Source organism: Enterobacter sp. UPMP2061 (genome assembly GCF_053709615.1).
In genome coordinates this window covers 1081956-1139626 of the sequence record NZ_JBSKJP010000001.1, presented here as the reverse complement: position 1 = coordinate 1139626, position 57671 = coordinate 1081956, and the positions used below count along the sequence as shown (strand labels likewise).

The window sequence follows — 57671 nt, the reverse complement described above, 5'->3', positions numbered from 1 at the left end:
GTCGCATAGCGAAGAAGCTTGAGATGATGGGGATTAAGACCGTCCTGCAACTGGCAGACACCGATATCCGGTTCATAAGAAAACATTTCAATGTCGTGCTGGAGAGAACGGTGCGTGAATTACGGGGCGAATCGTGTCTTGAACTGGAAGAGTTTGCCCCGGTAAAGCAAGAAATCGTCTGTTCGCGCTCGTTTGGCGAACGCCTCACCGAATATGACGATGTACGCCAGGCCATCTGTAGTTATGCCGCCCGGGCAGCAGAAAAACTTCGCAATGAGCATCAGCATTGCCGCTTTATCTCCGTATTTGTTAAAACCTCGCCCTTCGCGCTTAACGAGCCATATTATGGCAATAGCGCGTCGGTAAAACTGCTCACCCCAACCCAGGATAGCCGGGATATTATCGGCGCATCAGTTCGTTGTCTGGATGCGGTCTGGAAGAACGGCCATCGGTACCAGAAAGCCGGAGTGATGCTGGGAGATTTTTATAGCCAGGGCGTCGCGCAACTTAATCTGTTTGACGACAACGCACCCAGGAAAAACAGCCAAAAGTTAATGGATGTATTAGACCATCTGAATGCTGAAAATGGCCGTGGCACGCTTTACTTCGCGGGACAGGGTATACAGCAGCCGTGGCAGATGAAACGGGAAATGCTTTCACCCCGCTACACCACCCGCTTTGCGGATCTCCTCACTGTTAAGTGATATTAACAATTGCTGCTAAGTTGTAATTTTCCCCTTGCCGGACCGGACAAATCGGTTATCGTGCCAGGCAACTTTCGCAGCAATAAAAGACAGTGGGATGCGCTATGGCGATTTTTGATGGTCACAATGACCTGTTGCTTAATTTATGGCTTCACCATCGCCAGGATCCGGTAACGGCCTTCTTCTCCGGCATTGAGAACGGACACCTCGATTATCCACGCATGCAGCAAGGCGGATTTTCCGGCGGGCTGTTCGCGCTGTTCGTGCCGCCGCAGGAGTATATCGCCCGCATGGCGCCACAATACGCCAGCGAGCCGTGGCAGCCGGTCGACATTCTCTGGCAGCAGTTGACGATCCTTAAGCAGCTTGTCGCACACTCCGATGGCCGGGCACGATTGTGCCTGAGCGCGGCGGATATCGAACGCTGCCGTCAGGATAAAGTGCTGGCGATGGTGGCGCATATTGAGGGCGCGGGCGGTTTTGACGGCGAGGGAGACGATCTACAGGCTTTCTATGCCGCCGGGGTGCGCAGCATTGGGCCTTTCTGGAACATTGCTAACCGTTTCGGCACCGGCGTTAACGGGGCGTTTCCCGGCAGCCCGGACAGCGGCCCAGGGCTTACCGCTGAGGGGATCGCCCTCATTAAGCACGCTAACGTCCTGACCATGCTGATTGACGTTTCGCATATGAATGAAAAAGCGTTCTGGGATACCGCTCGTCATTCCTCTTCACCGCTGGTCGCCACCCATTCCAACGCCCATACGCTGTGCCCGCAACCGCGCAATCTGACCGATCGGCAGCTACTGGCTATCCGCGACAGCGGCGGCGTGGCAGGCGTCAATTTCGGCAACGCGTTTTTGCGCGCCGACGGTAAACGCGATAGCGATACCCCGCTGAGCACAATCGTTCGTCATATCGACTATCTTATTAACATCATGGGTGACGATCATGTCGCGCTGGGCTCCGATTTTGACGGCATTACGTTGCCTGATGACTTACACGATGTGAGTGGTTTACCGCGGCTAATCAGCGCGTTGCGTGACAGCGGCTATGATCAATTTGTGCTGAATAAGCTGCTGTGGGGCAACTGGCAAAAGGTATTGCAAAATGTTTGGCAACAATAAGTTACGTTGTAAACATTAAGTTAATTCCTTACATCTTTCGGGTTGAGCTTTGCCCTCCTGTGACGCATTATTTGATGACCATCACAAAACTGGCACAAACAATGGCGTTAGTGCTGCATTTTTAAAGAGGAAAAAACGATGTGGAAGAAACCTGCTTTTATTGATTTACGTCTTGGCCTGGAAGTGACCCTGTACATTTCCAACCGCTAATCGCTCTGCCCGCCATCCGTGCGGGCATTTTTGTTTGACTACCTGGCCCATCTTCATGTTTATAAAAGTCCTCGGTTCCGCCGCTGGCGGTGGTTTCCCCCAGTGGAACTGTAACTGCGCCAACTGTCAGGGTTTGCGCGACGGTACCCTTCAGGCGACCCCTCGCACCCAGTCGTCGATCATCGTCAGCGATAACGGCAAAGAGTGGGTGCTGTGTAACGCCTCCCCCGATATCAGCCAGCAGATTGCCCATACGCCAGAACTGAATAAGAAAGAGGTTCTGCGCGGCACGCATATTGGCGGCATTATTCTCACCGATAGCCAGATTGACCACACCACCGGGCTGCTCAGCCTGCGCGAGGGGTGCCCGCATCAGGTATGGTGTACGCCGGAGGTGCATGAAGATCTTTCCAGCGGATTCCCGATTTTTACCATGCTCCGGCACTGGAACGGTGGCCTGATTCACCACCCGATCGCGCCGCTCACCGCCTTTAGCGTGGAAGCCTGCCCTGATTTGCAGTTTACCGCTGTCCCCATCGCCAGTAACGCGCCGCCCTATTCGCCGTGGCGCGACCACCCGCTGCCGGGGCATAACGTGGCGCTGTTTATCGAAAACCGCCGCAACGGTCAGACGCTGTTCTACGCACCGGGTCTCGGTGAACCCGATGACGCCATCCTGCCGTGGCTTAAAAAAGCGGACTGTCTGCTGATTGACGGCACCGTCTGGCAGGACGATGAACTCCAGGCCACCGGCGTCGGGCGCAATACCGGCCGCGACATGGGGCATCTGGCGCTCGGCGATGAACACGGCATGATGGCGCTGCTGGCCTCGCTGCCGGCAAAGCGCAAGATTCTGATCCACATTAATAACACCAACCCGATCCTTAACGAGCAGTCGCCGCAGCGTCACGCCCTTGCGCAGCAGGGAATAGAAGTGAGCTGGGACGGGATGAACATCACGCTTCAGGACTAACTATGCACATTCGCGAAACGCTCTCGCCGCAAGAGTTTGAGCACGCCCTTCGGGCGAAAGGCGCCTACTATCATATTCACCATCCGTACCATATCGCGATGCATAACGGCGAGGCCAGCCGCGAGCAGATCCAGGGCTGGGTGGCGAACCGGTTTTACTACCAGACGACGATCCCGCTGAAAGACGCGGCAATTATGGCGAACTGCCCGGATCCGCACACGCGTCGCAAATGGGTGCAGCGGATCCTCGATCACGACGGTAGCAACGGTCATGACGGCGGTATCGAAGCCTGGCTACAGCTGGGCGAAGCCGTGGGGCTCAGCCGCGAGGACTTAATCAGCGAACGCCACGTGCTGCCCGGCGTCCGTTTCGCCGTCGACGCTTACGTTAACTTCGCCCGCCGCGCCAACTGGCAGGAGGCGGCATGCAGCTCGCTCACCGAACTGTTCGCCCCGCAAATCCATCAGTCGCGTCTCGACAGCTGGCCACAGCACTACCCGTGGATCAAAGAGGAAGGCTATTTTTATTTCCGCAGCCGCCTCAGCCAGGCCAGCCGCGACGTTGAACACGGTCTGGAGCTGGCGAAGCGTTACTGCGATAGCGCGGAAAAGCAGAATCGAATGCTGGAGATCCTTCAGTTCAAACTCGATATCCTGTGGTCGATGCTCGACGCGATGACCATGGCCTACGCGCTACAGCGTCCGCCTTATCACACGGTCACCGACAAAGCGGCCTGGCACACAACCCGACTGGTATAAGCATGCAAAAAAACTCCATCGTCGCCTTTCGTCGCGGCTATCGCCTGCAATGGGAAGCCGCTCAGGACAGCCATGTCATCCTCTATCCGGAAGGCATGGCTAAACTCAATGAGACCGCGGCCGCGATCCTCGAACTGGTCGATGGCCAACGCGACGCGGCGGCCATCATTGCCATACTCAACGAACGGTTCCCGGAAGCCGGCGGCGTGGATGACGACGTCGTAGAATTCCTGCAAATCGCTTATCAACAGAAGTGGATTATTTTCCGTGAGCCAGAATAAACCCGCCGTCAATCCACCGCTGTGGCTGCTGGCGGAGCTGACCTATCGCTGTCCGCTACAGTGTCCTTACTGCTCTAACCCGCTGGACTTCGCCCGGCAGGATCAGGAGCTGACCACCGAACAGTGGATTGAGGTTTTCCGCCAGGCGCGGGCGATGGGCAGCGTGCAGATAGGTTTTTCCGGCGGCGAACCGTTGACGCGTAAAGATCTGCCGGAGCTGATCCGCGCCGCCCGCGATCTCGGTTTTTATACCAACCTGATCACCTCGGGAATTGGCCTGACGGAAAGCAAACTCGACGCGTTCAGCGAGGCCGGTCTGGACCATATCCAGATTAGCTTCCAGGCCAGCGATGAAGTGCTCAACGCTGCGCTGGCGGGGAATAAAAAAGCCTTCCAGCAGAAGCTGGCGATGGCCAAAGCGGTCAAAGCCCGTGATTACCCGATGGTGCTGAATTTCGTCCTGCACCGGCATAATATCGATCAGATCGATAAAATCATCGAGCTGTGCATCGAACTGGACGCCGACGATGTCGAACTTGCCACCTGCCAGTTCTACGGTTGGGCGTTCCTTAATCGTCAGGGGCTTCTGCCGACGCGGGAACAGATTGCCCGCGCGGAACGCGTGGTTGCCGAATATCGGCAAAAAATGGCCGCCAGCGGCAATCTGACCAACCTGCTGTTCGTCACCCCCGATTATTACGAAGAGCGGCCAAAAGGCTGTATGGGCGGCTGGGGGTCGATTTTCCTCAGCGTGACCCCGGAAGGCACGGCGCTGCCCTGCCACAGCGCGCGCCAGCTGCCGGTGGATTTCCCGTCGGTGCTTGAGCAGAGCCTAGAATCCATCTGGTATGACTCTTTCGGCTTCAACCGCTATCGCGGGTTTGACTGGATGCCAGAGCCGTGCCGCTCCTGCGATGAAAAGGAGAAGGACTTCGGCGGCTGCCGCTGCCAGGCCTTTATGCTCACCGGGAATGCTGATAACGCCGATCCGGTGTGCAGCAAATCGCCGCATCATCATAAAATCCTCGAGGCGCGCCGCGAAGCAGCCTGTAGTGATATGAAGATCGGTCAGCTTCAGTTCCGCAACCGTACCCGTTCTCAGCTTATCTATAAAACCCGGGAACTGTAACGATAATGACCACCCGCATCGTGGAACTGGCAGGCGGTTTGCGCGCAACGCTGGTGCATCAGCCGCAGGCGACACGCGCGGCGGCGCTGGCGCGCGTGAGTGCCGGAAGCCATCACGAGCCACCGCGCTTCGCCGGTCTGGCGCATTTGCTTGAGCACCTGCTGTTCCGCGGTAGCCAGCGCTATCAGGGCGATGATCGACTCATGGCCTGGGTCCAGCGCCAGGGCGGCAGCGTCAATGCCACCACGCTGGCTCGCCATAGCGCTTTTTTCTTCGACGTTGCCGCCGATAACCTGTCCGACGGCGTCGCGCGGCTGCGGGATATGTTGCTGGCGCCGCTGCTTTCACCGCATGACATACAGCGCGAAGTGGCGGTCATTGATGCGGAAAACCGGCTCATCCAGCAACATGATTCCGCCAGGCGCGAAGCGGCGGCGCGCCACGCGATGGAAGAACCCGCGGTTTTTCGCCGTTTTCAGGTGGGTAGCAAGGAGTCTCTCGGGCAGGACCCGGTATCGCTGCAAACCGCGTTGCGCGACTTTCATCGTCGCTATTATGTAGCCGGGCACCTGCAATTGTGGCTGCAAGGGCCGCAAACGCTGGATGTCCTGGCCGAGCTTGCCCATACGTTTGCGTCAGGTTTTGCGTCAGGAGGCATGCCTGAAACCGCTCCCCCGTTGCGTCTTAGCGCTGAAGCAGATTATCAGCTGGCGGTGACGGAGCGACCCGCACTGTGGCGTTGTCCGTTAATCCGAAAAAGTGACAACGTCACTTTATTTCGGGAGTTTTTACTGGACGACGCCCCCGGAAGCCTGATTGCCGGGCTACGGGCGCGCGGGCTGGCAGAAGAGGTAGCCCTGAACTGGCTTTATCAGGATGACGATTACGGCTGGCTGGCGCTAACGGTTGATAGCGAACGGCCCGAGGACATTGACCCGCATATTACCCACTGGCTACGGGCGCTACAGCAAACGACGGATGAGCAGCAGCGGCATTATTATCGGCTGGCACAGCAGCGTTTCAGCGCCCTGCCGACGCTGGAGCAGCTGCGCCAGCGGGCATTTGGTTTTGCACCCGGCGCGGCGCCCGTGGGTTTTTACGCCTTTTGTGCCAACTTACGGGCGGCGCCCACCTCGTATCTGGCCTGCAAAAAAATGGAAACCGCTGAAATTATTGCCAGCCAGGGCTTTGCCCTGCCGCTTAGCCATTGGCGTCGCCAGCCGGTTGCAGATGATAGCCCCATCGCGTTTTCCTTCTACCCGCAGACTGCCAGGTATGCTGCGCCAGCCCCGACGTCAGAAGCCGCTCCGCTGCTGCATTTGTCGGCGCAGACACAACCGCCGACGCTGATCCTGCGCAGGCCTTTTTATTCGCGTGTGGAACGCGCACACGGGGTGGCGATGGGCAAACAGTTACGCCCTCTCCTTGCTGAACTGCGCCATATCGACGGCAGCGCCGAGTGGCAAACGGTTGACGGTAGCTGGCAGCTCACCCTGCGGCTTCCTGACGCCATGGTGACGGCGGAACCCATCATCGGGGCGATAATCGATCGCCTCTCCCACCCCGCTCCGGCTACTACGTCAGTGCCAGAAGGCATTGCCATCCGTGAGCTGCTTCAGCAATTGCCTGAACGTCTGGCATCGGATCCGCCGCGGGACGGCTGGCTGGCGGCGTTAGTTGGCGGCAGCGCCGGGCACGCGCACGGGTTAGCCCGGCAGCTTGGCCTGCTCCGGACGCCGGTTAACGCTACGCCGTTGCCGTTAAGCGGTTGTCCCGGCGGGATCGAACACATTCCGCACGCCAGCGCGGATTCGGCGCTGCTGGTGTTTATTCCCCTGCCGCCGGGCGCGTCGCTCGCCGCGCTGCGGCTGCTGGCGTTATGCTGCGAACCGCAATTTTTCCAGCGCCTGCGCGTGGAACAGCAGATTGGCTACGTGGTCAGCTGTCGTTATCAGCGTATTGCCGATCGCGATGGCCTGCTGCTGGCGTTACAGTCGCCTGACCGTTCTCCCGTGAACCTGTTGGGTTGCTGCAAACGATTTTTGCGTGAGCTGACGCCGTGCGATGAGGCAGCGTTCAGCGTGTTGCGACAGCAGCTGGCGACGCAGATCCGCTCACCGATGGATGCCAGCGCCACGGCAGTGGCCGCCCTGCGCCAGCGCTATGGTTTGCCGGTGTTAACACCGCAGGCTATTGATGCCCTGCAACCTGACGAGATAATCGCGCTATGGCGCGAGATGACTCGCCGACGCTGGCGGGTGCTTTTCACGGGCTGACCGGAACCGCCGCTTTCTTCCTGTGCGTAGTTTTTAGTCAAAAAAAAGCCCCGTACTATGACGGGGCCGGGCTGCTTATTTCGCTGTTATTTATCCAGCGCGTAGGCAATCACGTAGTCACCACGATCCGGCGACTGACGTGCACCGCCGGCAGAGATCAGAATGTACTGTTTGCCGGTTTTCGGTGATACATAGCTGACAGGTCCGCCCTGGCTACCCACCGGGAGACGCGCTTTCCACACTTCTTCCCCCGTAGAGGAATCAAAGGCGCGCAGGTAGTAATCCTGGGTTCCCGCAATGAAGACCAGACCGCCCTGCGTGGCCAGCGTACCGCCCAGCGTCGGCATACCGACAGGCATTGGCATGCGCATTTTTACCCCAAACGGACCGGTATCCTGAACGGTACCGACCGGCACCTGCCAGACGATTTTCTGCGTTTTCAGGTCAATCGCGGAGAGAGAGCCAAACGGTGGTTTCTGGCACGGAATGCCCAGCGGTGACATGAAACGGTTTTTGTTGACCGAATACGGCGTTCCTTTCATCGGAACGGCGCCCATCCCGGCGTTCACGGCTTCACCGCCCGTGTTTGCCACCGCGCTCTGCGGATCTTGTTTAATCAGCTGGACCCACAGACCCAGACGCATGTCGTTGACGAAGATGTACTGGTTGTTCGGATCCGTGGACAGACTACCCCAGTTCATTCCCCCCAGCGAGCCCGGGAAGCTCAGGGAAATATCGGTTCCCGGCATCGTGTACAGACCGTCATAACGCATTGATTTGAAGCTGATACGACAGGCCAGCTGGTCAAACGGCGTCGCCCCCCACATATCCGATTCTTTCAGGGTTTCCGCGCCAATCTGCGGCATCCCCACAGAGCGCGGCTGCGTTGCCGGGTACTGTTCACGTGGAATATCCGCTGGTTTTACCGGAACCTCTTTCACTTCAGTGAGCGGTTTACCCGTCAGGCGATCAAGAACGTAAATTTGCCCCGCTTTGGTGCCCACCACCACCGCGGGCTTGTTGCCCTCTTTCGTCGGGAAATCAACCAGGCTCGGCTGCATCGGGATATCGAAATCCCAGAGGTCGTTATGCACGGTCTGGTATACCCACTTCTCTTTCCCGGTAGTCGCATCCAGCGCGAGGATTGAGGTGGCGTATTTGTGATCTTCCGGAATACGGTCAGCGCCCCACAGGTCGACAGAGGAACTTCCCATCGGGATAAACACGGTATTCATCGACGCATCCCAGGACATAGGGGCCCAGGAGTTTGCAGAGCTACGTTTGTAGTGTTCGCCCGGCTTCAGAACATAGTTCGGATCCGGATTACGCGGGTCGAACGCCCAGCGCAGCTGGCCGGTGATCACGTCATAACCACGTATAACGCCTCCCGGCATATCGGTGCTGACGTTATCCGCAACGCGGCCGCCAACGACAACCGTCGTACCCGCCAGCGTCGGGGCCGACGTCAGCACGTAGGTGGGATCTGACGCGTCGCCCATCCCTTCATGCAGGTTAACGCTGCCGTTAGTACCGAAGTCCGGGCAGAAGTTGCCGTTATCGGCGTCTAACGCGATCAGCTTACCGTCGATGGTGTTCATCAGGATACGGCGCTGGCATGCAGCGCCCGGTGCCACCTGCGCTGGCAGGACCGGCGTGGAGCCGGCTACCGTTGGCTGTGCCAGCGGTTTGGTGGCATCAAAGTACGCCAGGCCACGGCAGCGCATCCAGATTGCAGACTTGGCGTTGATTTCCGCTTTCCAGATCTCTTTCCCGCTATCGGCATCCACGGCGATCACGTTGTTATGCGGCGTACAGAGGAAGACACGATCGCCAACCTGTAGCGGCGTTTGCTGATCTTCTGCGCCATTGCCGTCCGGACTTTCCGGTACGTCACCGGTATGGTAGGTCCAGACCGGTTTCAGGTTTTTCACGTTGTCACGGGTTATCTGGTCCAGCGCCACAAAGCGACTACCGCCAGCCGTATTACCGTAGTGATCCCAGTTCTGCTGTTTCGCATCATCTTTTACCGGCACCAGTGGGCGTTTTTCACCGCTAAACGGCACGGTCGGATGGGGTTGAAACATCTGAACAAAGGTGACGCCCATGGCGACAATAAGGACCGCGCAGACCCCCAGGGCCCCTTTTGCGCAGGACGGTTTTCCTTCACGTTTACGCAATGCAGGCCAGGTGGCGGCTGCCAGCACCATCAGCCCGGCGGGTACCATTAAACGGGAAACCAGCGGCCAGAAGTCGAGCCCGGCATCGAAAAATGCCCAAATCAGGGTGCCAAGAAACACCAGGGCAAACAGCCCCACGGCAGAGGACTTGCGGCGGAAGAACTGAATCGCAGAGAGCAGAGTGATAACCCCGGCGATGAGAAAATACCAACTCCCCCCCAGGGAAACCAGTTTAAAACCGCCGATGGCAAAAAAGAGCCCCGTTACAAGAAGTATCACACCCACCAGCAGGCACCACGGGCCTAACCAGCCGGATGGGCGGGGATTATTGTCTGACATAAAAATGAATCTCCTGATTACTTTATAACAGCAGGGTTTTATTGACTGCCACGATGCTAAAACCCTGCATAACATCAATTGTTCGTGTGCGAATCATAAATTAAAATTATAATGTAGACAAAATGTATTCTGTCGGAAGAAAAGAAAACTCACTAAAGTGCAGGAACATAACAAAATAAAAAAATGGGATATCACTCTGTAATTCGCCAATACCAGAATATTTGGCCAGTCAGTTCCGGCTTATGCGATGAATATCAGGTTTGCCGACAAGACAGCCCCGATAACGTAAGATTTTTGCATGATGAGAATTAACTTATTGCCTATTAATTAAGCTTCACAAACACGATCAGCTCGCGGATTTCACGATATACGTCACTACACCAAAGATATCGAGCGTATCGTCGCTGCCGACAATAATCGGTGAATAGGCGCTGTTCATGGGGTTGAGTTGAATATTGGGACGCAACTGGAGGCGCTTCACGGTAAATTCGCCCTCTACCGCCGCAATCACGATATCGCCATGCTCAGGCTTGCGGGAACTGTCCACCACCAGCAAATCACCGTTATTAATCCCCCCTTCTATCATCGAGTCACCGGCGGCTTTGACAAAATAAGTGGAGCTGGGATGGGCGACTAATAACTCGTTTAAATCGATACGCCGCTCTACATAATCCGCTGCCGGGCTGGGGAAGCCGCACTGTACTAAGTCGCTGAAAAGTGGAATAGCAACGATTTCACGCAACTCTGCGGGTCTGAAAAAGATCATAATAAACACCTCCATACTGTTTTTATATACAGTAGTTTTAACTGAGGTATCGATCAAGCCATGTCAGCGTAAGCGGCTGGCTACGCCTTAACCGCTTCGCTTATAACCCTCTATAGCAATGAAGATTATTTGTTTTGTAAATTTTTACGCATGGGCAAGCTTAACGCGTCATAAAACATCACTACATCATCACTTATTGATGACTTGTAAATGTACAAAAGACAAAGCACCATCACTGCATAATCACTATCCGTTGACTTTCTATTTAGACTGGCGCATATTTTACAGCACAAATTAACAAGACAATTTTTGGAGGACGTTTTCTATGCCCGCCCGTGATTATCCCGATAAGCGTGTTGCTCGCGGTGTCGCAAAGGAGGCCGAACTCAGGATGTTAAGCGCGCGCATCGATCCTGCGCTGATGGAGTACATCCGCATTACTGCGTATGAAACACGGAAAAGTAAGCAGGAAATCGTGGCGGAAGCATTAGCGCTTCACCGCCAAAGAAGTCAGATTGGATCATAAACAGCAAAAGCCCGAAAAATCCTCCGGGCTTTTGCTGCCATCGGGATTACCCCACCAGCGAATTTAACGTCTCCAGCGCCTCAGGCGGCAATACCAGATCGGCTGCCGCCAGGTTTTCACGCAGATGCGCCACCGACGAGGTTCCCGGGATCAAGAGGATATTTGGCGAGCGTTGCAGCAGCCATGCCAGCGCCACCTGCATCGGCGTCGCGCCCAGTGAATCCGCCACCGCCTGTAGTCCGGAAGATTGCAGTGGCGTGAAACCTCCCAGCGGGAAGAACGGCACCCAGGCAATCCCCTGCTGCGCCAGTGAATCGACCAGCGCATCGTCACCGCGATTCACAACGTTGTACATGTTCTGTACGCACACCACGGAAACCATCTTCTGCGCTTCAGCGACCTGCGAAGCGGTAACGTTGCTCAGCCCAATATGGCGAACCAGCCCCTGCTGTTGCAGCTCCGCAAGGGTACTCAGCGGCGCGGCAATCGAGCCTTCCGCCGGTCCGTGGGTGCTAAACATGATCCGCAGGTTAACCACGTCCAGCACATCCCGCTTCAGGTTACGCAGGTTGTCATGCACCGCCTGCGTCAGCTCCTGCGCGGAAAACGCCGGCAGCCAGGAGGCATCCTCGCCGCGTCGGGCTCCGATCTTGGTCACAATCGTAAGGTCGTCCCGGTACGGATGAAGCGCCTCGCAGATAAGCTGGTTGGTCACATGAGGTCCGTAAAAATCGCTGGTATCAATGTGATTCACACCCGACGCCACCGCTTCACGCAGCACCGCCAGCGCCGCATTTTTGTCTTTTGGCGGACCAAAAACGCCAGGCCCGGCAAGCTGCATCGCGCCATAGCCAAATCGTTTAACCGTACGCGTTCCGAGCGTGAACGTTCCGCTTTTATCTATGCTGCTCATGCTGACCTTCCTCATAAAAAATGATCCGGATTTACAACAGGTTCCGCAACGAAACCATTAGTTAAGCAATAGTAAAATTAAAGTTTAAATTCGCTACGACGATAGTATTGATGTAACCCTGCCTCTTCTCTTACGGATGACCGCCATGCTGAAAAATCTGCACGTGATTACCGGTATTATCTTTGCCCTAACCATATTCTGTCTGCTGCAAGTTGTCACGGGAGGGTTGTTCTACTCTGCCGTTAACAACGATCGTCACAACTTTCAGAACTCCGGGTTACTCAATGCCCAACAGGAGAGCCTGAGCGACAGCGTGAACACGCTGGTGAAAACGCGCGTTACCGTCACCCGCGTGGCGATCCGCTACCTGAAAAACCAGCGCGATCCGGCCTCTCTCGCAGCAATCAACACGCTGTTGGGCACCGCGAACGGTTCGCTGACCAAAGCCGAAGACTATTACAAAAACTGGCAGGCGATTTCGCAGGTGAAGGGCCAGAATGCCGCGCTCACCGAAGAGATGCAGAAAGCCTGGAAGCAAATGCACGAGGTGATGCGCTTGTCCATTGAGTATCTGCGCGCCGATAACTATCAGGCCTATGGCGACCTGGACGCCCAGCAGGCGCAGGATGAGATGGAGGCGGTCTATACCCGCTGGCGCGCTGAAAACAACGTGCTGCTGAAAGCCGCCGCCGAAGAGAATCAGAGCAGCTTTACCCAGATGCAGTGGACGCTGGCGGCGATCTTCCTGACTGTGATCGCCGTGCTGGTGGTGATCTGGCAGGGTTTACAGCACCTGCTCCTGAAACCGCTCAACGCCATCATGAACCATATTCGCACCATCGCGAGCGGCGATCTGACGCAAAATGTCGCGATTACCGGGCGCAACGAGATGGGCCAGCTGGCTGCCGGTCTGCACGAGATGCAGCAGTCGCTGGTGAGCACCGTCAGCGCCGTGCGCGGCAGCACCGATTCGATCTACACGGGCGCAGGAGAAATTGCCGCCGGGAGTAACGACCTTTCCGCGCGAACCGAGCAGCAGGCAGCCTCGCTGGAAGAGACCGCCGCCAGCATGGAAGAGCTGACTGCCACGGTGAAACAGAACTCGGATAACGCCCGTCAGGCGACGCTGCTGGCGAAGAATGCGTCTGAAACCGCCGCACGCGGCGGTCAGGTGGTGGATAACGTGGTGCGTACCATGAATGACATTGCCGACAGTTCTCAGCAAATTGCGCATATTACCGGCGTTATCGATAGCATTGCCTTCCAGACCAACATTCTGGCGCTCAACGCGGCGGTTGAAGCCGCCCGTGCCGGGGAACAAGGTCGCGGCTTTGCGGTCGTGGCAGGTGAAGTACGGACGCTGGCCAGCCGCAGCGCGCAGGCGGCAAAAGAGATCAAAGGGCTTATCGAGAACTCTGTCAGCCGGGTGAATACCGGCTCGGAACAGGTGAGCGAGGCGGGTGCGACCATGAAAGAGATCGTCGCGGCCGTGACGCGCGTAACCGATATTATGGCTGAGATTTCCTCGGCGTCTGACGAGCAGAGCCGCGGTATAGAGCAGGTCAGCCTGGCGGTCTCGCAGATGGACAGCGTCACGCAGCAAAACGCCGCGCTGGTACAGGAGTCGGCAACGGCGGCGGCAGCGCTGGAAGATCAGTCTGAACAGCTGCGTCAGGCCGTGGCGGCATTCCGGCTGAACGCTCAGGCATCGCTGGCGGCTCGCCCTAAAAACGTGAAAACGCCCGTACTGCTGCGTCCGTCAGCGGCAGGCGCGAATACAGCTGACGCGAACTGGGAAACCTTCTGAGTGACAGGCGGGCATCTCGCCCGCCTTCCTGATTAGCGACTGCGCTTGGCGTGGCGCTCCCAGTTATCTCGCTTCGCATCCTCTGACTTACGCAACGAGACATAGCATGCTCCGCTGCCACCGTGATACGGCTGCGCTTCGCAAAAGGCCTGTACTTCGTCGAACTCGGTCAGCCAGCGCGCAAGATAGCTGCGCACCACGTTAGGATGCGACTGCTGTTCACGCCCTTTACCATGCACGATGATCAGGTTGCGTAGCCCGTCACGTCCGGCCTGGCGAATAAAGGAATAGACCAGCTGGCGGCATTGCTCCGCAGGCTGGCGTAACAGCGTTAAGCTGGCCTGACGGGAATATTTGCCGGAACGCAGCTTATCAAATACCCCCAGCTGTACCCCTTCGCGCTGGAACATCAGCGGCTCGTCAAGGGGCAACAGTTCCAGAAACCCCAGCGTCAGAAAGTTATCGAGCTGCTCAGTATCTATTTCCTGACGCGCCCGCGTGTTGCGGCTCTGCTGCCAGTGAATATCCGCGCAGCGTTTGAGCGGCTGGACATCCTCCATGGCGTCAAGAAAAAGTGATTTGTCGTCAGGGTTCATGGAAATCCTCCGGCTACATCTGAGTGATGTACTATACCTGCGCCCGTTGCGGGTCTCAATCATCCGGGCACGGGTTCAAATAATGGCTTAAGGAACGGATAATCGCAGACGCAATAAACTTAATCCAACCTTAACTTAAATTTCAGCCGTAATTAATTAAATAATTTACGTTAAAAAATCGTGAAATCAATCACTCAACGTCCTTCTCTTTTAAGAAAAAGCTGTTATAACTTAATAAACCTGCCCAATGGATAATGCATGTAGGATCCGCGAAAGGATGCACGACTGTGTGTACTGTGGAGTCTGTCTGATGTCGGACAGACTCTATTTTTTTATTGTTGTTATTTTGATTAAATTAATTTTCTGGCTTCCCTTCGAAACTGCGTGATTAATGATTCGGCAAGCGGTGTCTGGCGAGAATCACGACGCTGAATTAAATAATATGCTGCTTTAGGCAGGGTTTCGACAACCGGCAGCATTATCAGACGGTGCGCCAGAAGCGGATCGCAGCCCAGCTCCTGCGGTAAAATGCTGATGAAATCGCTTTGTGCGACGAGGCTAATACAGGAGGAAAAGGTCTCACAGACAACGCCAATTCGCGGTATTTGAGAGCGGTGGTTAAAAGTATCCTGCAACTGTTTATAATAACTTCCCCGGGGCGTAGGCATCGTCCAGTTATATTGCAGAAGCTCATTAATTGAGGTCGCCCCTGTCGCCGGATGCCCTGCCCGACAAAATACGGCAAAAGGCTTTTCGAACAGCTTTTCAAACGTAAATTCGTGATCGTACGGCCCCTGATAATAGGTATTGATGGTAAAGTCCAGCTCACCCTGACGTAATTCATTAATCATCGACACCAGCTGGCCTTCCATAATCCGGACGTTGACCTGAGGATGCTGCGCATGAAAACGCGTAATAACGGCTGGCATCAGGCTGCGTGAAATACTGGCCCCCATCCCAATATTGATCTGCCCGGCAAGTTCGCCCTGCCGCTGGCGGATGTCATCCTGCGCTGCACGCAGCTCTTCCAGAATCAAATTAGCGCGGTGATAAAACCCTTCCCCGCACTCGGTCAGCGCGACGCCTTTACTCCGGCGCACAAATAGCTGGGCCGCCATACCCTCCTCCAGCTCTTTAATGGATTTGGTCAGCGCGGGCTGCGAAAGATTAAGCGTCCGGCTGGCGCCGCGAATGCTGCCCTGACGCGCCACTTCGACAAACGCCCTGATTTGATGAAATTTAATCTGAAATGACATAACGAGACCGATAACCGTTGTTTATCAGAGTAAAGAAACTGTCATCTACTTTAATGGAAACGGATGTGCGAGGGTAATTCCCGAACGGTTAAAACTGTGAAAAAACGATTAGTGATAAGTAAAAACTATCACAGCGTGAAGCAGTTCACATATTTTAATGATGACAGGAAAAGATATGAACGCACTGGCGCAGTACATTCAGACATTAGCTCCACAACTGAGCGCATGGCGTCGCGATTTCCACCATTTTGCGGAATCCGGCTGGGTAGAGTTTCGAACAGCTGCGAAAGTCGCGGAAATCCTCGACTCGCTGGGCTACGAACTGGCGATGGGTCGCGACGTGGTCGATGCCGAAAGCCGTATGGGACTGCCCGATGATGCCACCCTTTCGCGAGAGTTTGCCCGCGCCCGGGCGCAGGGTGCGCCGGAGAAATGGCTGGCGCCGTTTGAGGGCGGATTTACCGGCATTGTGGCGACCCTGAATACCGGACGTCCGGGCCCGACGCTGGCGTTTCGGGTAGACATGGATGCACTTGATTTAAGCGAAGCGCTTGACGAAAGTCATCGCCCCTTCCGCGACGGTTTTGCCTCCTGCAACCCGGGCATGATGCACGCCTGTGGCCACGACGGGCATACCACCATTGGTCTGGGGCTCGCGCAGGTGCTTAAGCAGCATGAAGCGCAGCTCAACGGCATCATCAAACTGATCTTCCAGCCTGCCGAAGAGGGTACGCGCGGCGCGCGGGCTATGGTCGCCGCAGGCGCGCTGGACGGCGTGGACTACTTTACCGCCATTCATATCGGGACCGGCGTTCCGGAAGGGACGGTGATCTGCGGCAGCGATAACTTCATGGCGACCACCAAATTTGACGTGCGCTTTACCGGGGTCGCCGCACACGCTGGCGGTAAACCAGAAGAGGGCCGTAACGCCCTGCTCGCGGCTGCCCAGGCCGCCATCGCGCTGCATGGCATCGCACCACACAGCGAAGGCGCGTCCCGGGTTAACGTCGGGGTCATGCAGGCGGGCAGCGGACGCAACGTGGTTCCGGCTGATGCGTTGCTTAAGGTTGAAACCCGCGGCGAAAGCGAGGCTATTAATCAGTATGTCTTTGAGCGCGCACAGGCGGTAATTACCGGCGCGGCGGCGCTCTACGGCGTAACAGCCGGGGTAAACCTGATGGGGGCGGCGACCTCCAGCGCCCCTTCCCCGGCCTGGGTCGATTATCTGCGCGAACAGGCAAGCCAGGTGCCCGGCGTGACTCATGCCATTGATAAGGTCAAAGCGCCTGCGGGCTCCGAAGATGCCACGCTAATGATGGCCCGCGTACAGCAGAACGGCGGCATGGCCTCGTATATGGTCTTCGGCACCGAGCTGAGCGCCGGACATCACAACGAAAAATTCGATTTTGATGAGCAGGTGATGAACGTTGCCATCGAAACGCTGGCGCGAACTGCGCTTAATTTCCCGTGGACGCGAGGTGTGTAATGCAGGAGAACTACGCTTTTATCGCCGATGCCATCGACACGCGATGTCAGACGTTTACCGATATTGCCGACGACATCTGGGATCATCCCGAAACGCGCTTCGAAGAGTTCTGGTCCGCCGAACGGCTCGCCAGCGCGCTGGAAGCCGAGGGCTTTGCCCTGACGCGGGAAGCCGGAGGCATTCCCAACGCCTTTATTGCCAGCTACGGCAGCGGCAAGCCCGTTATCGCCCTTCTGGGCGAATACGATGCCCTGGCCGGGCTAAGCCAGCAGGCGCACTGCGCGACGGCGCAATCCGCCACCCCGGGGGCGAACGGCCACGGCTGCGGGCATAACCTGTTAGGCACTGCTGCCTTCGCCGGGGCGGTGGCGGTGAAAAGCTGGCTGGAACAACACGGCGGCAGCGGAACGGTACGATTTTACGGCTGCCCCGGCGAGGAAGGCGGCTCCGGTAAAACCTTTATGGTACGTGAAGGTCTGTTTGACGACGTGGACGCTGCCGTGACATGGCACCCGGAGGCCTTTGCCGGGATGTTTAACGTCAGCACGCTGGCCAATATTCAGGCCGCCTGGCGGTTTAAGGGGATCGCCGCTCATGCCGCAAACTCCCCACATCTGGGGCGCAGCGCGCTGGATGCCGTGACGCTGATGACCACCGGTACAAACTTCCTCAACGAACACATCATTGAAAAAGCGCGCGTTCATTACGCCATCACCGATACCGGCGGGATTTCGCCCAACGTGGTACAGGCCCAGGCCGAGGTGCTGTACCTGATCCGCGCCCCGGAGATGGCCGATGCGCAGCAGATCTACGCGCGCATCGAGAAAATCGCCCAGGGTGCGGCGATGATGACCGAAACCACCGTCGAGTGCCGCTTTGATAAAGCCTGCTCCAGCTATCTGCCGAACCGTACGCTCGAAGCGGCGATGTACCGCGCATTGCAGCATTATGGCACGCCGGCCTGGACTGAAGAGGAACGCGAATTTGCCCGTGAAATCCGCGCCACGCTCACGGCAAACGACCTGCAAAACAGCCTGAAAAACATTGCCGCAACGGGGGCCGAAGAGGGAAAAGCGTTTGCCCGACGCCATCAGGAGACGCTGCTGGTGGATGAAGTTGCCCCTTACGCCATCACCGATAACGTGCTGGCAGGCTCCACCGATGTGGGGGATGTCAGCTGGAAGATGCCTGTTGCACAGTGCTTTAGCCCCTGTTTTACCGTCGGCACCCCACTGCATACCTGGCAATTAGTGGCGCAGGGGCGTACCTCAATTGCCCATAAAGGCATGTTGCTGGCCGGAAAAGTGATGGGCGCGACCGCGCTGCATCTGCTTCAGGATGCCGACCTGTTGCGAAAATGCCGGGAAGAGTTCGAACAACACATAACAGAAAAACCGTACGAGTGTCCGATCCCGCAGGGCGTGACACCGTCACCTTTAAAATAAAAAAACACAACACAACAACACAACAACAGTCCCGAGGAACGCCCATGAGTATGTCTTCCATACCTTCGCATTCCCCATCCGGTAAGCTCTATGGCTGGGTTGAAAGGATCGGCAATAAAGTGCCGCACCCTTTCCTGCTTTTTATCTATTTAATTGTCATCCTGATGGTCGCGACGGCCGTGCTGTCCGCCTTTGAGGTGAGCGTGCGCAGCCCGGCCGACGGCAGTATGGTAGCAGTGAAAAACCTGCTCAGCGTTGAAGGGTTGCACTGGTTTTTGCCGAACGTGATTAAAAACTTCAGCGGTTTTGCGCCGCTGGGCGCCATCCTGGCGCTGGTGTTAGGCGCGGGACTGGCCGAACGCGTGGGTCTGCTGCCCGCGCTGATGGTGAAAATGGCCTCGCACGTCAGCGCGCGTTATGCCAGCTATATGGTGCTGTTTATTGCCTTCTTCAGCCATATCTCGTCCGACGCGGCGCTGGTGATCATGCCGCCGATGGGGGCGCTGATTTTCCTCGCCGTTGGCCGTCATCCTGTTGCGGGTCTGCTGTCGGCGATTGCGGGCGTCGGCTGTGGGTTTACCGCTAACCTGCTTATCGTGACCACCGATGTGCTGCTCTCCGGCATCAGTACGGAGGCAGCCAGCACCATCGATGCGACTATGCACGTCAGCGTGATCGACAACTGGTACTTTATGGCCAGTTCGGTGATTGTCCTGACGATTGTCGGGGGGCTGATTACCGATAAGATCATTGAGCCGCGCCTGGGTAAATGGGAAGGCCGGAGCGATGAAAAGCTGGAGACGCTGAGCAAAGAGCAGCAGTTCGGCCTGCGCGTAGCCGGGATCGTCTCGCTGGCGTTCATTGCGGTGGTGGCGCTGATGGTGGTGCCGGAAAATGGCGTGCTGCGCGATCCGATCAAACACACCGTACTGCCCTCGCCGTTTATTCAGGGCATTGTGCCGCTGATAATTCTCTTCTTCTTCGTCGTTTCGCTCGCGTTCGGCATCGCCACCGGCAAAATCCGCCGTCAGGGAGATCTGCCGCACCTGATGATTGAGCCGATGAAGGAGATGGCGGGTTTTATCGTGATGGTGTTCCCGCTGGCGCAGTTTGTCGCCATGTTTAACTGGAGCAATATGGGCAAGTTTATGGCCGTGAGCCTGACGGACGCGCTGGAGGCGGCGGGGTTGAGCGGTGTTCCGGCGTTTGTCGGCCTGGCGCTGCTGTCGTCCCTGCTGTGCATGTTTATTGCCAGCGGGTCGGCCATCTGGTCGATTCTGGCGCCCATCTTTGTCCCCATGTTTATGATGCTCGGCTTCCATCCTGCGTTCGCCCAGATCCTGTTCCGTGTCGCCGATTCCTCGGTGATCCCGCTGGCGCCCGTGTCACCCTTCGTTCCGCTGTTTTTAGGCTTCCTGCAACGCTACAGACCGGAGGCTAAGCTGGGTACCTACTATTCGCTGGTTCTGCCCTATCCGCTTATCTTCTTAGGGGTATGGCTGGTGATGCTGGTGGCGTGGTATCTTGTCGGCCTGCCGATTGGACCGGGTGTTTACCCGAGGCTGAACTAAGGAGTACTGATGCTGAGATTACTCGAAGATAAGATTGCGACGCCGCTGGGGCCGCTGTGGGTTATCGCGGATGAAGCGTTCAATCTGCGCGCGGTTGAATGGGAAGAGCACAGCGACCGGATGGTTGAGCTGCTCAACATCCATTATCGCGCCGAGGGTTACGAGCGTATTACTGCCCGTAATCCTGGCGGGCTGAGCGATAAACTGACGGCATACTTCGAGGGCGATCTCAGCATTATTAATACCCTGCCAACCGCCACGGCGGGCACCCCTTTCCAGCGCGAGGTGTGGCAGGCGCTGCGTAATATTCCCTGCGGGCAGGTGATGCACTACGGTCAGCTGGCAGAACAGCTTGGCCGTGCCGGCGCGGCGCGCGCGGTCGGTGCGGCAAATGGCTCTAACCCCGTCAGCATTGTGGTGCCTTGCCATCGCGTGATCGGGCGCAACGGCACCCTCACCGGCTATGCCGGGGGCGTACAGCGCAAAGAGTGGCTGCTGCGTCACGAAGGGTATTTTCTGCTGTAATTCCCAGGTTTTTGTGCTTAATTTTCTTCCTGTTAGGTTCATAATCCTTAATCATTCTGTGGAATTTCAAGGAGATGGCAACACGCTGCCGTCTCTTGTCTTTATTGGGGGTTTGCCAGACTTACGTCCTTACCAAAAAGATGTTAAAATTGACCAATATCAATTAAGGCTTGAGCAAACCTATGATCCCGGAAAAGCGAATTATACGACGCATTCAGTCTGGCGGTTGTGCTATCCATTGCCAGGATTGCAGCATCAGCCAGCTCTGTATCCCGTTTACTCTGAATGAGCACGAACTCGATCAGCTTGACAATATCATCGAGCGCAAAAAGCCTATTCAGAAAGGGCAGACGCTGTTTAAGGCGGGAGACGAACTGAAATCGCTCTATGCTATCCGTTCTGGCACCATCAAAAGCTACACCATTACCGAACAGGGCGACGAGCAGATCACCGGCTTCCATCTGGCAGGCGATTTAGTCGGCTTTGACGCCATCGGCAGTGGCCATCACCCGAGCTTTGCTCAGGCGCTGGAAACCTCTATGGTCTGCGAAATTCCGTTTGAGACGCTGGACGATCTGTCCGGTAAGATGCCGAACCTGCGTCAGCAGATGATGCGTCTGATGAGCGGTGAGATTAAAGGCGATCAGGATATGATCCTGCTGCTTTCCAAAAAGAATGCCGAAGAGCGTCTGGCCGCCTTTATCTATAACCTCTCCCGCCGTTTCGCGGAGCGTGGCTTCTCCCCGCGTGAATTCCGTCTGACCATGACGCGCGGCGATATTGGCAACTATCTGGGCCTGACCGTGGAAACCATCAGCCGTCTGCTGGGTCGCTTCCAGAAGAGCGGAATGCTGGCGGTTAAAGGTAAGTACATCACCATCGAAAACGGTGAAGCGCTGGCCATTCTGGCGGGTCACTCACGTAACGTGGCATAACTCTCCCGGATATCTTATGCCAGGTCGATAAATTTTCATGATTATTGATCTGGCAAAAACTTCCCCCCTGTTTCATTCAAGATATATAGGTTACTCTTTTACTTACAGACTGTGGTGACAGTAGTAAGGAGACCTGTATGGCAAAGTATCAAAACATGCTGGTGGCTATCGATCCTAACCAGGACGATCAGCCGGCATTACGACGTGCTGTGTATTTACATCAACGGATTGGTGGCAAAATTAAAGCCTTTTTGCCGATTTATGACTTCTCATACGAGATGACCACCCTTCTGTCGCCTGACGAGCGCACCGCTATGCGTCAGGGAGTGATCAGCCAGCGTACCGCGTGGATCCGCGAGCAGGCGAAATATTACCTGGAAGCGGGCGTACCGATTGATATCAAAGTGGTCTGGCACAACCGACCTTTCGAAGCCATTATTCAGGAAGTGGTGGCCGGTGGGCATGACCTGCTGCTGAAAATGGCGCACCAGCATGACAAACTGGAATCCGTGATTTTCACTCCAACCGACTGGCACCTGCTGCGCAAATGCCCTTGCCCGGTATGGATGGTGAAAGATCAGCCATGGCCTGAGGGCGGGAAAGCCGTCGTGGCGGTGAATCTGGCCAGCGAAGAGGATTATCACAATTCGCTGAACGAGAAGCTGGTGAAGGAAAGCATCCAGCTTGCCGACCAGGTTAACCACACCGAAGTCCATCTGGTGGGTGCCTATCCGGTTACGCCAATCAATATCGCCATCGAGTTGCCTGAATTTGACCCGAGCGTGTATAACGACGCGATTCGCGGTCAGCATCTGCTGGCCATGAAAGCGCTGCGCCAGAAATTCAGTATCGATGAGAATATGACGCACGTAGAAAAAGGGTTACCGGAAGAGGTTATTCCGGATCTGGCGGAGCATTTGCAGGCCGGGATTGTGGTGCTGGGCACCATTGGCCGGACCGGTATCTCTGCCGCGTTCCTGGGAAATACCGCCGAGCAGGTGATTGACCACCTGCGCTGTGACCTTCTGGTCATCAAACCGGATCAGTATCAAACGCCGGTTGAACTGGACGATGAGGAAGACGATTGACCCCAAAATGAAAGCCCGCCGGTAACGGCGGGCTTTTTTATTACGCTTCGCTCAACCGCTGCGTCGGTGCCTCGTCGCCGGCATTCATCCAGGGCGCGTGCAGAACCATGCTCGGCAGCGCCAGCTTGATCTCCTGCTGGTTCAGCCCCTCCAGAATACGGATATTGATCTCCTGCTGAATATCCATGTACTTGTTGTAGTCCGCCGTATTAACGATATGGACCACCTCGAAGGTCAGGCGATCGCGATCGAAGCCCAGGAAATGGGCGCGGTCAAACTTCGTTTCCCCGACGTCGGTAATGATCTGTTTGACCATATCACCCACTGAACGCAGTTTGTCCGGCGCCGTGTCGCTGGCAACCCCGAAGGTAAAGACGATCCGGCGCGTTTGCATCCGTTTGTAGTTATGCAGCGTCTGTTGCAGCAGAATGGCGTTCCCGCAGACAATCTGCTCCCCGCTCAGGCTGCGGATACGGGTGGTTTTCAGGCCAATGTGCTCTACCGTCCCGGCGACATCGTTAAACACCACAAAATCGCCAATTTCGAACGGCTTATCAAAACCGATGGAAAGCGATGCAAACACGTCGCTCAGGATCGTTTGCACCGCGAGGGCGATTGCAATACCCCCTACCCCAAGGCTGGCAACCAGAGCAGTGATGTTGACGCCCGCGTTAGCAAGAATAGACAGCAGCATCACTGACCAGACTATGGCACGGAGGATAAGCCCCGTGATCACCAGCGTCACCGGGTTTTTATGGCTTCCCGGCGCCAGCATGACGTGACGAAGCCACGACACCACCCCCTGATCCATCCACAGCGCCACCTGGATAGCGAAGACCAGGAACCAGGCGTGGCTCACGGTACCAAAGAGATGATCCGGTAAGTCGACGAAACGCAGGCTGAATAACAGCGCCACGACAAAAAGCAGGACGCGGCTGGTGCGGTTAAGCATATCCGTCAGGATAAAACGCATCCGGTTGGTGGTGGGGTGCTTGTCGCCCCAGGTAGTGATCCCTTTCTTAACGAAGGCAATCAGACGCGTCAGCAGCCAGTACACCAGCAGAGTCACAAAAACCACCGTGGCGACGCCGATCCAGAAAGATGGCGTCATCATCAGCTCGATGATGTCGAAGCGGGACAAAAATCGCATTACACCTCCTCGTATTACACAAAGGGTAAAGTATAGACAGAGGAGAAAAGCTGGCCGCAGAAATAAGAAAACCGCCCCAGGGGGCGGTTTGTCAGGATGAAGCGCAATTACAGCGCTTTCAGGATCGCATCCACGCTGGCCTTGGCGTCGCCAAACAGCATGTGGGTGTTATCTTTAAAGAACAGCGGGTTCTGCACGCCAGCATAGCCGGTGTTCATAGAGCGTTTGAAGACAATGACGTTCTGCGCCTTCCACACTTCGAGAACAGGCATACCCGCAATCGGACTACGCGGGTCGTCCTGCGCCGCCGGGTTAACGGTGTCGTTGGCGCCAATCACCAACACGGTGTCGGTGTCGGCGAAATCATCGTTGATCTCGTCCATTTCCAGCACAATGTCGTAAGGCACCTTCGCTTCCGCCAGCAGCACGTTCATGTGGCCTGGCAGACGCCCCGCCACCGGGTGAATACCAAAGCGAACCTTGATGCCGCGCGCGCGGAGTTTCTCGGTGATTTCCGCCACCGGATACTGCGCCTGCGCCACCGCCATGCCATAGCCTGGGGTGATGATGACGGAATGCGAGTTTTTCAGCATCTCTGCGGTGTCTTCCGCGCTGATTTCACGGTGTTCACCCACTTCCTCATCAGAACCGGTTGATGAGCCGTCAGAACCGAAGCCACCCGCAATGACGCTGATAAACGAACGGTTCATCGCCTTACACATGATGTAAGACAGGATCGCACCGGAAGAACCGACCAGCGCACCGGTGACAATCAGCAGGTCGTTGCTCAGCATAAAGCCTGCCGCCGCCGCCGCCCAACCGGAGTAGGAGTTCAGCATGGAAACCACCACCGGCATATCTGCCCCGCCGATAGATGCCACCAGATGCCAGCCGAAGGCCAGCGCGATGATGGTCATCACCAGTAACGCCAGCACCTGCAAGCCTACGCTTTCGGTACGCACGAAGACCACCAGCAGCACAAAGGAAACGACCAGCGCCGCCAGGTTCAGCTTGTGGCGGTTAGGCAGCATCAGCGGTTTGGAAGAGATCTTCCCGCGCAGCTTGCCGAACGCCACAATCGACCCGGTGAAGGTCACCGCACCGATGAAGATGCCGAGGAACACTTCGGTCAGGTGGATGTTCACCAGAATCGGCTCCAGGCCCGGTTCGTGGTACAGGTAGCTGTTGAAGCCCACCAGCACCGCCGCCAGACCCACGAAGCTGTGCAGAATGGCAACCAGCTCCGGCATCTCGGTCATTTCAACGCGTTTCGCCAGACGAATACCAATCGCGCCGCCGATGATCATCGCCACCAGGATCCACGCCACGTTGCCGGTGTCCGGCCCAAAGATGGTGGCAATCAGCGCAATCGCCATCCCGGCGATACCAAAGTTATTTCCCTGCTGAGACGTTTCGTGTTTGGAAAGCCCCGCCAGACTGAAAATAAACAGGATTGCAGCAACAATGTATGCGGCTGTAACTAATCCTCCAGACATATGCTACCCCTTAGCCTTTACGAAACATTTTCAGCATGCGCTGAGTCACGGTGAAACCACCGAAAATATTGATACTGGCGATCAGCACCGCAATGAAGCTCAGGAAGCTGATCCAGCCGCCATGACCAATTTGCAGCAATGCCCCAACCACGATAATCCCGGAGATGGCATTGGTGACCGACATCAGCGGGGTATGCAGCGCATGAGAAACGTTCCACACGACGTAGTAACCCACCACGCAGGAGAGCGCGAAGACGGTGAAGTGGCCAAGGAACTCTTTTGGCGCGACATCCGCCAGCCAGCCAAACAGGATAATAACCAGCGCCATGATGGCGTATTTGCGCCACGGCGACGCAGGTTTTGCTGGCTCCGCGGGCTCTGGCGCCGCTTTCGGCGCAGCCTGAGGTTGAGCGGAAACCTGAATCGGCGGTGCAGGCCATGTGATTTCCCCTTCACGCACCACGGTAACGCCACGCACCACCACATCATCAAAATCAACGGTAATGTTGCCGTCTCTCTCTTTGCAGAGCAGCTTCAGCAGGTTAACGAGGTTCGTGCCGTACAGCTGAGAGGACTGGGTTGGCAGACGCCCTGGCAGGTCGGTATAACCGATCACCTTCACGCCGTTCGCGGTCGTCGTGACCTGGTTTGGCACGGTATACTCACAGTTACCGCCGTTTTGCGCCGCCAGATCGACAATAACGCTGCCCGGCTGCATGGAATCCACCATCTCACGGGTGATCAGCTTCGGCGCCGGTTTACCCGGAATAAGCGCGGTGGTGACAATGATGTCCACCTCTTTTGCCTGCGCCGCAAAGAGCGCCATTTCCGCCTTAATAAAGGCTTCAGACATGACCTTCGCGTAACCATCACCGCTGCCCGCTTCTTCCTTGAAGTCCAGCTCAAGGAATTCGGCGCCCATACTCTGCACCTGCTCCTTCACTTCCGGCCGGGTATCAAACGCGCGAACAATAGCGCCCAGGCTGTTTGCGGCCCCGATAGCGGCAAGACCTGCCACACCGGCACCAATCACCATCACCTTCGCGGGTGGTACTTTACCTGCCGCCGTAATCTGACCGGTAAAGAAGCGACCAAACTCATGCGCAGCTTCGACAATGGCGCGATAGCCGGCAATGTTCGCCATGGAGCTCAGCGCATCCAGAGACTGCGCGCGCGAAATACGCGGCACGGAGTCCATCGCCATCACGGTGACACCGCGTGCTGCCAGCTTCTCCATCAGCTCCGGGTTTTGGGCTGGCCAGACAAAGCTCACAAGCGTCGTGCCCGCGTTCAGCAGTTCAATTTCACTCTCTTCCGGTGCGTTGACCTTCAGAATGATGGGTGATTGCCAGACCTCAGCACCGTCCACTACGTCCGCGCCAGCCTGAGTAAAGGCCTCGTCATCGAAACTCGCCAGTTTGCCCGCGCCGCTTTCAATCGCGACGGTAAAACCCAGTTTAAGCAGTTGCTCCACCGTTTTTGGTGTTGCCGCTACGCGGGTTTCATTGGCTAACCGTTCTTTTGGTACCCCAATACGCATAGTTTTCCCTTCCATCGGTTTTTGATGATGGTTTGTCGATAATTGCCCACGGTTTGTATCAATTTTCACCATCGAGATATCGACGGAGAATGATTAACCCCGGAAAATAAAACAGTAACAAACTTTCTATAACCTACTGAAAATAGCGCCCGTGATCTACCGCCAGAAAACACTATTTCTTACTTTATCTGTGAAAAATAAGCGATCGGGGTCACTGACAGAGATATTTACCTTAAATTCGCCTTCAGGACCGATAAATCGCGCAAGCGAAGCGGTAAAAACATGATATAGCGCCATAAAAGAACAACTCATTAACATTAAATTAACTTGTAAAAGTCATATGCTTAATCAGTTTTGCTTGTGAAACGCCTGTTTTTTCCACATATCACAAAATGTTATCGAATCAGGTCCTTTGGTGAGCACAGGCTGTGAAAAATGCCGCAGACAGCGACGGGTGTTAAATGCCATAATCGGGACCGTCTCAAATTAACAACAACACCAGTACATGGTTTGCGCAAGGCGAAGGATTATTTTTATGAAGCTTAAGAACACACTCCTGGCGTCCGCACTTCTTTCCGCGACCGCCCTGTCTGCGAATGCCGCGACAGAGTTGACGCCGGAGCAAGCGGCAGCGTTAAAACCTTTTGACCATACGGTCATTGTGGGTCGCTATAACTCTATTGGCGATGCCGTCGCCGCCGCATCAAAAGCCGCCGATAAAAACGGCGCTGCCTCGTTTTACGTTGTTGACCAGTCCGATCAGGGCAACAGCGGCAACCAGCGCGTGACGATTGCGCTGTACAAAGAGAATGCCCCAAAAGCAGATGAACAGAAAAACCGCGTGATTAACGGCATTGTTGAACTGCCGAAAGATCAGGCTGTTCAGCTGGAACCGTATGACACCGTGACCGTTCAGGGCTTCTACCGCAGCCAGCCTGAAGTTAACGATGCCATCACCAAAGCCGCGAGAGAAAAAGGCGCTTACGCGTTCTATATCGTGCGTCAGGTTGATGCCAACCAGGGCGGAAACCAGCGCATCACCGCCTTCATCTATAAGCAAGATGCGAAAAAACGCGTAGTACAAAGCCCGGATGCCATTCCAGCGGATTCAGATGCGGGACGTGCCGCGTTAGCGAAAGGCGGTGAAGAAGCGAAGAAAGTGGAAATTCCGGGCGTTGCAACCTCGGCGGCACCAAGCGCTGAAGTGGGTCGTTTCTTTGAAACCCAATCCACCAAAGGCGGTCGTTATACCGTTACGTTACCAGACGGCACGAAAATTGAAGAGCTGAACAAAGCCACTGCCGCGCAGATGGTTCCGTTCGACAGCATCAAGTTTACGGGCAACTATGGCAACATGACGGAAATCTCCTATCAGGTGGCGAAGCGTGCTGCGAAGAAAGGCGCGAAGTATTACCACATCACCCGCCAGTGGCAGGAACGTGGTAACAACCTGACCATCAGCGCCGATCTGTACAAGTAATAAAACGGTTTCATAAAGGCGGCGCAGTGCCGCCTTTTTTGTTACTTTTTTTCTGATTTCTGCCACACGTCATTGCATGCATCCTTCACACTCCGTAAAATCCCGCGCCTTAGCGTGATCCACCATTTTTATGCGCCTTAGCGAAATAATTATTCTGGATTTGGACTTTTCATAACAGGAAGCCAATGGAAAAGAAACTTGGCCTGAGTGCTTTAACTGCACTTGTATTGAGCTCAATGCTGGGCGCGGGCGTATTCAGTTTGCCGCAGAACATGGCGGCCGTCGCTAGCCCGGCCGCATTACTGATTGGCTGGGGCATTACCGGTGTCGGGATTTTGCTGCTGGCGTTCGCCATGCTGCTGCTGACCCGTATCCGACCGGATCTGGACGGCGGAATATTCACTTACGCCCGGGAAGGTTTCGGCGAGCTGATCGGCTTCTGCTCCGCCTGGGGTTACTGGCTGTGCGCGGTGATCGCCAACGTCTCCTATCTGGTTATCGTCTTCTCGGCGCTCAGCTTCTTTACCGACACGCCCGAACTGCGCCTGTTTGGCGACGGCAATACCTGGCAGTCCATCGTCGGCGCCTCGGTGCTGCTGTGGATAGTTCACTGGCTGATTTTGCGTGGCGTTCAGACCGCGGCCAGCATTAACCTGGTGGCGACGCTGGCCAAGCTGGTGCCGCTTGGCCTGTTCGTCGTTCTGGCCTTCCTCGCCTTCCGTCTCGATGTCTTTACGCTCGATTTCAGCGGCATTGCGCTGGGCGTCCCCGTTTGGGAACAGGTGAAAAATACCATGCTGATCACCCTGTGGGTGTTCATCGGCGTTGAAGGTGCCGTCGTGGTCTCTGCCCGCGCGCGTAACAAGCGCGATGTGGGACGCGCCACGCTGCTGGCCGTACTGGCGGCGCTGGGCGTTTATCTGCTGGTGACGCTGCTGTCGCTCGGCGTGGTAGCTCGCCCTGAACTTGCGGAAATGCGTAACCCGTCCATGGCCGGGCTGATGGTGAAAATGTTGGGTCCCTGGGGGGACGTGATTATCGCGGCGGGTCTGATTGTTTCCGTTTGCGGCGCCTATCTGAGCTGGACCATTATGGCAGCGGAAGTCCCGTTCCTGGCCGCCACGCACAAAGCGTTCCCGCGCCTGTTTGCCCGTCAGAACAAAAACAGTGCGCCATCGGCCTCTCTGTGGCTCACCAACATCAGCGTGCAGGTCTGTCTGGTGCTGATCTGGCTCACAGGATCGGACTATAACACGCTGCTGACCATCGCCTCCGAGATGATTCTGGTACCCTATTTCTTAGTGGGCGCATATCTGTTAAAAATTGCGACCCGCCCGGCACACTATGCGGTAGGCGTCGGCGCCTGTATTTACGGTCTATGGTTGTTGTATGCTTCCGGACCGATGCATCTGCTGCTGTCCGTGGTGCTCTACGCGCCGGGCCTGCTGGTGTTTATCTACGCTCGCCGTACACATCAGCTTGATAATGCCCTTAAGCGCCGCGAAATGGCATTGATAGGTTTGCTGTTAGTCGCTGCCGTACCGGCAACGTGGATGTTAATGGGATAGCGCCGCCTGTTCCATTGTTGAACTGAAAAGGAGATTACGATGGGACACACGCAGCAACGCCCAATATTGATCACTGGCGCAGGCCGTCGCATTGGCCTCGCCCTCGCCCATCACTTTCTCAATCTTCGCCATCCGGTTATCGTCAGTTACCGCACGGAATATCCCTCCATTGAAGGGCTACGAAATGCCGGAGCAGTCTGCATTCAGGCGGATTTCTCCACAGATGAAGGTATTCTCGCCTTCGCGGACAAAGTGAAGTCGACCACCCACGGACTGCGGGCGGTTATTCACAACGCCAGTACCTGGCTTCCCGAAAAAGCAGGACATTCACTCAGCGAAACGCTCGCCTGCATGATGCAGATCCACGTTAATGCGCCTTATCTGCTCAACCATGCCCTACAGGATTTGCTGCGCGGACACGGCCATGCCGCAGGCGACATTATCCATTTCACCGATTACGTGGTGGAGCGAGGAAGCGACAAACACATCGCCTATGCGGCCAGCAAAGCCGCGCTGGATAATATGACCCGCTCTTTCGCACGCAAGCTGGCGCCCGAGGTAAAGGTCAACGCGATTGCTCCGGCGATGATTTTATTTAACGAAGGCGATGATGCCGAGTATCGTCAGCAGGCGCTCAACAAGTCGTTAATGAAAATTGCGCCCGGCGAGAAAGAGGTGATCGACCTGATCGATTATCTGCTGACCAGCTGTTACGTCACGGGCCGAACGTTTGCCGTGGACGGTGGCCGCCCCCTGCGCTAGTGAAAGCGGCTCCAGAAGAAGATGAGCACCCAGGCGCTGAGGCTCCAGCAGACCACCGCCCCGCCCAGCGCCATGGGCAGACGCAGAAAACCGGTGAAGTACCACAGCGACAGCAGGTAGATAAAATACGGGATGATCGACCACATCCCGAACACAATGGTGGCGCGCAGCGCCTCAATACCCCGCTCAGAGGCCACAATATAGTGCGCGATTAACGCAAAGGTGGGAAACAGCGGGATCAGCCCGGCAATGTAGTAGTTCTTCGTTTTAGCCAGCACCCCAATCAGCAGCACGACCAGCGCACCTAGCGCGGCTTTTATCACCAGCCCCATTCTTTTCCCTTAACAATCAAATAACATTCCCGTGCAGGATAACGGAACTCCGGCTAATTTTGAAAGATTAATGGAAGGTTAAGGTTGCGCGGTGTATGTTGACGTTTTTCGCGATGACAGACGTTGTATGAATAAGATTGTTTATGTTGAAGATGAACCCGAGGTGGGGCAATTAATCGCCGCTTATCTGGGTAAACATGATATGGAAGTGGTTGTCGAGCCTCGTGGCGATCGCGCTGAAGACGTCGTCAACCGCGAAAATCCGGATCTGGTGTTGCTGGACATCATGCTGCCCGGGAAAGATGGTATGACGCTCTGCCGGGATCTGCGCGCGAAATGGGACGGCCCGATCGTGCTGCTGACCTCTCTCGACAGCGATATGAATCATATTCTGTCGCTTGAGATGGGCGCAAACGACTACATCCTGAAAACCACGCCGCCGGCGGTTCTGCTAGCCCGTTTACGCCTCCATCTGCGTCAGCGTGCCAGCGCTGAGCGTGAAGCGCCTGCGCCCTCCTTAACGCCGCATAAAGCGATGCGTTTCGGCACACTTTCTATCGACCCGGTCAACCGACAGGTTATGCTTTCCGGGGAGCTGATTGCGCTCTCAACCGCAGATTTTGACCTGCTGTGGGAGCTGGCAACCCATGCCGGACAAATTATGGACCGGGATGCATTACTGAAAAATCTGCGCGGCGTAAGTTACGACGGAATGGATCGTAGCGTTGATGTGGCGATTTCACGACTGCGTAAAAAACTGTTGGATAACGCCACGGAACCTTACCGCATCAAAACCGTACGCAACAAGGGCTATCTGTTTGCACCGCACGCCTGGGAAACCTGAAAAAGGAGCAAACAGGAATATTCGAAAAATAACTGACGATGCATCGGAATCGTTATCGGTGTTCGTCGAAAGTTATCGATTATATGCATCGCCAGTTATGACATATCCCCTGGTCTGACTCCTCTCTCCAGTTCTATTTCGATGTGCATTTTTCGCGTAAACAAAAGTAGCGCTAATGTATTTGATTGCTATAGTACAATATATATTCAGCAGAGCAGGCACCATCATCGATCAAAAATCCGTCACTTAAATGCACATTAGGCTAAAAATGATCTTTACAATTGACTTAATCATTATCTTATCCTTATGAAAACAAAGGGGATAATGGCAAACATATAAATAATATCGATCTTTTTCAATAGCTTACGTGTTTGCAGAAATCTAATTCTCATGCTAAACCTTATACTCTCTCAATTATTTAATGAAAGAGGTATAGCAATGTCATGGAGAGTCATTAGCTCGGTAATTTGTCCTAACACGGGAATCGTTTATTCAAGCATCTTGGGACTCAAGTTCTTGAAACTCATCATTTGGTATGAAAGCGATGTCTATTTGTACCCCGGTGACAGGATATATCCGACAAAAAATGGCGTCTTCATAAATGGTGTTTTCAAGCCTATATCGATATACAACATATCACCTTACAACGAAATGTTGTGGAGTGAAATTAAAAACAAGATGGCCTGCCCATACAATCGAAACCAGCACGAGGAGATATGCACTTACGCGGTGCATTGCAACGCGCGGAAATGCCCGCATGGGTTTGCCACCAACCCACTGATTGTCAGCACAGGTAAATCCAGACATTAGCGAAAATCGGAAATATTGAGATCAAGATAATTAATATTTCTGCTGCACCGCCTTTGTCCGGATAAATCTCCGTGACTACAGCCCAAATGCTCCTGTGGGGACATTTGGGCTGTAGTCACGCCTGGCAACTCTGGCTTCTTGTACCAAATTAATTTTTATTGTGCAATTTTAAGCAAGCCATCCGGAAGGCTAAAATAAAAATTGCTAATTAACCCTGCCCGTGCATTAATGGTCTCGTTAGTCCGATCCAATAATAGTTGGACAAGTTGCATGACAATTCTCATAACCAGGCGCTATCGCTGATATCCCCTCCTTTTGAGTCCACACTTAGCATTATATGTTTATTAGCTTTTATATCACTTCGGAAATGTTCAAATGGAGTCTTTATGTCATCAAAAATTTTAGGTCTGGTTAAGTGGTTTAAGGAAGATAAAGGCTTTGGTTTTATCTCCCCTGTAGATGGCAGCAAAGATGTTTTCGTGCATTTCTCTGCCCTTCAGGGAGAGAACTTCAAAACACTTTTTGAAGGTCAGAAAGTCGAATTTATCATCGTAAGCGGCGATAAAGGCCCTGCTGCTGCGAATGTAACGCTTTGCGATAAATAATATCAGCACACAGCCGCGTTGACGATGATGTTGCTTCTGGCTCGTGGACTGCACAAGCAGTCTACAATCCGATGCTAACTGCTTGTAAATCAGTAAAGTGTTATTGAGGTCAGGCGGCCGCGAAAAACATCGTCTCTTCCACTTCTTGTATGAGTATTTCTTCAGAGACGCTGAGAGGATTTAAACAAAGCGCTACAGTAGGGACAGACAAGCTGGGCCCCCTTTTGTATGCGAGTGAAACTGTGCTCTGACTCTTTAGCGCAGTTTGGACATGAACATTTGACTAAATAATTGCGACGAAGTTGCGAGTTTTTACGTCCCGACATAGGCTGCTCCTGAATGAAAAGGATTGCCACCATACACGTTAAGGCAGGATATTGCTTGCTTTTATTTCCCAAAGAGAGCAAAAAATGGAAAGGAGCCACGCTTCTGGAACATACTTACCTTACACAATCACAAAGAGATATAGAGTGATATATGAAAAAGGTGATCATTTTTTTTAATGCCAACCCCAGCAAAGTCATTATCGTGCTTAAGGGCATAACGTCTGTACGCCAGACATATCCGGATGGTGAAGAAATTAATCTTCAGATCATGACTGCAAGCTTTCCGTCGTTGACGGGAGATCATAATTCTATCTATGTTGCTTCAGACAGGGAACTTACCTCTCAGGAAATATCTGATGCTGCCAAACAATATTTATAATATTTTCTGTCACTAGTCCGGTTAACAACACAGCATTTATTTCACTCAGAATGAGAAAAATTACAATCCATCATTATTAATGCCTGCAAAATGCAGGCTTTTTTACGACATTGCCCTTTAAATTTAACTATTCCGCATAATCGTGCTGCTCACTTTGCTCCCTCTGTTTCCGAAGAAAGTGTATCATCAACCTTCTTCGTTCCTGTGGTGATATGGATGCCCACGCAGGGCTGACGAAGTAAAGCCGGGTTCTTAATTGATTGATTTAGCGGTGCTATCCAATGAAAAAGCTGTTTGTGCAGTTTTATCTCCTGCTGTTTGTCTGCTTTCTGGTGATGACCATGCTGGTCGGGCTGGTCTACAAATTCACCGCAGAGCGCGCGGGCAGGCAATCCCTGGACGATCTGATGAAAAGCTCGCTCTATCTGATGCGTAGCGAGCTGCGAGAAATTCCTCCTCATGACTGGGCGCGCACGTTAAAAGAGCTGGATCTGAATCTGTCGTTTGATTTGCGTATCGAACCCATGAAGGATTTTGACTTAGCGCCGCCTGCGATGCAGCGTCTGCGCGACGGAGACATCGTCGCACTGGACGAGAAATATACCTTCATTCAGCGTATTCCGCGCAGCCATTATGTTCTGGCCGTCGGGCCAGTGCCCTATCTCTATTACCTGCACCAGATGCGCCTGCTGGATCTCGCTCTGCTGGGCTTTATTGCCATTTCGCTCGCTTTACCTGTGTTCATCTGGATGCGACCGCACTGGCAGGACATGCTGAAACTGGAATCCGCCGCACAGCGTTTTGGGGAGGGTCATTTAACTGAACGCATACATTTCGACAGCGGTTCCAGTTTTGACCGGCTCGGTATTGCCTTCAACCAGATGGCCGATAACATCAACGCCCTGATTGCCAGCAAGAAGCAGCTGATCGATGGTATTGCGCATGAACTGCGCACTCCGCTGGTACGCCTGCGTTATCGCCTGGAGATGAGCGAGAACCTCACCGGGGCGGAATCGCAGGCGCTCAATCGGGATATTGGCCAGCTTGAAGCGCTGATTGAAGAGCTGCTGACCTATGCCCGCCTCGATCGGCCTCAGACGGAGTTGCACCTCAGTACACCGGATCTCCCCGTCTGGCTACAGACGCATATTAACGATGTGCAGAGCGTTAACCCTCAGCGAAAACTGCTGACAGCCATTACCCCCGGCGCGTACGGCGCACTGGACATGCGCCTGATGGAACGCGTGCTGGATAATCTGATGAACAACGCCATGCGCTACAGCGAAACGACGCTGCGCATAGGTTTAGATTTGCAGGGAAGCCAGGCGATTCTGTGTGTGGAAGACGATGGCCCCGGCATTGAGCCGGCGGAGCGTGAAAAAGTTTTTGAGCCGTTTGTGCGCCTCGATCCCAGCCGCGATCGGGCTACCGGCGGCTGTGGTCTGGGGCTGGCTATTGTCCGTTCTATTGCCCAGGCGATGGGCGGTTCGGTTCGCTGCGAAGCGAGCGAGCTGGGTGGAGCCCGGTTCGTCTTTAGCTGGCCGATCTATCACAATCTTCCCCTTCCCGTACCTGCCTGACCTAAACCGCACGCTGGCCTGACCCCGCGTGTTATGCTATATCAGTAGTATGTTGTAACTAATTAAGGGCTGCCATGGCAACTTACGATCTCATCGAAAGGCTTAACACCACATTTCGGGAAATAGAGCAGGCGTTACTGACCCTCACGGGGCAACTTCAGGACTGCCGCCTGCTGGCCGCCCGCGTCTTTTCCCTGCCCGAGGTGGCGAAAGGCGCGGAGCACGACCCGCTGAACACCATTGAGGTGACTCAGCATATTGGCAAGGCGGCGCTGGAAATGACGTTGCAGCACTTTCGTCGCCTTTTCATCCAGCAGCAGTCCGAAAATCGCAGCAGTAAGGCCGCCGTTCGCCTGCCCGGCGTCATCTGCCTGCAAACGGATGCCGCAACGCGTGAAGGAATTGAGGCGCAGATTACGCATATCAATACGCTGAAAGCCGCGTTTGAGAAGATTGTAACCGTTGAGTCCGGGCTGGCGCCGGCTGCCCGTTTTGAATGGGTGCATCGCCAGCTTCCGGGGCTGATCACCCTGAATGCTTACCGCACGCTGACGGTACTGCGCCACCCCGCCACGCTGCGCTTCGGCTGGGCCAACAAGCACATCATTAAAAATTTCACGCGCGATGAGATCCTGGCTCAGCTGGAGAAAAGCCTGAAATCGCCGCGAACGGTCGCCCCGTGGTCGCGGGAACAGTGGATTGAACGGCTGGAGCAGGAGTACCACAGCATTGCCTCCCTGCCAGCTGATACCCGTCTTAAAATAAAGCGTCCGGTGAAGGTACAGCCTATCGCCCGCGTCTGGTACGCCGGACAACAAAAGCAGGTGCAATACGCCTGCCCGACGCCGCTGATTGCGCTCTACGATGCCGATCAGGGTGCGGTGGTGCCGGATATCGGGGAACTGCTGAATTACGATGCTGAAAACGTTCAGCATCGCTATAAACCCCAGGCGCAGCCGCTACAGCTGATTATTCCGCGGCTGCACCTGTATGTGGCGCAGTGATTATCTGAGGCTGCCCACCATCGCTTCCGGGCGGACCCAGGCATCAAACTCGGCGTCCGTCAGGTAGCCCAGCGCCAGCGCAGAGGCTTTCAGGGTAAGCCCCTCTTTGTGCGCTTTTTTAGCGATTTCGGCCGCTTTGTCATAACCAATATGGGTGTTCAGCGCCGTTACCAGCATCAGAGACTCATTCAGCAGCTGGCTGATTCGCTCGCGATTAGGCTCAATGCCCACCGCGCAGTGCTCGTTAAAGCTCTCCATGCCATCGGCCAGCAGACGAATCGATTGCAGTACGTTGTGGATCACCATCGGGCGATAGACGTTAAGCTCGAAGTTACCCGACGCGCCGCCCATGTTGACCGCCACGTCATTACCCATCACCTGACAGCACAGCATGGTCATGGCTTCGCACTGGGTCGGGTTCACTTTACCCGGCATAATGGAGCTGCCCGGCTCGTTTTCCGGAATGCTGATTTCGCCGATGCCGCAGCGCGGGCCGGAGGCCAGCCAGCGCACATCGTTGGCAATTTTCATCAGCGAGGCCGCCAGCCCTTTCAGCGCGCCATGGGTATGCACCAGCGCATCACAGGTCGCCAGCGCTTCGAATTTATTCGGAGCGGTAACAAACGGCTGCCCGGTGATCTTCGCCAGCTCTTCGGCCACACGCACCGCGTACTCGGGATGGGTGTTTAAGCCAGTGCCCACCGCCGTTCCGCCGAGCGCCAGCTCCGCCAGATGCGGCAGGCTGTTGTCGATATGCTTAAGATTGTGCTCCAGCATCGCCACCCAGCCGGAGATCTCCTGGCCGAGCGTCAGCGGCGTGGCGTCCTGAAGGTGCGTACGACCAATTTTAACGATGTCGCGGAAGGCCTGCGCTTTCTCGTTAAGCGTAGATTTAAGCACGTTGAGCTGCGGGATAAGCTGCTCGCGGATTGCGATGACGGCCGCCACGTGCATGGCCGTCGGGAACACGTCGTTGGAACTCTGGCTTTTGTTCACGTCATCGTTCGGGTGGACCTTGCGCTCCATGCCGCGCACGCCGCCAAGAAGCTCGCTTGCGCGGTTCGCCAGCACCTCGTTCATGTTCATGTTGCTCTGGGTGCCTGAGCCGGTCTGCCAGATGGCAAGGGGGAATTCGTCGGGATGTTTGCCCGCCAGCACTTCGTCGGCGGCATTGATGATGGCGGTGGCTTTATCGGCATCCAGCAGGCCCAGATCCTGATTGACTTTGGCGGCAGCGCGTTTGGTCAACGCCAGCGCCTGGATTAGCGAGACGGGCATTTTCTCTGTCGAAATGCGGAAATGCTCCAGCGAACGCTGGGTTTGTGCGCCCCATAGCTTGTCGGCCGGGACGTCGATGGCGCCCATGGAGTCTTTCTCGCGGCGATGCATTGTCATTACTTACTCCTTGATAACAAAGATGGGATTGCTCACATGCTTAAGAGATAAGTATTGATGACTTCTGAGAAACGTTATGGCGCTTTGTGCGCTCTTTTTGATGTCGGGTGGTGGCTGCGCCTTACCCGACCTACGAGAATGCAGGCCGGGTAAGCGTCAGCGCCACCCGGCAATTTACAGACTTACTTCACACACGCCGAACACTGGGAAGACTGGATCTGTTTGAAGAAGTCGTTACCTTTGTCATCCACGAGGATGAACGCCGGGAAGTCTTCCACTTCAATTTTCCAGATCGCTTCCATACCCAGTTCCGGGTACTCCACGCACTCCAGGCTCTTGATACTGCCCTGCGCCAGCACCGCTGCCGGGCCACCGATGCTACCGAGGTAGAAGCCGCCGTGCTTGTGGCACGCGTCCGTCACCTGCTGGCTGCGGTTGCCTTTCGCCAGCATGATCATGCTGCCGCCGTTGGCCTGCAACTGGTCGACGTAGGAGTCCATACGGCCCGCTGTGGTTGGGCCTAACGAGCCGGAAGCATACCCGTCAGGCGTTTTTGCCGGGCCTGCGTAGTAGATCGGGTGATCTTTAATGTACTGCGGCAGCCCTTCGCCGTTGTCCAGGCGCTCTTTCAGCTTCGCATGGGCGATGTCGCGGCCCACGATAATCGTCCCGTTCAGGGAAAGGCGCGTTGAAACCGGATACTGCGAAAGCTGCGCGAGGATCTCTTTCATCGGACGATTCAGGTCCACGCGAACCGCTTCCCCCTCGCCCGCTTTACGCAGTTCTTCAGGAATATATTTGCCCGGGTTGTTCTCCAGTTTCTCGATCCAGATGCCGTCGCGGTTGATCTTCGCTTTGATGTTACGGTCCGCTGAACAGGAAACGCCCATCCCCACCGGACAGGAAGCACCGTGGCGCGGCAGGCGGATCACGCGAATGTCATGCGCGAAGTATTTGCCGCCAAACTGCGCGCCCAGGCCCAGATTCTGCGCTTCGGCCAGCAGTTCCTGCTCAAGCTGCACGTCCCGGAACGCCTGACCATGTTCGTTACCTTCCGTTGGCAGGCCATCGTAGTATTTGGTTGAGGCCAGCTTAACGGTTTTCAGGGTGCTTTCGGCAGACGTACCGCCAATCACAAACGCGATATGGTACGGCGGGCAGGCCGCGGTGCCGAGGGTGCGCATCTTCTCGACCAGATAATTCTTCAGCTTGCCCGGGGTAAGCAGCGCTTTGGTTTCCTGGTAAAGATAGGTTTTGTTGGCTGAACCGCCACCTTTGGCGATGCAGAGGAATTTGTACTCGTCACCGTCGACGCTGTAGAGGTCAATCTGCGCAGGCAGGTTGGTGCCGGTGTTCACCTCTTTGTACATATCCAGCGCCGCGTTTTGCGAATAGCGCAGGTTGTCTTCGGTGTAGGTATTGTAAACGCCGCGCGCCAGCGCCGCTTCGTCACCGCCGCCGGTCCAGACGCGCTGGCCTTTTTTACCGGTGATAATCGCCGTGCCGGTGTCCTGGCAGGTCGGCAGAATGCCTTTCGCCGCGATATCAGAGTTACGCAGGAATTGCAGGGCAACGTACTTATCGTTCTCACTGGCTTCCGGGTCGCTCAGGATATCAGCAACCTGCTGCTGATGCGCCGGACGGAGCATAAAGGAAGCATCATGGAAGGCTTGCTGCGCCAGCAACGTCAGCGCCTGCGGGTCAACTTTGAGGATCTCCTGCCCTTCAAACTCAGAGACAGAAACGTAATCGCGGGTTAACAGGTAATACTCGGTCTGATCCTGACTGAGGGGGAAAGGATCCTGATAATGGAAGGGTTTATTCGACATTGTTCTCTCACTTACTGCTTCGGTCTGTTTATTCAGGGCAGATGTTCCGCTGCCCGGCTTAAAAGCGAGTCAGCTTATCCTACACAATTTTTTAACAAAAACTGAGACTAGTACGACTTTTTACATCCGCAGGTTACTTCCATTCGGTTTATTGCTTTAATACGCGGAGTTAATTCCACATATGAATCAGGGCTTGATAATGCAAAAACTCATCAACTCAGTGCAAAACTACGCCTGGGGAAGTAAAACTGCGTTAACGGATCTCTACGGTATCGCCAACCCGGACAACCTGCCGATGGCAGAGCTGTGGATGGGCGCGCATCCGAAGAGCAGCTCAAAAATTGAAGATGCCAGCGGCCAGGTTCGCAGCCTGCGTGACGTCATCGACGCCGACAAAGCCGCACTGCTCGGCGATAAAGTGGCGAATCGTTTTGGTGAGCTGCCGTTTCTGTTCAAGGTATTGTGCGCCGACCAGCCGCTCTCCATTCAGGTTCACCCGAACAAAAAAGCCTCTGAGCTGGGCTTTGCCAAAGAAAATGCCGCCGGTATTCCGTTAGACGCCGCAGAGCGTAACTACAAAGATCCTAACCACAAGCCGGAACTGGTTTTCGCCCTGACCCCTTTCCTGGCGATGAATGCCTTCCGCGAGTTTTCCGAGATCATCTCCCTGCTGCAACCGGTCGCCGGGGCTCACAACGCGATCGCCCATTTCCTGGAAAACCCGAACGCAGAAGCCTTGAGCGAGCTGTTTGCCAGCCTGCTGAATATGCAGGGCGAGGAAAAATCCCACGCGCTGGCGGTGCTGAAAGCCGCGCTGAACAGCCAGCAGGGTGAGCCATGGGACACCATTCGCGTAATTTCCGCGTTTTATCCGGACGACAGCGGTCTCTTCTCTCCGCTGCTGCTGAACGTGGTGAAGCTCAACCCGGGCGATGCAATGTTCCTGTTCGCTGAAACCCCGCACGCCTACCTGAACGGCGTGGCGCTGGAGGTGATGGCTAACTCCGATAACGTACTGCGCGCGGGCCTGACGCCAAAATACATCGACATCCCTGAGCTGGTTGCCAACGTGAAGTTCGTGGCGAAACCTGCTGCGGAGCTGCTTACGCAGCCGGTGAAAAACGGCGAAGAGCTGGACTTCCCGATTCCGGTTGACGATTTTGCCTTCTCGCTGCACGACCTCAGCGCAGACGAAACCGCCATTGCACAGGAGAGCGCAGCGATCCTGTTCTGTGTAGAAGGCGAAGCGACGTTGCATAAAGATAGCGAGCGTCTGGTGCTTAAACCGGGTGAATCCGCCTTTGTCGCGGCCAACGAGTCGCCTGTCCGGGTGAGCGGCACCGGTCGCCTGGCGCGTGTTTTTAATAAGCTTTAGGGACTTACTGAATTTTTTAACAACTCTTGCTAAGCTAGTAACAGGCGTTGTAACACCAGGCGGTTTTAACCGCCTGGTTTCATTTTAGGGATAATCGCAATGAAAAAATCGGTCGTAGCGGTAGGAGTGATTGTTGCTTTAGGCGTGATCTGGACGGGTGTTTCCTGGTATACCGGGAAACAGCTGGAAAGCCGTCTGGCAGAGATGATGACGCAGGCAAACAGCGAGATTAAGCGCAGCGCGCCTGAAGCAGGTCTGGAGCTGAGCTACCAGAACTACCAGCGTGGCGTGTTTACCAGCCATATGCAGGTGGTGGTGAAGCCGGTTGCGGGTAATCAGAACGCCTGGCTGAAACCGGGCCAGAGCGTGGTGCTGGATGAAGTGGTCAGCCACGGTCCGTTCCCGCTGGCGCAGTTGAAAAAGTTTAACCTGATCCCCTCCATGGCATCCGCCAGAACCGTACTGGTGAATAACGAGGTGACGAAGCCGATTTTCGATATGGCGAAAAATGAGTCGCCGTTTGAGATCAATACCCGCATCAGCTATGCCGGTGATACGCATTCCGACATCGACCTGAAAGCCCTGAATTACGAACAAGGCACCGATAAAGTCGCCTTCAGCGGCGGTAATTTCCAGCTTGATGCCGATCGCGACGGCAAGAATGTCTCCCTGACCGGCGATGCCGCCAGCGGCCTGGTGAATTCAGTCAATGAATATAACCAGAAGGTTCAGCTTACCTTCAACAACCTTAAAGCCAGCGGCAATAGCCGTATGACCGATTTTGATGAGCGTATCGGCGACCAGAAACTGAGCCTCGATAAGATCGCCATTGCGATCGAAGGCAAAGAGATGGCGGTGCTGGAAGGCATGGATCTGGACGGTAAGTCTGACGTCTCCAAAGACGGTAAAAGCATCAACACCCAGCTGGATTACAGCCTGAAAAGCCTGAAAGTACAGAATCAGGATCTGGGTACCGGTAAGCTGTCTCTGAAAATCGGCAACATTGACGGCCAGGCGTGGCATGAATTCAGTCAGAAATACAGTAAAGAGAGCCAGGCTCTGCTGACCGATGCCGCCCTGCAACAGAACCCGCAGGCGTACCAGCAGCAGGCGATGACGGTGCTGTTTAATAACCTGCCGATCCTGCTGAAGGGCGAGCCGGTGATTACCGTTGCGCCACTGAGCTGGAAAAACGGCAAAGGCGAAACCAACTTCAACCTGTCGCTGTTCCTGAAGGATCCGGCCGCTGCGACCGGCGAACCGCAGACCCTGGCGCAGGAAGTTGACCGCAGCGTGAAATCGCTCGACAGCAAGCTGACCATCCCGATGGATATGGCGACCGAGTTCATGACGCAGATTGCGAAACTTGAAGGGTATGGTGAAGAAGATGCAGGGAAACTGGCAAACCAACAGGTGAAAGGCCTGGCGGCGATGGGCCAGATGTTCCGCATCACGAAGGTGGAAGACAACACCATTTCCACCAGTCTGCAATATGCTAATGGCCAGGTGACGCTCAACGGCGACAAAATGCCGCTGGAAGAGTTTGTCGGTATGTTTGGTATGCCGACGCTGGGCATTCCGGCACCGGCTGAACCGGCAGCGCCGCCGGCAGTACCGCAGCAGTAAACGAAAAACCCCTCGCATGAGGGGTTTTTTATTGCCGGGTGGCGCTGAAGCTTACCCGGCCTCCGATCCTGAGTCGTTGTAGGCCCGTGCAAGCAAAGCGTTTACTTCACCGTCACTAACCGCGCAGCCACAATCTGATGCCCGGCCTGCACGTCCGTATTTTCAATGCGCTGCATGATCCTGTCTGCCAGGGTGTACCCCATCTCACGAGCCGGCGTCGTCGCCCAGACGATGGGGAGATCGTCTAACGCATTTTCACCGACATCCGCAAACGCCCCCAGCGCCACCTGATGGCCGAAGAACGTTTCTACCCCGCCCTCACCGCTCTGGCGTCCGGCGCGGATCAAACCGAACCACGCCCCCATCGCAATGACGTCGTTATAGCAAATCACCGCGCTGATCGTCGGGCTGTTGCGAAGCAGCGTGCCGATGGCTTCCGCGGCTTTTTTCTGGCTGGATTCACACTCCACCACCCATTCGCTGTGAAACGGCAGGCCGTATTTGATGAGCGTGGAGCAGTAACCGCCCACCCGCTCGGCACGTGTCAGGGACGAGCTTTTACCGCCGAGCCAGGCGATGCGCTGATGGCCGCGATGAATAAGATGCTCGGTCAGCATTTGCGCGGCCTGCATGTTATCTGGCCGAAGGGTATCGGCTTCGTCGAGATAGCTGGCGCGCGAGGCAAACACCAGCGGTACGCCTTTCTGCGCCGCGCGCTCACACAATTCACTGCCCACGCCGGACGCGCCGGCCACGATCACCCCATCCACCCCTTGCGTCAGCAGCATATCCAGCCTGGAGAGCAGCTGCTCCGGTTCGCGCCCACCGTGGAGCAGGAAAACCATTCGCCCCTGCGCTTCAAGCGCCTCGGTAAGCCCGGCGGTCAATTCTGCATAAAACGGCGACGTGAGGTCGCGAACGATCAGCCCTATCACCCCGCTTTGCCCACCGCGCAGCGCCGACGCCTGGCGATTACGCACAAAGCCTAACTGCTCAACGGCCTCGTTGACGCGCTGACCCGTTGCAGGAGAGATGCGCCCCTTCCCGCTCAATACCAGCGAAACGGTGCTGACGGAAACCCCCGCCGCCAGCGCGACATCGTTGATGGTGATCTTTTTCGCTACAGCCATGTGGTGGCGTGACTCCTTGATAATGAGATCGCTAAAACGTTTTATCAATACGTTATCTTTATACTACCAGTAAAAGCCTGAGAATGTGATTTAGCGCGCACTAAAGTTTGATAAAACGTTTTATCTTCTCGCCCCATCGAGGTCGTTAAATCTCTTTCTACCATTTAAGGAGTCGTTTTATGACGACGAAAGCAGCACAAAAAATATCGCTGTGGGAGTTTTTCCAGCAACTGGGTAAAACCTTTATGCTGCCCGTGGCGCTTCTCTCTTTTTGCGGGATCATGCTGGGGATCGGCAGCTCGTTAAGCAGCCACGACGTCATTACCCTGATCCCTTTCCTCGGAAATCCGGTACTTCAGGCGATCTTCATCTGGATGAGCAAGGTCGGCTCTTTTGCCTTTAGCTTCCTGCCGGTAATGTTCTGTATCGCCATTCCTCTGGGTCTGGCGCGCGAAAATAAAGGCGTGGCGGCGTTTGCGGGCTTCGTTGGCTATGCGGTCATGAACCTTGCGGTTAACTTCTGGCTGACTGCCAAAGGGATCCTGCCGACGACCGACGCGGCGGTACTGAAAGCCAATAACATTCAGAGCGTGATTGGTATTCAGTCCATCGATACCGGGATCCTTGGAGCCGTGATCGCGGGGGTGATTATCTGGATGCTGCACGAGCGCTTCCACAACATCCGCCTGCCCGATGCGCTGGCCTTCTTCGGCGGGACCCGCTTTGTGCCAATCATTACGCTGGTTGTGATGGGTCTGTTTGGTCTGATCATCCCTCTGATTTGGCCGATTTTTGCCATGGGGATCACCGGTATCGGCCGCATTATCAACGGCGCGGGTGATTTCGGCCCGATGATTTTCGGTACGGGTGAACGTCTGCTGCTGCCATTTGGTTTACAGCATATCCTGGTTGCCCTGATCCGCTTTACCGAAGCCGGCGGTACCATGGACGTTTGCGGTCATTCCGTTAGCGGTGCGCTGACCATCTTCCAGGCCCAGCTGAGCTGCCCGACCACTCACGGCTTCTCTGAAAGTGCGACGCGTTTCCTCTCTCAGGGTAAAATGCCTGCCTTCCTCGGCGGCCTGCCGGGCGCAGCGCTGGCGATGTACCACTGTGCCCGTCCGGAAAATCGTCATAAAATTAAAGGTCTGCTGATCTCCGGCGTTATTGCCTGCGTGGTGGGCGGTACGACAGAACCTATCGAGTTCCTGTTCCTGTTCGTAGCGCCGGTACTGTACCTCATCCACGCCGTACTGACGGGCCTGGGCTTTACCGTGATGGCTGTGCTCGGTGTGACCATCGGTAACACCGACGGTAACGTGATTGACTTCGTGGTCTTCGGTATCCTGCACGGTCTGTCCACCAAGTGGTATCTGGTGCCGGTTGTGGCCGCCATCTGGTTCGCGGTTTACTACGGGATCTTCCGCTTCGCCATCACCCGCTTTAACCTGAAAACGCCTGGCCGCGATACCGATACGGCCACCAGCGTTGAACAGGCGGTAGCCGGCACCATTGGGAAATCCGGATATAACACGCCGGCTATTCTGGCGGCGCTGGGCGGTGCGGATAACATTACCTCTCTGGATAACTGCATCACCCGCCTGCGTTTGTCGGTGGCGGACATGTCCAAAGTGGATACCAACGCACTTAAAGCTAACCGGGCTATCGGCGTGGTACAGTTAAATCAACACAATTTGCAGGTCGTCATTGGCCCGCAGGTACAGTCAGTGAAGGATGAGCTGGCAACCCTGATGCGAACCGTCGAAGCCTGATGCCTCGCCCCCCTCGTCATGAGGGGGTTTTACTTTACGGAGCACCGTCATGTTTGATTTTTCAACCGTCGTGGATCGACACGGCACCTGGTGTACCCAGTGGGATTATGTCGCTGACCGTTTTGGCGCTGCCGACCTGCTGCCCTTCACCATCTCTGATATGGATTTCGCCACCGCCCCCTGCATTACCGATGCGCTGCACCAGCGAATAAACCACGGGGTGTTTGGCTACAGTCGCTGGAAAAATGACGAATTTCTGGCCGCCGTGGCGCACTGGTTCCGGCAACGCTTTAACAGTCAGATTGATACCGAAACCGTGGTGTATGGGCCGTCGGTCATTTATATGGTCTCGGAGCTGATCCGCCTCTGGTCCTCGCCTGGCGACGGCGTGGTGGTTCATACCCCGGCTTACGATGCCTTTTATAAAGCCATCGAAGGCAACCAGCGTACCGTTGTTTCCGTGCCGATGCAGAAAACAGCGCATGGCTGGGAGGGCAATATGGCCGCGCTGGAAGCAGCGCTGTCAAAACCGGAAAACAAGGTGCTGCTGCTGTGTAGCCCGCAAAACCCGACCGGCAAAGTCTGGACGCGGGAAGAGCTGACCACAATGGCGGCCCTGTGTGAACGTTATGACGTAGCGGTGATCAGCGACGAAATTCATATGGACATGGTATGGGGCACGCATCGTCATACCCCGTGGAATGAGGTTGCGCGCGGTAAATGGGCGCTGCTGACCTCGGGTTCCAAAAGCTTCAACATTCCGGCGCTGACGGGTGCCTGGGGGCTTATCGCCGATGACGCCAGCCGTAACGCCTATCTGAATGCATTAAAAGGTCGGGACGGACTCTCTTCCCCTTCCGTGCTGGCGCTGACCGCGCACATTGCTGCCTACCGACAGGGAGAACCCTGGCTGGACGCGCTGCGGACCTATCTCGAAGAAAACCTGCGCTACATTGCTGACGAACTGAATACTGCATATCCGACACTCAACTGGCAACCGCCCGAGGCCACCTATCTGGCATGGATCGATCTCAGCCCGCTTGGCATTGATGACAATACGCTGCAAAACGTGCTGATTGATCAGCAAAAAGTGGCCATCATGCCGGGATATACCTATGGGGATGAAGGTAAAGGCTATGTGCGTCTGAACGCCGGCTGTCCGCGTAGTAAGCTTGAACAGGGCGTTCAACGCCTTATCGCCGGCATCAACACTCTGCTGTAAATCATTTGCGCAACGGAATATTCCCTTGCGCAAATAGCTTTTTACCCCGTTTTGTTTTTATAATATGGCGCACTTTAACCAGCAAAGAGTGCGACCATGATTGATACACGCCTGCCTTTAACTGATATTCACCGCCACCTCGACGGAAACATTCGTGCCCAAACCATTCTCGATCTTGGTCGCCAGTTCAATTTAACCCTCCCTGCCGAAACGCTTGAAACCCTGATCCCGCATGTTCAGGTCACGTCGAACGAACCGGATCTGGTGAGTTTTCTGAGCAAGCTCGACTGGGGCGTGAAGATGCTGGCCTCGGTCGATGCCTGTCGCCGTGTCGCCTTTGAAAACATCGAAGATGCCGCGCGTAACGGCCTGCACTATGTCGAACTGCGTTTCTCCCCGGGCTATATGGCGATGACCCACAACCTCCCCGTAGCGGGCGTGGTTGAAGCGGTCATTGAAGGCGTGCGTGAAGGCTGCAAAACCTTTGACGTTCAGGCGCGTTTGATCGGCATTATGAGCCGTACCTTCGGTGAAGCGGCCTGTCTTCAGGAGCTGGAAGCATTACTGGCGCATCGCGACCAGATCACCGCCATCGACCTGGCCGGTGACGAGCTGGGCTTCCCGGGCAGTCTGTTCCTGTCTCATTTCAACCGCGCACGTGATGCAGGATGGCATATTACCGTTCATGCGGGCGAAGCTGCGGGGCCGGAAAGCATCTGGCAGGCCATTCGTGAACTGGGTGCGGAACGTATAGGTCATGGCGTGAAAGCCATTGAAGATCGCGCGCTGATGGATTTCCTCGCCGAACAACGTATTGGAATCGAATCCTGCCTGACCTCCAATATTCAGACCAGTACAGTAGCGTCGCTGGCGCAACACCCGCTGAAAACCTTCCTCGAACACGGGGTGCTGGCTTCGTTGAACACGGACGATCCGGCGGTTCAGGGCGTGGATATTATTCACGAATACAACATCGCCGCACCACAGGCCGGGCTGAGCCGCGAGCAGATCCGTCAGGCGCAAATCAACGGGCTGGAGATCGCCTTCCTGACGCCTGAAGAGAAACAGGCGCTGCGCGATAAAGTTGCTCAGTAGTCCTCTTTACTGCCGGGTGGCGCTGCGCTTACCCGGCCTACGAAAGCGTTTGGCACTTATGCCAGACAGAGCGTTGCGCGATGTTTGGCAGATTCGATCCCGAGCTCGATGAGCTCCATAATCTGGATTGCCTGGCTTGCGGGAACCGGATTTTCACCTGAACCGTTCAGCGCGTCACGAATGGCGGCGTAATACGCCGGATAGTTCCCCGGCAGGGTCAATACCGTCTCTTCAACCAGTACCTCACCCTCCGCACGCGTCACCACCCCGTCGCGCATGTCGTAGCCCCAGTCCTCCTGCGGTAAGCGTTCGCCATTTTTGAGGCGCTCTTCCTGCGGATCCAGGCCGAACTTCACATAGCTGCCGCGCGCCCCGTGAATGATATAGCGGGCCGATTCCGCCGCCGCAAGCATTGTCCCGTGCAGCACAATGCGCCGCTGCGGATAACTCAAAATGGCATGGAAATAGTCGGTGGTCTGCGCCCCCGGCCTGAGCTGCGCTAAATCGACCGTCATGCTCACGGGCAAACCAAACAGATGAACGGCCTGATCGAGAAGATGCGGCGCTAAGTCATACCAGATGCCGCTACCCGGTCCCGCCTGCTCGCGCCAGCGATCTCGCACCTGCGGACGATAACGATCGAAGTGCGACTCAAAAAAGGCAATTTCGCCGAGCGTGCCTTCGTTTATCAGCGCCTTAACCGTCAGGAAATCGCTGTCCCAGCGCCGATTGTGAAAGACCGATAATAACCGACCCAGACTTCGCGCCAGCGCATCCAGCTCGCGCGCCTGTGACAACGTCACGGTGAAGGGCTTATCGACAACAACATGTTTCCCTGCCTCCAGCGCCGCTTTCGCCAGGGGGAAATGAGTGTCGTTAGGAGTAGGAATGACAATAAGGTCAATATTAGGATCGTTAAACAGATGCTTAGGCTCCGTTACCACCGGCACGGCTGGCCAGTCGGCGCGGACCTTAGTCTCATCGCTGCTTGTGATAGCCGCCAGTTCCATTCCCGGCGTGCCGGCAACCAGCGGTGCATGAAAGGTTTTGCTTGCGTACCCGTAGCCAATAAGACCGACGCGGATGTTTTCACTCATCGTTTGCCCCCTCGCTGTGCGCTTATTTATCACTGGCCTTGTGCTTAACGCACAGATTAATAATGTGCCCTGTGAGTTAAAATAGCATCTTGCGACAGCGTTTTTTGTTACCTCGCATTAAAGTGTGTATAGGGGACTGGGGAATCGTTCCCAAAGCGCTTGCTCTGGCGAAAAGGGCGCTGTAACATTTGTAATCTGTATTTATGGATAAATTACAAACACAAATTATGTCGTCAATAATTAATCGAATCATTGAATTAGCGGGATGGATTGTCCTTGGGGTTTCAGTCGTGTTGCTCGGCATCGCCAGCCATATCGATAACTACCAGCCGCCGGAGCCTGTTACTGTCGCACAACAAAAGTAAGCCGTGTCGTCATAAAGCGTGACACATTACGTCATGGAACGTATTGCCAGCCGTAATGAACGGGGTTACCCTTCTCTTCCAGGCATCTGCTGATGCCTGAATCTTCGCAAAGAAAACTCCTAATTTCGTCGCGTTACCCGAGTGGACAGTTTACGTCTTTATTAATCCGTTTATTATTCGAACGCATTACCTTTATGGGTATTACCCTTTTATATGGAAACTTATTAACATGACAGTTCAGGACTATTTATTAAAATTTCGCAAGATCAATTCCCTTGAAAGCCTGGAAAAACTGTTTGACCATCTGAACTACACGCTGTCGGATAATCAGGACATCATCAATATGTACCGCGCTGCTGACCATCGTCGCGCCGAACTGGTCTCTGGCGGTCGTCTGTTCAATGTGGGGGAAGTGCCTAAATCCGTATGGCGTTACGTTGTATAAGAAAGTAGCCTTCGGCGTGAAATGTTATATACTCTTCGCCCTGCAAATTTCTGTATAACATTTCGCGCAGACTATGGGAGAGCGTATGACCGCATTGCCTGGAGAGAGAATTGGGGGCTGGTTAATCGCCCCGCTGGCATGGCTGCTGGTGGCATTATTAAGCGCTTCGCTGGCGCTGTTGCTATACACCACCGCACTGGTTACGCCTCATGCTATCCAGACACTGATGTCCCAGAGTGCGCTCAATATTGCAACGTGGTTTGTGTCGTTCGTTTTCGCGATCGCGATGTGGTACTACACGCTGTGGCTGACTATCGCCTTCTTCAAACGCCGCAAAAGCGTGCCGAAACATTACATTATCTGGCTGCTGGTCTCCGTGCTGCTGGCTGTCAAAGCATTCGCTTTCTCGCCAGTGTCTGACGCGCTGGCGGTTCGCCAGTTACTGTTTCCGCTACTGGCGACGGCGCTTCTGGTCCCTTATTTCAAGCGTTCGACGCGCGTTAAGAAGACCTTTGTCAACCCGTAATAACCTTACAGTTAACCTGTTGTGGCCTGTTGTCGTTTATCCGATAATAGGCGGCTATTTTATTTCAGGCTAAATAATGACCGATTACTTACTGCTCTTTGTCGGAACTGTGCTGGTTAATAACTTCGTACTGGTGAAGTTCCTTGGCCTGTGCCCGTTTATGGGCGTCTCCAAAAAGCTGGAGACGGCAATGGGCATGGGGCTGGCGACCACCTTCGTGATGACGATGGCCTCCATTTGCGCATGGCTGATTGATACCTGGATCCTGATCCCGCTCGACATGCTCTACCTGCGCACCTTGTCCTTTATTCTGGTCATTGCGGTTGTGGTGCAATTTACCGAGATGGTGGTGCGGAAAACCAGCCCTGCCCTGTATCGCCTGCTGGGCATTTTCCTGCCTCTCATCACCACCAACTGCGCGGTGCTGGGCGTGGCGCTGCTCAATATCAACCTTGGGCATAATTTCCTGCAATCGGCGCTGTACGGTTTTTCCGCGGCGGTCGGTTTCTCTTTTGTTATGGTCCTGTTCGCCTCGATTCGCGAGCGTCTGGCCGCGGCGGATATTCCCGCGCCGTTTCGCGGTAACGCCATCGCTCTGGTGACCGCAGGTTTAATGTCTCTGGCCTTTATGGGCTTTAGTGGTCTGGTGAAGTTGTAATGAGTGCTATCTGGATTGCCATCGCGTCCATCAGCGTACTGGGACTCGTCTTTGGCATCATTCTGGGTTATGCCTCCCGCCGGTTTGCGGTGGAGGACGATCCGGTGGTTGAAAAAATTGATGAACTTTTACCCCAGAGCCAGTGCGGGCAGTGCGGCTACCCTGGCTGCCGCCCTTACGCTGAGGCGGTGGGCGTGCAGGGCGAAAAGATCAACCGCTGCGCACCGGGTGGCGAAGCGGTCATGCTTAAAATAGCTGCCCTGCTGAACGTCGATCCCCAGCCTGTCGACGGCGATGAACAGGCCCAGGAGCCCGTTCGTGCCCTTGCTGTCATCGACGAAGCCAACTGCATTGGCTGCACCAAATGTATTCAGGCGTGTCCTGTTGACGCCATTGTGGGCGCAACGCGCGCGATGCACACCGTTGTGGCGGATCTGTGCACCGGCTGTAATCTCTGCGTGGCGCCCTGCCCGACGCAGTGTATAGAACTACGCCCGGTTGAAACGACTACTGAAAGCTGGAAGTGGGACCTTCAGACCATTCCGGTTCGCAATATTCCTGTGGAACAACATGCTTAAGTTATTTTCTGCCTTCAGAAAAGAGAAGATCTGGGATTTCGACGGCGGCATTCATCCGCCTGAGATGAAATCGCAGTCTAACGGCACGCCGCTGCGCCAGATCCCGCTGGCGACCCGTTACGTTATGCCCCTTAAACAGCATATCGGCGCGGAAGGTGAACTGTGCGTGAAAGAAGGCGATAGCGTTCTTCGCGGCCAGACGCTGACCTTTGGTCGCGGACGGATGTTGCCGATACATGCCCCGACTTCCGGTAAGGTGGTGGCTGTTGCCCCCCATACCGTTGCCCATCCGTCGGCGTTGTCTGAGCTGAGCGTGATCATTGAAGCCGATGGTGAAGACCGCTGGATCGATCGTGACGGCTGGAGCGACTACCGTTCCCACAGCCGTGAAGCGCTGATTGAACGCATTCATCAGTTCGGCGTGGCGGGTCTGGGGGGCGCAGGCTTCCCGACCGGCGCTAAGCTTCACGGCGGCGGCGATAAAATCGAAACGCTGATCATCAACGCCGCCGAGTGCGAACCGTACATCACCGCCGATGACCGTCTGATGCAGGACTGTGCCGCGCAGGTGGTGGAAGGGATTCGCATTCTTGCGCATATTCTGCAACCCCGCGAAGTGCTGATCGGTATTGAGGACAATAAACCGCAGGCCATTTCGATGCTGCGTGCGGTACTGGCGGACAGCCACGATATCGCCCTGCGAGTGATCCCGACCAAATACCCGTCCGGCGGGGCAAAACAGCTGACGCAGATCCTGACCGGCAAACAGGTCCCCCACGGGGGCCGTTCGTCCGACATCGGCGTGCTGATGCAAAACGTGGGAACCGCCTACGCGGTGAAACGTGCGGTGATTGACGGCGAGCCATTGACCGAGCGCGTCGTCACGCTGACCGGCGAGTCCGTCTCCCGTCCCGGCAACGTCTGGGCGCGTCTGGGTACGCCGGTGCGTCATCTGCTGGAACAGGCTGGCTTCTGCCCGGGTAGCGATCAACTGGTCATTATGGGTGGCCCGCTGATGGGCTTTACCCTGCCGTGGCTGGATGTGCCGGTGGTGAAGATTACCAACTGCCTGCTCGCCCCTTCCCCAACGGAGATGGGCGAAACGCAGGAAGAGAAAGGCTGCATACGCTGTAGCGCCTGTGCGGACGCATGCCCGGCAGATTTACTGCCGCAGCAGTTGTACTGGTACAGCAAAGGCCAGCTGCACGATAAAGCCCAGGCGCATAACCTGGCTGACTGTATTGAATGCGGTGCCTGCGCCTGGGTCTGCCCAAGCAATATTCCGCTGGTGCAATACTTCCGTCAGGAGAAAGCCGAAATCTACGCCATCTCCATGGAAGAAAAACGTGCCGCTGAAGCGAAGGCCCGCTTTGAAGCGCGTCAGGCGCGACTGGAGCGCGAGAAACAAGCCCGTCAGGAACGCCATAAGCAGGCTGCCGTCCAGCCTGCGGCGAAAGATCAGGATGCCATTAACGCAGCCCTGGCCCGCGTGCGCGAGAAGAAAGCCACCGCCGCCCAGACGGTTGTGATCGCTCCGGGAGAAAGACCGGACAACAGCGAAGCGATTGCGGCCCGCGAAGCGCGTAAAGCCGAAGCTCGCGCGCGTCAGGCGGAGAAAGCGCAACACGCCAAACCGGAAGCCGATATCGACCCGCGTAAAGCGGCAGTGGAAGCGGCTATCGCCAGGGCAAAAGCCCGTAAGGCCGGTCAGCAGACAGTGGTGGTTGAACAGGAAGCGACGGATCCGCGCAAGGCGGCCGTTGAAGCCGCTATCAACCGTGCCAAAGCACGAAAAGCGGCACAGGTTCAGCCTGCCGAAGAGAGTGAAGCGCCTGTCGACCCGCGTAAAGCCGCCGTTGAAGCGGCCATCGCCCGTGCCAAAGCACGAAAAGCGGCACAGCAGGACGAACGGCCTGCGGCCGCCAACGACGATCCACGCAAAGCCGCAGTCGCCGCCGCGATTGCGCGCGTTCAGGCAAAGAAAGCCGCGCAGCAAGCCGTTAACGAGGATTAAATGGTTTTCAGAATTGCAAGTTCCCCTTATACCCATAACCAGCGCCAGACATCGCGTATTATGATGCTGGTGTGCCTGGCCGCGCTGCCAGGTATTGCCGTACAGTGTTGGTTTTTCGGCTGGGGTACGCTTTTCCAGTTAGTTCTGGGTTGCGCCAGTGCCGTCGCAGCGGAAGCAGCGATCCTGAAGCTGCGCAAAATGGAAGTGACTCGCATCCTGAGCGATAACTCCGCCCTGTTGACCGGCCTGTTGCTGGCCATCAGCATTCCCCCGTTCGCCCCGTGGTGGATGGTGGTATTGGGAACGGTGTTTGCGGTGATCATCGCCAAGCAGCTGTACGGCGGGCTGGGCCATAACCCGTTTAACCCGGCGATGATTGGCTACGTGGTACTGCTGATCTCCTTCCCGGTACAGATGACCAGCTGGCTGCCGCCGCATGAGATCGCCGCCACCGTCCCCGGCTTTATGGATGCCCTGCACGTTATCTTCACCGGCCACACCGCGCTGGGCGCAGATATGAACGCGCTTCGCATGGGCGTGGACGGCATCAGCCAGGCCACCCCGCTCGATACCTTCAAAACCTCCCTGCGTGCCGGACACAGCGTGGAGCAGGTGATGAAATCGTCTATTTACAGCGGCGTACTGGCGGGTGCTGGCTGGCAGTGGGTCAATCTGGCCTATTTGTTGGGCGGCGCGTTCCTGCTTCAACAGAAGGCGATCCGCTGGCATATTCCGGTGAGCTTCCTGGTGACGCTGGCCGTCTGCTCAACGCTCGGCTGGGTCATCTCACCTGAGTCGCTGGCCAGCCCGCAGCTCCATCTGCTCTCCGGCGCGACCATGCTCGGGGCATTCTTTATTCTGACCGATCCGGTCACCGCGTCTACCACCAACCGTGGTCGTCTGATTTTCGGCGCGCTGGCGGGCTTGCTGGTCTGGCTTATTCGCAGCTTTGGCGGTTATCCGGACGGCGTGGCATTTGCCGTGCTGCTGGCTAACATCACCGTTCCGCTCATCGACTACTACACGCGTCCCCGCGTGTACGGTCATCGCTAAGGGTCACGCCATGCTAAAAACAATGCAAAAACACGGCGTTACGCTGGCGATCTTCGCCGCCGCCCTCACCGGGCTGACCGCGCTGGTAAATGAACTGACGAAAACTACCATTGCAGAGCAGGCAATGAAGCAGCAAAAGACGCTGTTCGATCAGGTGATCCCATCCGACTTCTACGATAATGACCTGCAAAAAAGCTGCTTTGTCGTACAGGCTCCGCAGCTCGGTAAAGGACCCCATCGCGTTTATATTGCCCGCAAGGGCGATAATCCCGTGGGTGCCGTCATGGAAGCCACCGCGCCGGACGGTTACTCCGGTGCGATTCAGCTGCTGGTTGGCAGCGATTTTTCCGGCACCGTGCTGGGCACGCGCGTGACGGAACATCACGAAACGCCGGGCCTTGGCGACAAAATTGAAACACGATTAAGCGACTGGATCTTACACTTCGCCGGTAAGATGATTCATGGCGAAGACGATCCTGCTTTCGCGGTGAAAAAAGATGGCGGCGAGTTTGACCAGTTCACGGGTGCCACGATTACCCCGCGCGCGGTGGTCAACGCCGTCAAGCGCGCCGGGCTGTATGCCGAAACGCTGCCCGCGCAGATCAATCATCTTTCCACCTGTGAGGAGTGACCATGAGCCAGGTTAAAGAGGTTATCGTCCAGGGTCTCTGGAAGAACAACTCCGCGCTGGTACAGCTGCTGGGGCTGTGTCCGCTGCTGGCGGTGACGTCTACCGCCACCAACGCGCTCGGGCTGGGGCTGGCGACCACGCTGGTGCTCACCCTGACTAACTTTTCTATTTCTGTTTTGCGCCGCTGGACGCCGTCGGAAATCCGTATTCCGATCTATGTCATGATCATTGCGTCGGTGGTCAGCGTGGTGCAAATGCTGATTAACGCCTACGCATTTGGCCTGTACCAGTCGCTCGGGATTTTCATTCCGCTTATCGTGACTAACTGTATTGTCGTAGGCCGCGCTGAAGCCTTTGCGGTGAAAAACAATCCGGCCATATCCGCGCTGGATGGTTTTTCCATCGGCATGGGCGCGACTGCCGCCATGTTCGTTCTCGGCTCTCTGCGTGAAATTTTGGGCAACGGTACGCTCTTCGACGGTGCGGACGCGCTGCTTGGCGGCTGGGCGAAGTCGCTGCGTATTGAGGTGTTCCATACGGACACTCTGTTCCTGCTGGCCATGCTGCCGCCTGGAGCCTTCATTGGCCTTGGGATGATGCTGGCGTTAAAATACCTGATTGATGAAAAACGTAAACGCCGCGCCGCTGAGCGCAGCGTACAGGAAGGGATCCCCGAGAAAGCAGTATGAATAAAGAGAAACGCATTGCGATCCTGACGCGCCTGCGCGATGAGAATCCTCATCCAACGACAGAGCTGAATTTTAACTCGCCGTTTGAACTGTTGATCGCGGTGCTCCTCTCTGCACAGGCGACGGACGTGAGCGTCAACAAAGCTACGGCCCTGCTCTACCCTGTCGCCAATACGCCGCAGGCCATGCTGGAGCTGGGCGTTGAAGGTGTGAAATCCTATATCAAGACCATTGGCCTGTTTAACAGCAAGGCCGAAAACGTCATTAAGACCTGCCGGATCCTGCTGGAGCAGCACGGCGGTGAAGTCCCGGAAGACCGCGCTGCGCTGGAAGCGTTGCCGGGCGTCGGGCGTAAAACGGCAAATGTGGTGCTGAACACGGCGTTTGGCTGGCCGACCATCGCCGTGGATACCCATATCTTTCGCGTCTCTAACCGTACCCGGTTCGCGCCGGGTAAAAACGTGGAAGAGGTGGAAGAGAAGCTGTTAAAAGTGGTCCCTGCGGAATTTAAGGTGGACTGCCACCACTGGCTGATCCTGCACGGACGGTATACCTGTATTGCCCGTAAGCCACGCTGCGGTTCCTGCATTATCGAAGATCTCTGCGAATACAAAGAAAAAGTCTATCCCTGAGCGTAAACCACCTTACTTCTTACCTGTTCAAGCCCTTAAAATTAACAAGGGCTCTGATATCTTCCCAATTGACCATAAATTGCCCTCTCTTTCTCCTTTACGCATTGTCGATTCTTCGGTCATTTAACACTCAAACAGGTTAATAGTTTTTTCATCACCAAAAATTTCTATACATCTGTGATCGCGATCACTCTGATAACCTGATGTTGGATTTTTGTTGTTAAAACCCGCCCAACCCCTTTGTCAGACAAGATTTCATCGATTCCATACCGCACATAAGACCAGTCATTTTTCAGAATATGGGCTATATCACTGCCATTCACCCAAAATAGCAGAACATATCGCCATACAGCCATTAAACAGGGTCGATTACAGTGAAAAAAACCATCAATTTTGAACGGATGAGATTTAACGCTGTATAACATTTGCATGAACCGATGATTATACCGCCAGAGTTATATGTAACAGATTATTACAAACGTATTGCCAGATGGGGCTGGATAGTGAACATTACCCGCCGTTTCCCCTCCCAATATAACTATAAAGCGGATGGACTACGGTCATCACGCTATGAACACCCCCGTTAATATGGGATGTAAAAAAAGAGGTATATGTGTCTACTGCAAACAATAAACCAACAGATGAGAGCGTAAGTCTTAACGCTTTCAAACAGCCTAAAGCGTTCTATCTCATTTTCTCGATCGAATTATGGGAACGTTTTGGCTACTACGGCCTGCAAGGGATCATGGCGGTTTACCTGGTTAAACAACTGGGTATG

The 57671-nt window shown here is 55.4% G+C and carries 55 protein-coding genes (2 of these 55 cut by a window edge); 41 read left to right on the top strand and 14 right to left on the bottom strand.

Annotation, left to right across the window (positions count from 1 at the left end; all coding sequences use genetic code 11):
* The 8 genes from ACWKXX_RS05560 to pqqF all read left to right on the top strand — a co-directional run.
* Positions 1-704: the 3' portion of a Y-family DNA polymerase gene (locus ACWKXX_RS05560; RefSeq protein ID WP_023303648.1), read on the top strand. Its footprint begins 562 nt before the window's first position; the window shows 704 of its 1266 coding nt (coding positions 563-1266); its start codon lies off the left edge, out of view; its stop codon occupies positions 702-704.
* Between the two features lie 104 nt (positions 705-808).
* Entirely contained in the window at positions 809-1828 is a 1020-nt protein-coding gene (locus tag ACWKXX_RS05555; protein ID WP_047746253.1) for a dipeptidase, read from the top strand.
* A gap of 138 nt (positions 1829-1966) precedes the next feature.
* Positions 1967-2038, top strand: a complete 72-nt coding sequence (gene pqqA / locus ACWKXX_RS05550) for a pyrroloquinoline quinone precursor peptide PqqA (RefSeq protein WP_002905689.1) — start codon at positions 1967-1969, stop codon at positions 2036-2038.
* 55 nt (positions 2039-2093) lie between these two features.
* Entirely contained in the window at positions 2094-3011 is a 918-nt protein-coding gene (pqqB, locus tag ACWKXX_RS05545) for a pyrroloquinoline quinone biosynthesis protein PqqB (RefSeq protein ID WP_023303646.1), read from the top strand.
* A 2-nt stretch (positions 3012-3013) separates the two neighbouring features.
* Positions 3014-3769, top strand: coding sequence for a pyrroloquinoline-quinone synthase PqqC (gene pqqC / locus ACWKXX_RS05540; RefSeq protein ID WP_003857506.1), 756 nt, complete (start codon positions 3014-3016; stop codon positions 3767-3769).
* Positions 3770-3771: 2 nt separating this feature from the next.
* Positions 3772-4050 (top strand): pyrroloquinoline quinone biosynthesis peptide chaperone PqqD, encoded by a 279-nt coding sequence (gene pqqD, locus ACWKXX_RS05535; RefSeq protein WP_003857508.1) that lies wholly within the window; start codon positions 3772-3774, stop codon positions 4048-4050.
* Positions 4037-5179 carry a pyrroloquinoline quinone biosynthesis protein PqqE gene (gene pqqE, locus ACWKXX_RS05530; protein ID WP_022651046.1) on the top strand — a complete coding sequence of 381 codons (1143 nt, stop codon included), beginning with the start codon at positions 4037-4039 and terminating at the stop codon, positions 5177-5179. The genes pqqD and pqqE overlap by 14 nt, the downstream gene beginning before the upstream one ends.
* A 5-nt stretch (positions 5180-5184) precedes the next feature.
* The gene (gene pqqF, locus ACWKXX_RS05525) at positions 5185-7455 is read left to right on the top strand and encodes a pyrroloquinoline quinone biosynthesis protein PqqF (protein ID WP_023303645.1); all 2271 of its coding nucleotides are present in this window, start codon (positions 5185-5187) and stop codon (positions 7453-7455) included.
* Between the two features lie 86 nt (positions 7456-7541).
* Here the strand turns inward: pqqF and ACWKXX_RS05520 are convergent, their stop codons facing one another.
* Both ACWKXX_RS05520 and ACWKXX_RS05515 read right to left on the bottom strand, forming a co-directional pair.
* Complete coding sequence (locus tag ACWKXX_RS05520; protein WP_063859267.1) at positions 7542-9971, bottom strand: glucose/quinate/shikimate family membrane-bound PQQ-dependent dehydrogenase; 2430 nt, start codon at positions 9969-9971, stop codon at positions 7542-7544.
* Between the two features lie 346 nt (positions 9972-10317).
* On the bottom strand, positions 10318-10737 hold the full coding sequence (locus ACWKXX_RS05515; RefSeq protein WP_003857514.1) for a translesion error-prone DNA polymerase V autoproteolytic subunit: 420 nt from the start codon (positions 10735-10737) through the stop codon (positions 10318-10320).
* A 325-nt stretch (positions 10738-11062) separates the two neighbouring features.
* On the opposite strand from ACWKXX_RS05515, the gene ACWKXX_RS05510 reads away from it, so the two are divergent.
* Positions 11063-11263 carry a hypothetical protein gene (locus tag ACWKXX_RS05510; protein ID WP_003857516.1) on the top strand — a complete coding sequence of 67 codons (201 nt, stop codon included), beginning with the start codon at positions 11063-11065 and terminating at the stop codon, positions 11261-11263.
* Positions 11264-11309: 46 nt separating this feature from the next.
* Here ACWKXX_RS05510 and ACWKXX_RS05505 read toward each other — a convergent pair whose 3' ends face one another.
* Complete coding sequence (locus tag ACWKXX_RS05505; RefSeq protein ID WP_023296516.1) at positions 11310-12176, bottom strand: aldo/keto reductase family oxidoreductase; 867 nt, start codon at positions 12174-12176, stop codon at positions 11310-11312.
* A 145-nt stretch (positions 12177-12321) separates the two neighbouring features.
* Here ACWKXX_RS05505 and tcp point away from each other — a divergent pair, with 145 nt between their 5' ends.
* Positions 12322-13983, top strand: a complete 1662-nt coding sequence (gene tcp, locus ACWKXX_RS05500) for a methyl-accepting chemotaxis citrate transducer (RefSeq protein ID WP_017384568.1) — start codon at positions 12322-12324, stop codon at positions 13981-13983.
* 32 nt (positions 13984-14015) lie between these two features.
* Here the strand turns inward: tcp and smrA are convergent, their stop codons facing one another.
* Complete coding sequence (smrA, locus tag ACWKXX_RS05495) at positions 14016-14579, bottom strand: DNA endonuclease SmrA (protein WP_023303642.1); 564 nt, start codon at positions 14577-14579, stop codon at positions 14016-14018.
* A gap of 350 nt (positions 14580-14929) precedes the next feature.
* Entirely contained in the window at positions 14930-15835 is a 906-nt protein-coding gene (locus tag ACWKXX_RS05490; protein WP_003857524.1) for a LysR family transcriptional regulator, read from the bottom strand.
* A gap of 175 nt (positions 15836-16010) precedes the next feature.
* Here ACWKXX_RS05490 and ACWKXX_RS05485 point away from each other — a divergent pair, with 175 nt between their 5' ends.
* The 6 genes from ACWKXX_RS05485 (at position 16011) to uspE (ending at position 22885) form a co-directional block, all read left to right on the top strand.
* Positions 16011-17321, top strand: a complete 1311-nt coding sequence (locus tag ACWKXX_RS05485) for a M20 family metallo-hydrolase (RefSeq protein WP_017384570.1) — start codon at positions 16011-16013, stop codon at positions 17319-17321.
* Positions 17321-18766: a M20 family metallopeptidase gene (locus ACWKXX_RS05480; protein ID WP_017384571.1), complete on the top strand. Its 1446-nt coding sequence runs from the start codon at positions 17321-17323 to the stop codon at positions 18764-18766. Before ACWKXX_RS05485 ends, ACWKXX_RS05480 begins: the two co-directional genes overlap by 1 nt.
* Positions 18767-18810: 44 nt before the next feature.
* Positions 18811-20337 (top strand): p-aminobenzoyl-glutamate transporter, encoded by a 1527-nt coding sequence (abgT, locus tag ACWKXX_RS05475; RefSeq protein WP_032104209.1) that lies wholly within the window; start codon positions 18811-18813, stop codon positions 20335-20337.
* 9 nt (positions 20338-20346) lie between these two features.
* Positions 20347-20862, top strand: a complete 516-nt coding sequence (gene ogt, locus ACWKXX_RS05470; protein WP_015570643.1) for a methylated-DNA--[protein]-cysteine S-methyltransferase — start codon at positions 20347-20349, stop codon at positions 20860-20862.
* A 182-nt stretch (positions 20863-21044) separates the two neighbouring features.
* Positions 21045-21797, top strand: coding sequence for a fumarate/nitrate reduction transcriptional regulator Fnr (fnr, locus tag ACWKXX_RS05465; protein ID WP_000611906.1), 753 nt, complete (start codon positions 21045-21047; stop codon positions 21795-21797).
* Positions 21798-21934: 137 nt separating this feature from the next.
* Complete coding sequence (gene uspE, locus ACWKXX_RS05460) at positions 21935-22885, top strand: universal stress protein UspE (RefSeq protein ID WP_261666273.1); 951 nt, start codon at positions 21935-21937, stop codon at positions 22883-22885.
* Positions 22886-22925: 40 nt separating this feature from the next.
* On the opposite strand, the gene ACWKXX_RS05455 is transcribed toward uspE, so the two are convergent.
* From ACWKXX_RS05455 to pntA, 3 genes are all read right to left on the bottom strand, one after another.
* Positions 22926-24035, bottom strand: a complete 1110-nt coding sequence (locus tag ACWKXX_RS05455) for a mechanosensitive ion channel family protein (RefSeq protein ID WP_032619779.1) — start codon at positions 24033-24035, stop codon at positions 22926-22928.
* A 107-nt stretch (positions 24036-24142) separates the two neighbouring features.
* A complete protein-coding gene (pntB, locus tag ACWKXX_RS05450; protein WP_003857541.1) occupies positions 24143-25531 on the bottom strand; it encodes a Re/Si-specific NAD(P)(+) transhydrogenase subunit beta in 1389 nt (462 codons plus the stop codon).
* 10 nt (positions 25532-25541) lie between these two features.
* Positions 25542-27071: a Re/Si-specific NAD(P)(+) transhydrogenase subunit alpha gene (gene pntA, locus ACWKXX_RS05445; protein ID WP_023296511.1), complete on the bottom strand. Its 1530-nt coding sequence runs from the start codon at positions 27069-27071 to the stop codon at positions 25542-25544.
* A gap of 535 nt (positions 27072-27606) precedes the next feature.
* Here pntA and ydgH point away from each other — a divergent pair.
* The 3 genes from ydgH to folM all read left to right on the top strand — a co-directional run bounded on the left by ydgH (position 27607) and on the right by folM (position 30881).
* Complete coding sequence (gene ydgH / locus ACWKXX_RS05440; protein WP_000769339.1) at positions 27607-28551, top strand: DUF1471 family protein YdgH; 945 nt, start codon at positions 27607-27609, stop codon at positions 28549-28551.
* Between the two features lie 185 nt (positions 28552-28736).
* Positions 28737-30119 (top strand): amino acid permease, encoded by a 1383-nt coding sequence (locus tag ACWKXX_RS05435; RefSeq protein WP_003857548.1) that lies wholly within the window; start codon positions 28737-28739, stop codon positions 30117-30119.
* A gap of 39 nt (positions 30120-30158) precedes the next feature.
* Positions 30159-30881 carry a dihydromonapterin reductase gene (gene folM / locus ACWKXX_RS05430; protein ID WP_003857550.1) on the top strand — a complete coding sequence of 241 codons (723 nt, stop codon included), beginning with the start codon at positions 30159-30161 and terminating at the stop codon, positions 30879-30881.
* Here folM and ACWKXX_RS05425 read toward each other — a convergent pair.
* On the bottom strand, positions 30878-31213 hold the full coding sequence (locus ACWKXX_RS05425; protein ID WP_015570648.1) for a GlpM family protein: 336 nt from the start codon (positions 31211-31213) through the stop codon (positions 30878-30880). The two genes, folM and ACWKXX_RS05425, sit on opposite strands and share 4 nt — an antisense overlap.
* A 127-nt stretch (positions 31214-31340) precedes the next feature.
* On the opposite strand from ACWKXX_RS05425, the gene rstA reads away from it, so the two are divergent.
* The 3 genes from rstA (at position 31341) to ACWKXX_RS05410 (ending at position 33472) form a co-directional block, all read left to right on the top strand.
* Entirely contained in the window at positions 31341-32057 is a 717-nt protein-coding gene (rstA, locus tag ACWKXX_RS05420) for a two-component system response regulator RstA (protein WP_015570649.1), read from the top strand.
* A gap of 390 nt (positions 32058-32447) precedes the next feature.
* Positions 32448-32867 carry an anti-adapter protein IraM gene (gene iraM, locus ACWKXX_RS05415; RefSeq protein ID WP_015570651.1) on the top strand — a complete coding sequence of 140 codons (420 nt, stop codon included), beginning with the start codon at positions 32448-32450 and terminating at the stop codon, positions 32865-32867.
* A 386-nt stretch (positions 32868-33253) separates the two neighbouring features.
* Positions 33254-33472: a cold shock domain-containing protein gene (locus tag ACWKXX_RS05410; RefSeq protein WP_017384577.1), complete on the top strand. Its 219-nt coding sequence runs from the start codon at positions 33254-33256 to the stop codon at positions 33470-33472.
* Between the two features lie 161 nt (positions 33473-33633).
* Here the strand turns inward: ACWKXX_RS05410 and ACWKXX_RS05405 are convergent, their stop codons facing one another.
* Positions 33634-33798, bottom strand: coding sequence for a YnfU family zinc-binding protein (locus tag ACWKXX_RS05405; protein WP_213083756.1), 165 nt, complete (start codon positions 33796-33798; stop codon positions 33634-33636).
* A gap of 151 nt (positions 33799-33949) precedes the next feature.
* Here ACWKXX_RS05405 and ACWKXX_RS05400 point away from each other — a divergent pair, with 151 nt between their 5' ends.
* From ACWKXX_RS05400 to tus, 3 genes are all read left to right on the top strand, one after another.
* Positions 33950-34177 (top strand): hypothetical protein, encoded by a 228-nt coding sequence (locus tag ACWKXX_RS05400; RefSeq protein WP_017384578.1) that lies wholly within the window; start codon positions 33950-33952, stop codon positions 34175-34177.
* Positions 34178-34458: 281 nt separating this feature from the next.
* On the top strand, positions 34459-35757 hold the full coding sequence (gene rstB / locus ACWKXX_RS05395) for a two-component system sensor histidine kinase RstB (protein ID WP_023303638.1): 1299 nt from the start codon (positions 34459-34461) through the stop codon (positions 35755-35757).
* 74 nt (positions 35758-35831) lie between these two features.
* Positions 35832-36761: a DNA replication terminus site-binding protein gene (gene tus / locus ACWKXX_RS05390; RefSeq protein ID WP_023296464.1), complete on the top strand. Its 930-nt coding sequence runs from the start codon at positions 35832-35834 to the stop codon at positions 36759-36761.
* Here the strand turns inward: tus and fumC are convergent, their stop codons facing one another.
* Positions 36762-38156: a class II fumarate hydratase gene (fumC, locus tag ACWKXX_RS05385; protein WP_017693543.1), complete on the bottom strand. Its 1395-nt coding sequence runs from the start codon at positions 38154-38156 to the stop codon at positions 36762-36764.
* A 182-nt stretch (positions 38157-38338) separates the two neighbouring features.
* Complete coding sequence (gene fumA, locus ACWKXX_RS05380; RefSeq protein ID WP_015570656.1) at positions 38339-39985, bottom strand: class I fumarate hydratase FumA; 1647 nt, start codon at positions 39983-39985, stop codon at positions 38339-38341.
* A gap of 199 nt (positions 39986-40184) precedes the next feature.
* Here fumA and manA point away from each other — a divergent pair, with 199 nt between their 5' ends.
* Both manA and ACWKXX_RS05370 read left to right on the top strand, forming a co-directional pair.
* Complete coding sequence (gene manA, locus ACWKXX_RS05375) at positions 40185-41360, top strand: mannose-6-phosphate isomerase (protein ID WP_261666274.1); 1176 nt, start codon at positions 40185-40187, stop codon at positions 41358-41360.
* Between the two features lie 99 nt (positions 41361-41459).
* The gene (locus tag ACWKXX_RS05370) at positions 41460-42986 is read left to right on the top strand and encodes a YdgA family protein (RefSeq protein WP_284329786.1); all 1527 of its coding nucleotides are present in this window, start codon (positions 41460-41462) and stop codon (positions 42984-42986) included.
* A gap of 101 nt (positions 42987-43087) precedes the next feature.
* Here ACWKXX_RS05370 and ACWKXX_RS05365 read toward each other — a convergent pair whose 3' ends face one another.
* A complete protein-coding gene (locus ACWKXX_RS05365) occupies positions 43088-44116 on the bottom strand; it encodes a Mal regulon transcriptional regulator MalI (protein WP_017384586.1) in 1029 nt (342 codons plus the stop codon).
* A gap of 179 nt (positions 44117-44295) precedes the next feature.
* Here ACWKXX_RS05365 and malX point away from each other — a divergent pair, with 179 nt between their 5' ends.
* From malX to add, 3 genes are all read left to right on the top strand, one after another.
* A complete protein-coding gene (gene malX / locus ACWKXX_RS05360; RefSeq protein ID WP_015570659.1) occupies positions 44296-45888 on the top strand; it encodes a maltose/glucose-specific PTS transporter subunit IIBC in 1593 nt (530 codons plus the stop codon).
* Between the two features lie 49 nt (positions 45889-45937).
* A complete protein-coding gene (locus tag ACWKXX_RS05355) occupies positions 45938-47110 on the top strand; it encodes a MalY/PatB family protein (RefSeq protein WP_108393716.1) in 1173 nt (390 codons plus the stop codon).
* A 96-nt stretch (positions 47111-47206) separates the two neighbouring features.
* Positions 47207-48205 (top strand): adenosine deaminase, encoded by a 999-nt coding sequence (add, locus tag ACWKXX_RS05350; RefSeq protein ID WP_015570661.1) that lies wholly within the window; start codon positions 47207-47209, stop codon positions 48203-48205.
* A gap of 56 nt (positions 48206-48261) precedes the next feature.
* Here add and ACWKXX_RS05345 read toward each other — a convergent pair whose 3' ends face one another.
* On the bottom strand, positions 48262-49302 hold the full coding sequence (locus tag ACWKXX_RS05345; RefSeq protein ID WP_017693546.1) for an oxidoreductase: 1041 nt from the start codon (positions 49300-49302) through the stop codon (positions 48262-48264).
* A gap of 239 nt (positions 49303-49541) precedes the next feature.
* On the opposite strand from ACWKXX_RS05345, the gene blr reads away from it, so the two are divergent.
* The 11 genes from blr to dtpA all read left to right on the top strand — a co-directional run.
* The gene (gene blr, locus ACWKXX_RS05340; protein WP_151884424.1) at positions 49542-49667 is read left to right on the top strand and encodes a division septum protein Blr; all 126 of its coding nucleotides are present in this window, start codon (positions 49542-49544) and stop codon (positions 49665-49667) included.
* A 229-nt stretch (positions 49668-49896) separates the two neighbouring features.
* The gene (gene ydgT / locus ACWKXX_RS05335) at positions 49897-50112 is read left to right on the top strand and encodes a transcription modulator YdgT (RefSeq protein ID WP_000217941.1); all 216 of its coding nucleotides are present in this window, start codon (positions 49897-49899) and stop codon (positions 50110-50112) included.
* A gap of 85 nt (positions 50113-50197) precedes the next feature.
* Entirely contained in the window at positions 50198-50638 is a 441-nt protein-coding gene (locus tag ACWKXX_RS05330; RefSeq protein ID WP_015570663.1) for a DUF2569 domain-containing protein, read from the top strand.
* Positions 50639-50714: 76 nt separating this feature from the next.
* A complete protein-coding gene (rsxA, locus tag ACWKXX_RS05325; protein WP_000133206.1) occupies positions 50715-51296 on the top strand; it encodes an electron transport complex subunit RsxA in 582 nt (193 codons plus the stop codon).
* Positions 51296-51874 (top strand): electron transport complex subunit RsxB, encoded by a 579-nt coding sequence (gene rsxB, locus ACWKXX_RS05320; protein WP_015570664.1) that lies wholly within the window; start codon positions 51296-51298, stop codon positions 51872-51874. Before rsxA ends, rsxB begins: the two co-directional genes overlap by 1 nt.
* Positions 51867-53888, top strand: coding sequence for an electron transport complex subunit RsxC (gene rsxC / locus ACWKXX_RS05315; RefSeq protein WP_454540765.1), 2022 nt, complete (start codon positions 51867-51869; stop codon positions 53886-53888). The genes rsxB and rsxC overlap by 8 nt, the downstream gene beginning before the upstream one ends.
* Positions 53889-54941, top strand: a complete 1053-nt coding sequence (gene rsxD / locus ACWKXX_RS05310; protein WP_015570666.1) for an electron transport complex subunit RsxD — start codon at positions 53889-53891, stop codon at positions 54939-54941. It abuts the gene before it with no gap.
* A gap of 10 nt (positions 54942-54951) precedes the next feature.
* The gene (gene rsxG, locus ACWKXX_RS05305) at positions 54952-55572 is read left to right on the top strand and encodes an electron transport complex subunit RsxG (protein ID WP_251999148.1); all 621 of its coding nucleotides are present in this window, start codon (positions 54952-54954) and stop codon (positions 55570-55572) included.
* A 2-nt stretch (positions 55573-55574) separates the two neighbouring features.
* Positions 55575-56261, top strand: a complete 687-nt coding sequence (locus tag ACWKXX_RS05300; RefSeq protein ID WP_261666276.1) for an electron transport complex subunit E — start codon at positions 55575-55577, stop codon at positions 56259-56261.
* The gene (gene nth / locus ACWKXX_RS05295; protein ID WP_015570668.1) at positions 56258-56893 is read left to right on the top strand and encodes an endonuclease III; all 636 of its coding nucleotides are present in this window, start codon (positions 56258-56260) and stop codon (positions 56891-56893) included. Before ACWKXX_RS05300 ends, nth begins: the two co-directional genes overlap by 4 nt.
* Positions 56894-57506: 613 nt before the next feature.
* Positions 57507-57671 carry the 5' portion of a dipeptide/tripeptide permease DtpA gene (gene dtpA, locus ACWKXX_RS05290; RefSeq protein WP_003857596.1) on the top strand. The gene runs 1344 nt beyond the window's last position, so 165 of the gene's 1509 nt are visible here — the first part of the coding sequence; the start codon lies at positions 57507-57509; its stop codon lies off the right edge, out of view.

Bases quoted from the DNA above. Each gene is read 5' to 3' on its own strand.
- ACWKXX_RS05345 (WP_017693546.1), bottom strand. From the start codon at position 49,302: ATGAGTGAAAACATCCGCGTCGGTCTTATTGGCTACGGGTACGCAAGC.
- ACWKXX_RS05400 (WP_017384578.1), top strand. From the start codon at position 33,950: ATGAAAAAGGTGATCATTTTTTTTAATGCCAACCCCAGCAAAGTCATT.
- pntA (WP_023296511.1), bottom strand. From the start codon at position 27,071: ATGCGTATTGGGGTACCAAAAGAACGGTTAGCCAATGAAACCCGCGTA.
- pqqC (WP_003857506.1), top strand. From the start codon at position 3,014: ATGCACATTCGCGAAACGCTCTCGCCGCAAGAGTTTGAGCACGCCCTT.
- fumC (WP_017693543.1), bottom strand. From the start codon at position 38,156: ATGACAATGCATCGCCGCGAGAAAGACTCCATGGGCGCCATCGACGTC.
- nth (WP_015570668.1), top strand. From the start codon at position 56,258: ATGAATAAAGAGAAACGCATTGCGATCCTGACGCGCCTGCGCGATGAG.
- ACWKXX_RS05485 (WP_017384570.1), top strand. From the start codon at position 16,011: ATGAACGCACTGGCGCAGTACATTCAGACATTAGCTCCACAACTGAGC.
- pqqF (WP_023303645.1), top strand. From the start codon at position 5,185: ATGACCACCCGCATCGTGGAACTGGCAGGCGGTTTGCGCGCAACGCTG.
- rstA (WP_015570649.1), top strand. From the start codon at position 31,341: ATGAATAAGATTGTTTATGTTGAAGATGAACCCGAGGTGGGGCAATTA.
- tcp (WP_017384568.1), top strand. From the start codon at position 12,322: ATGCTGAAAAATCTGCACGTGATTACCGGTATTATCTTTGCCCTAACC.
- ACWKXX_RS05480 (WP_017384571.1), top strand. From the start codon at position 17,321: ATGCAGGAGAACTACGCTTTTATCGCCGATGCCATCGACACGCGATGT.
- ACWKXX_RS05405 (WP_213083756.1), bottom strand. From the start codon at position 33,798: ATGTCGGGACGTAAAAACTCGCAACTTCGTCGCAATTATTTAGTCAAA.
- ACWKXX_RS05510 (WP_003857516.1), top strand. From the start codon at position 11,063: ATGCCCGCCCGTGATTATCCCGATAAGCGTGTTGCTCGCGGTGTCGCA.
- iraM (WP_015570651.1), top strand. From the start codon at position 32,448: ATGCTAAACCTTATACTCTCTCAATTATTTAATGAAAGAGGTATAGCA.
- ACWKXX_RS05410 (WP_017384577.1), top strand. From the start codon at position 33,254: ATGTCATCAAAAATTTTAGGTCTGGTTAAGTGGTTTAAGGAAGATAAA.
- ACWKXX_RS05330 (WP_015570663.1), top strand. From the start codon at position 50,198: ATGACCGCATTGCCTGGAGAGAGAATTGGGGGCTGGTTAATCGCCCCG.
- ydgT (WP_000217941.1), top strand. From the start codon at position 49,897: ATGACAGTTCAGGACTATTTATTAAAATTTCGCAAGATCAATTCCCTT.
- tus (WP_023296464.1), top strand. From the start codon at position 35,832: ATGGCAACTTACGATCTCATCGAAAGGCTTAACACCACATTTCGGGAA.
- uspE (WP_261666273.1), top strand. From the start codon at position 21,935: ATGGCAAAGTATCAAAACATGCTGGTGGCTATCGATCCTAACCAGGAC.
- ACWKXX_RS05455 (WP_032619779.1), bottom strand. From the start codon at position 24,035: ATGCGATTTTTGTCCCGCTTCGACATCATCGAGCTGATGATGACGCCA.
- pntB (WP_003857541.1), bottom strand. From the start codon at position 25,531: ATGTCTGGAGGATTAGTTACAGCCGCATACATTGTTGCTGCAATCCTG.
- fumA (WP_015570656.1), bottom strand. From the start codon at position 39,985: ATGTCGAATAAACCCTTCCATTATCAGGATCCTTTCCCCCTCAGTCAG.
- rstB (WP_023303638.1), top strand. From the start codon at position 34,459: ATGAAAAAGCTGTTTGTGCAGTTTTATCTCCTGCTGTTTGTCTGCTTT.
- rsxB (WP_015570664.1), top strand. From the start codon at position 51,296: ATGAGTGCTATCTGGATTGCCATCGCGTCCATCAGCGTACTGGGACTC.
- folM (WP_003857550.1), top strand. From the start codon at position 30,159: ATGGGACACACGCAGCAACGCCCAATATTGATCACTGGCGCAGGCCGT.
- pqqB (WP_023303646.1), top strand. From the start codon at position 2,094: ATGTTTATAAAAGTCCTCGGTTCCGCCGCTGGCGGTGGTTTCCCCCAG.
- rsxG (WP_251999148.1), top strand. From the start codon at position 54,952: ATGCTAAAAACAATGCAAAAACACGGCGTTACGCTGGCGATCTTCGCC.
- ACWKXX_RS05505 (WP_023296516.1), bottom strand. From the start codon at position 12,176: ATGAGCAGCATAGATAAAAGCGGAACGTTCACGCTCGGAACGCGTACG.
- ydgH (WP_000769339.1), top strand. From the start codon at position 27,607: ATGAAGCTTAAGAACACACTCCTGGCGTCCGCACTTCTTTCCGCGACC.
- ogt (WP_015570643.1), top strand. From the start codon at position 20,347: ATGCTGAGATTACTCGAAGATAAGATTGCGACGCCGCTGGGGCCGCTG.
- ACWKXX_RS05425 (WP_015570648.1), bottom strand. From the start codon at position 31,213: ATGGGGCTGGTGATAAAAGCCGCGCTAGGTGCGCTGGTCGTGCTGCTG.
- ACWKXX_RS05490 (WP_003857524.1), bottom strand. From the start codon at position 15,835: ATGTCATTTCAGATTAAATTTCATCAAATCAGGGCGTTTGTCGAAGTG.
- rsxA (WP_000133206.1), top strand. From the start codon at position 50,715: ATGACCGATTACTTACTGCTCTTTGTCGGAACTGTGCTGGTTAATAAC.
- manA (WP_261666274.1), top strand. From the start codon at position 40,185: ATGCAAAAACTCATCAACTCAGTGCAAAACTACGCCTGGGGAAGTAAA.
- ACWKXX_RS05515 (WP_003857514.1), bottom strand. From the start codon at position 10,737: ATGATCTTTTTCAGACCCGCAGAGTTGCGTGAAATCGTTGCTATTCCA.
- ACWKXX_RS05555 (WP_047746253.1), top strand. From the start codon at position 809: ATGGCGATTTTTGATGGTCACAATGACCTGTTGCTTAATTTATGGCTT.
- pqqD (WP_003857508.1), top strand. From the start codon at position 3,772: ATGCAAAAAAACTCCATCGTCGCCTTTCGTCGCGGCTATCGCCTGCAA.
- ACWKXX_RS05520 (WP_063859267.1), bottom strand. From the start codon at position 9,971: ATGTCAGACAATAATCCCCGCCCATCCGGCTGGTTAGGCCCGTGGTGC.
- ACWKXX_RS05355 (WP_108393716.1), top strand. From the start codon at position 45,938: ATGTTTGATTTTTCAACCGTCGTGGATCGACACGGCACCTGGTGTACC.
- abgT (WP_032104209.1), top strand. From the start codon at position 18,811: ATGAGTATGTCTTCCATACCTTCGCATTCCCCATCCGGTAAGCTCTAT.
- ACWKXX_RS05365 (WP_017384586.1), bottom strand. From the start codon at position 44,116: ATGGCTGTAGCGAAAAAGATCACCATCAACGATGTCGCGCTGGCGGCG.
- ACWKXX_RS05300 (WP_261666276.1), top strand. From the start codon at position 55,575: ATGAGCCAGGTTAAAGAGGTTATCGTCCAGGGTCTCTGGAAGAACAAC.
- add (WP_015570661.1), top strand. From the start codon at position 47,207: ATGATTGATACACGCCTGCCTTTAACTGATATTCACCGCCACCTCGAC.
- ACWKXX_RS05435 (WP_003857548.1), top strand. From the start codon at position 28,737: ATGGAAAAGAAACTTGGCCTGAGTGCTTTAACTGCACTTGTATTGAGC.
- ACWKXX_RS05370 (WP_284329786.1), top strand. From the start codon at position 41,460: ATGAAAAAATCGGTCGTAGCGGTAGGAGTGATTGTTGCTTTAGGCGTG.
- rsxC (WP_454540765.1), top strand. From the start codon at position 51,867: ATGCTTAAGTTATTTTCTGCCTTCAGAAAAGAGAAGATCTGGGATTTC.
- rsxD (WP_015570666.1), top strand. From the start codon at position 53,889: ATGGTTTTCAGAATTGCAAGTTCCCCTTATACCCATAACCAGCGCCAG.
- fnr (WP_000611906.1), top strand. From the start codon at position 21,045: ATGATCCCGGAAAAGCGAATTATACGACGCATTCAGTCTGGCGGTTGT.
- smrA (WP_023303642.1), bottom strand. From the start codon at position 14,579: ATGAACCCTGACGACAAATCACTTTTTCTTGACGCCATGGAGGATGTC.
- malX (WP_015570659.1), top strand. From the start codon at position 44,296: ATGACGACGAAAGCAGCACAAAAAATATCGCTGTGGGAGTTTTTCCAG.